The organism is Flavobacterium sp. (genome assembly GCF_024642105.1).
In the GTDB taxonomy this organism is placed as follows: domain Bacteria; phylum Bacteroidota; class Bacteroidia; order Flavobacteriales; family Flavobacteriaceae; genus Flavobacterium.
The window spans coordinates 288,358-346,028 of record NZ_JAHEBT010000053.1; the positions used below are offsets into that span (position 1 = coordinate 288,358).

The 57,671-nt window shown below is 33.6% G+C and carries 46 protein-coding genes, 1 other RNA gene and 3 pseudogenes (2 of these 50 only partly in view); 24 read left to right on the top strand and 26 right to left on the bottom strand.

Translation table 11 applies throughout. From position 1 onward, the window contains the following. From Q0L65_RS09600 to hisS, 5 genes are all read right to left on the bottom strand, one after another. Positions 1 to 395 carry the 5' end (the start) of an ABC transporter permease gene (locus tag Q0L65_RS09600; RefSeq protein WP_296685738.1) on the bottom strand. It extends 922 nt beyond the left edge of the window, so 395 of the gene's 1,317 nt are visible here — the first part of the coding sequence; the start codon lies at positions 393 to 395; its stop codon lies off the left edge, out of view. Between the two features lie 7 nt (positions 396 to 402). Continuing rightward, on the bottom strand, positions 403 to 1,326 hold the full coding sequence (locus Q0L65_RS09605; RefSeq protein ID WP_296685741.1) for an ATP-binding cassette domain-containing protein: 924 nt from the start codon (positions 1,324 to 1,326) through the stop codon (positions 403 to 405). A 147-nt stretch (positions 1,327 to 1,473) separates the two neighbouring features. After that, positions 1,474 to 2,589, bottom strand: a complete 1,116-nt coding sequence (gene dnaJ, locus Q0L65_RS09610) for a molecular chaperone DnaJ (RefSeq protein ID WP_296685742.1) — start codon at positions 2,587 to 2,589, stop codon at positions 1,474 to 1,476. 23 nt (positions 2,590 to 2,612) lie between these two features. Further along, positions 2,613 to 3,191: a nucleotide exchange factor GrpE gene (locus Q0L65_RS09615; protein WP_296685744.1), complete on the bottom strand. Its 579-nt coding sequence runs from the start codon at positions 3,189 to 3,191 to the stop codon at positions 2,613 to 2,615. A gap of 309 nt (positions 3,192 to 3,500) precedes the next feature. Further along, entirely contained in the window at positions 3,501 to 4,871 is a 1,371-nt protein-coding gene (gene hisS, locus Q0L65_RS09620; protein ID WP_296685745.1) for a histidine--tRNA ligase, read from the bottom strand. A gap of 180 nt (positions 4,872 to 5,051) precedes the next feature. Here hisS and Q0L65_RS09625 point away from each other — a divergent pair, with 180 nt between their 5' ends. After that, positions 5,052 to 6,293: an ABC transporter permease gene (locus Q0L65_RS09625; RefSeq protein ID WP_296685747.1), complete on the top strand. Its 1,242-nt coding sequence runs from the start codon at positions 5,052 to 5,054 to the stop codon at positions 6,291 to 6,293. 81 nt (positions 6,294 to 6,374) lie between these two features. On the opposite strand, the gene prmC is transcribed toward Q0L65_RS09625, so the two are convergent. Next, positions 6,375 to 7,229 (bottom strand): peptide chain release factor N(5)-glutamine methyltransferase, encoded by an 855-nt coding sequence (gene prmC, locus Q0L65_RS09630; protein ID WP_296685748.1) that lies wholly within the window; start codon positions 7,227 to 7,229, stop codon positions 6,375 to 6,377. Positions 7,230 to 7,250: 21 nt separating this feature from the next. Continuing rightward, entirely contained in the window at positions 7,251 to 7,736 is a 486-nt protein-coding gene (locus Q0L65_RS09635) for a GNAT family N-acetyltransferase (RefSeq protein ID WP_296685750.1), read from the bottom strand. Positions 7,737 to 7,838: 102 nt separating this feature from the next. Between Q0L65_RS09635 and ribD the strand changes: the two genes are divergently transcribed. Genes ribD through Q0L65_RS09650 form a run of 3 tightly spaced genes read left to right on the top strand, consistent with a single transcriptional unit; the run spans position 7,839 to position 10,131 of the window. After that, complete coding sequence (gene ribD / locus Q0L65_RS09640; RefSeq protein ID WP_296685752.1) at positions 7,839 to 8,882, top strand: bifunctional diaminohydroxyphosphoribosylaminopyrimidine deaminase/5-amino-6-(5-phosphoribosylamino)uracil reductase RibD; 1,044 nt, start codon at positions 7,839 to 7,841, stop codon at positions 8,880 to 8,882. After that, positions 8,875 to 9,477, top strand: a complete 603-nt coding sequence (locus tag Q0L65_RS09645) for an HAD family phosphatase (RefSeq protein WP_296685754.1) — start codon at positions 8,875 to 8,877, stop codon at positions 9,475 to 9,477. The genes ribD and Q0L65_RS09645 overlap by 8 nt, the downstream gene beginning before the upstream one ends. A gap of 15 nt (positions 9,478 to 9,492) precedes the next feature. Then, positions 9,493 to 10,131, top strand: coding sequence for a YigZ family protein (locus tag Q0L65_RS09650; protein WP_296685756.1), 639 nt, complete (start codon positions 9,493 to 9,495; stop codon positions 10,129 to 10,131). Positions 10,132 to 10,151: 20 nt separating this feature from the next. Here Q0L65_RS09650 and Q0L65_RS09655 read toward each other — a convergent pair whose 3' ends face one another. Next, on the bottom strand, positions 10,152 to 10,556 hold the full coding sequence (locus tag Q0L65_RS09655) for a thioesterase family protein (RefSeq protein ID WP_296685758.1): 405 nt from the start codon (positions 10,554 to 10,556) through the stop codon (positions 10,152 to 10,154). 189 nt (positions 10,557 to 10,745) lie between these two features. Between Q0L65_RS09655 and dnaA the strand changes: the two genes are divergently transcribed. From dnaA to Q0L65_RS09700, 9 genes are all read left to right on the top strand, one after another. Next, positions 10,746 to 12,173: a chromosomal replication initiator protein DnaA gene (gene dnaA / locus Q0L65_RS09660; RefSeq protein ID WP_296685760.1), complete on the top strand. Its 1,428-nt coding sequence runs from the start codon at positions 10,746 to 10,748 to the stop codon at positions 12,171 to 12,173. Between the two features lie 7 nt (positions 12,174 to 12,180). Continuing rightward, positions 12,181 to 12,648 carry a low molecular weight protein-tyrosine-phosphatase gene (locus tag Q0L65_RS09665; protein WP_296685762.1) on the top strand — a complete coding sequence of 156 codons (468 nt, stop codon included), beginning with the start codon at positions 12,181 to 12,183 and terminating at the stop codon, positions 12,646 to 12,648. Between the two features lie 32 nt (positions 12,649 to 12,680). Beyond that, positions 12,681 to 13,403 carry an SAM-dependent methyltransferase gene (locus Q0L65_RS09670; RefSeq protein WP_296685764.1) on the top strand — a complete coding sequence of 241 codons (723 nt, stop codon included), beginning with the start codon at positions 12,681 to 12,683 and terminating at the stop codon, positions 13,401 to 13,403. 85 nt (positions 13,404 to 13,488) lie between these two features. Further along, on the top strand, positions 13,489 to 14,370 hold the full coding sequence (locus Q0L65_RS09675; RefSeq protein WP_296685766.1) for an SDR family oxidoreductase: 882 nt from the start codon (positions 13,489 to 13,491) through the stop codon (positions 14,368 to 14,370). 151 nt (positions 14,371 to 14,521) lie between these two features. Then, a complete protein-coding gene (gene udk / locus Q0L65_RS09680; RefSeq protein ID WP_296685768.1) occupies positions 14,522 to 15,133 on the top strand; it encodes a uridine kinase in 612 nt (203 codons plus the stop codon). A gap of 130 nt (positions 15,134 to 15,263) precedes the next feature. Continuing rightward, positions 15,264 to 15,590, top strand: coding sequence for a septum formation initiator family protein (locus Q0L65_RS09685; protein WP_296685770.1), 327 nt, complete (start codon positions 15,264 to 15,266; stop codon positions 15,588 to 15,590). Positions 15,591 to 15,631: 41 nt separating this feature from the next. After that, positions 15,632 to 16,996, top strand: a complete 1,365-nt coding sequence (locus Q0L65_RS09690) for a methylmalonyl-CoA mutase subunit beta (protein ID WP_296685771.1) — start codon at positions 15,632 to 15,634, stop codon at positions 16,994 to 16,996. 47 nt (positions 16,997 to 17,043) lie between these two features. Next, positions 17,044 to 19,170, top strand: coding sequence for a methylmalonyl-CoA mutase (scpA, locus tag Q0L65_RS09695; RefSeq protein WP_296685774.1), 2,127 nt, complete (start codon positions 17,044 to 17,046; stop codon positions 19,168 to 19,170). 292 nt (positions 19,171 to 19,462) lie between these two features. Further along, on the top strand, positions 19,463 to 19,978 hold the full coding sequence (locus Q0L65_RS09700) for a hypothetical protein (protein WP_296685776.1): 516 nt from the start codon (positions 19,463 to 19,465) through the stop codon (positions 19,976 to 19,978). 55 nt (positions 19,979 to 20,033) lie between these two features. Here Q0L65_RS09700 and Q0L65_RS09705 read toward each other — a convergent pair whose 3' ends face one another. Next, on the bottom strand, positions 20,034 to 20,675 hold the full coding sequence (locus Q0L65_RS09705; RefSeq protein WP_296685779.1) for a peptidoglycan-binding protein LysM: 642 nt from the start codon (positions 20,673 to 20,675) through the stop codon (positions 20,034 to 20,036). 614 nt (positions 20,676 to 21,289) lie between these two features. On the opposite strand from Q0L65_RS09705, the gene Q0L65_RS09710 reads away from it, so the two are divergent. Then, positions 21,290 to 21,889, top strand: coding sequence for a hypothetical protein (locus tag Q0L65_RS09710; protein ID WP_296685782.1), 600 nt, complete (start codon positions 21,290 to 21,292; stop codon positions 21,887 to 21,889). Between the two features lie 277 nt (positions 21,890 to 22,166). Here Q0L65_RS09710 and Q0L65_RS09715 read toward each other — a convergent pair whose 3' ends face one another. The 5 genes from Q0L65_RS09715 to Q0L65_RS09735 form a co-directional block, all read right to left on the bottom strand. Beyond that, complete coding sequence (locus Q0L65_RS09715; protein ID WP_296685784.1) at positions 22,167 to 23,354, bottom strand: TlpA disulfide reductase family protein; 1,188 nt, start codon at positions 23,352 to 23,354, stop codon at positions 22,167 to 22,169. A gap of 92 nt (positions 23,355 to 23,446) precedes the next feature. Then, positions 23,447 to 23,629 carry a hypothetical protein gene (locus tag Q0L65_RS09720; RefSeq protein WP_296685786.1) on the bottom strand — a complete coding sequence of 61 codons (183 nt, stop codon included), beginning with the start codon at positions 23,627 to 23,629 and terminating at the stop codon, positions 23,447 to 23,449. A gap of 529 nt (positions 23,630 to 24,158) precedes the next feature. Continuing rightward, positions 24,159 to 25,460, bottom strand: coding sequence for a TlpA disulfide reductase family protein (locus Q0L65_RS09725; protein ID WP_296685788.1), 1,302 nt, complete (start codon positions 25,458 to 25,460; stop codon positions 24,159 to 24,161). Positions 25,461 to 25,617: 157 nt separating this feature from the next. After that, complete coding sequence (locus Q0L65_RS09730) at positions 25,618 to 26,661, bottom strand: AMP-binding protein (protein ID WP_296685791.1); 1,044 nt, start codon at positions 26,659 to 26,661, stop codon at positions 25,618 to 25,620. 11 nt (positions 26,662 to 26,672) lie between these two features. Next, a complete protein-coding gene (locus tag Q0L65_RS09735; RefSeq protein ID WP_296685792.1) occupies positions 26,673 to 27,602 on the bottom strand; it encodes a CPBP family intramembrane metalloprotease in 930 nt (309 codons plus the stop codon). Positions 27,603 to 27,680: 78 nt separating this feature from the next. Between Q0L65_RS09735 and arsC the strand changes: the two genes are divergently transcribed. Together arsC and Q0L65_RS09745 are read left to right on the top strand one after the other, a co-directional pair. Then, positions 27,681 to 28,022 (top strand): arsenate reductase (glutaredoxin), encoded by a 342-nt coding sequence (gene arsC / locus Q0L65_RS09740; RefSeq protein WP_296685795.1) that lies wholly within the window; start codon positions 27,681 to 27,683, stop codon positions 28,020 to 28,022. An 89-nt stretch (positions 28,023 to 28,111) separates the two neighbouring features. Beyond that, complete coding sequence (locus Q0L65_RS09745) at positions 28,112 to 30,574, top strand: outer membrane beta-barrel family protein (protein WP_296685797.1); 2,463 nt, start codon at positions 28,112 to 28,114, stop codon at positions 30,572 to 30,574. Between the two features lie 454 nt (positions 30,575 to 31,028). On the opposite strand, the gene Q0L65_RS09750 is transcribed toward Q0L65_RS09745, so the two are convergent. Continuing rightward, positions 31,029 to 32,087, bottom strand: coding sequence for an alanine dehydrogenase (locus tag Q0L65_RS09750; protein WP_296685799.1), 1,059 nt, complete (start codon positions 32,085 to 32,087; stop codon positions 31,029 to 31,031). 218 nt (positions 32,088 to 32,305) lie between these two features. On the opposite strand from Q0L65_RS09750, the gene Q0L65_RS09755 reads away from it, so the two are divergent. Both Q0L65_RS09755 and ssrA read left to right on the top strand, forming a co-directional pair. Then, positions 32,306 to 33,508 carry a serine hydrolase domain-containing protein gene (locus Q0L65_RS09755; protein WP_296685801.1) on the top strand — a complete coding sequence of 401 codons (1,203 nt, stop codon included), beginning with the start codon at positions 32,306 to 32,308 and terminating at the stop codon, positions 33,506 to 33,508. Between the two features lie 116 nt (positions 33,509 to 33,624). Beyond that, positions 33,625 to 34,021, top strand: a transfer-messenger RNA (tmRNA) gene (gene ssrA, locus Q0L65_RS09760). Positions 34,022 to 34,592: 571 nt separating this feature from the next. Here ssrA and Q0L65_RS14025 read toward each other — a convergent pair. Both Q0L65_RS14025 and Q0L65_RS09765 read right to left on the bottom strand, forming a co-directional pair. Further along, positions 34,593 to 35,531 (bottom strand): annotated as a pseudogene (locus tag Q0L65_RS14025) (recombinase family protein); the annotation flags it as partial. 217 nt (positions 35,532 to 35,748) lie between these two features. Further along, entirely contained in the window at positions 35,749 to 36,663 is a 915-nt protein-coding gene (locus Q0L65_RS09765; RefSeq protein ID WP_296685802.1) for a hypothetical protein, read from the bottom strand. Between the two features lie 187 nt (positions 36,664 to 36,850). Here Q0L65_RS09765 and Q0L65_RS09770 point away from each other — a divergent pair, with 187 nt between their 5' ends. Together Q0L65_RS09770 and Q0L65_RS09775 are read left to right on the top strand one after the other, a co-directional pair. Next, positions 36,851 to 37,351, top strand: coding sequence for a hypothetical protein (locus tag Q0L65_RS09770; protein WP_296685804.1), 501 nt, complete (start codon positions 36,851 to 36,853; stop codon positions 37,349 to 37,351). Between the two features lie 56 nt (positions 37,352 to 37,407). Further along, positions 37,408 to 37,902: pseudogene (locus Q0L65_RS09775) on the top strand (site-specific integrase); the annotation flags it as partial. A gap of 4 nt (positions 37,903 to 37,906) precedes the next feature. Here the strand turns inward: Q0L65_RS09775 and Q0L65_RS09780 are convergent. The 8 genes and pseudogenes from Q0L65_RS09780 to Q0L65_RS09815 form a co-directional block, all read right to left on the bottom strand. Then, positions 37,907 to 41,728 (bottom strand): T9SS type B sorting domain-containing protein, encoded by a 3,822-nt coding sequence (locus Q0L65_RS09780; RefSeq protein ID WP_296685806.1) that lies wholly within the window; start codon positions 41,726 to 41,728, stop codon positions 37,907 to 37,909. 221 nt (positions 41,729 to 41,949) lie between these two features. Continuing rightward, positions 41,950 to 42,471 (bottom strand): hypothetical protein, encoded by a 522-nt coding sequence (locus tag Q0L65_RS09785; protein ID WP_296685808.1) that lies wholly within the window; start codon positions 42,469 to 42,471, stop codon positions 41,950 to 41,952. Position 42,472: 1 nt separating this feature from the next. Beyond that, positions 42,473 to 48,883: an FG-GAP-like repeat-containing protein gene (locus Q0L65_RS09790; protein WP_296685810.1), complete on the bottom strand. Its 6,411-nt coding sequence runs from the start codon at positions 48,881 to 48,883 to the stop codon at positions 42,473 to 42,475. Between the two features lie 3 nt (positions 48,884 to 48,886). Next, positions 48,887 to 49,339 carry a T9SS type A sorting domain-containing protein gene (locus tag Q0L65_RS09795; protein WP_296685812.1) on the bottom strand — a complete coding sequence of 151 codons (453 nt, stop codon included), beginning with the start codon at positions 49,337 to 49,339 and terminating at the stop codon, positions 48,887 to 48,889. 299 nt (positions 49,340 to 49,638) lie between these two features. Beyond that, a pseudogene (locus tag Q0L65_RS09800) lies at positions 49,639 to 51,014 on the bottom strand (IS3 family transposase). A gap of 91 nt (positions 51,015 to 51,105) precedes the next feature. Continuing rightward, the gene (locus Q0L65_RS09805) at positions 51,106 to 52,677 is read right to left on the bottom strand and encodes a recombinase family protein (RefSeq protein ID WP_296685814.1); all 1,572 of its coding nucleotides are present in this window, start codon (positions 52,675 to 52,677) and stop codon (positions 51,106 to 51,108) included. Continuing rightward, the gene (locus Q0L65_RS09810) at positions 52,674 to 52,817 is read right to left on the bottom strand and encodes a hypothetical protein (RefSeq protein ID WP_296685816.1); all 144 of its coding nucleotides are present in this window, start codon (positions 52,815 to 52,817) and stop codon (positions 52,674 to 52,676) included. The genes Q0L65_RS09805 and Q0L65_RS09810 overlap by 4 nt, the downstream gene beginning before the upstream one ends. 79 nt (positions 52,818 to 52,896) lie before the next feature. Continuing rightward, positions 52,897 to 53,871, bottom strand: coding sequence for a hypothetical protein (locus Q0L65_RS09815; protein WP_296685817.1), 975 nt, complete (start codon positions 53,869 to 53,871; stop codon positions 52,897 to 52,899). A gap of 88 nt (positions 53,872 to 53,959) precedes the next feature. On the opposite strand from Q0L65_RS09815, the gene Q0L65_RS09820 reads away from it, so the two are divergent. Then, complete coding sequence (locus tag Q0L65_RS09820; RefSeq protein ID WP_296685819.1) at positions 53,960 to 54,352, top strand: hypothetical protein; 393 nt, start codon at positions 53,960 to 53,962, stop codon at positions 54,350 to 54,352. 839 nt (positions 54,353 to 55,191) lie between these two features. On the opposite strand, the gene Q0L65_RS09825 is transcribed toward Q0L65_RS09820, so the two are convergent. Then, on the bottom strand, positions 55,192 to 55,551 hold the full coding sequence (locus tag Q0L65_RS09825) for a helix-turn-helix transcriptional regulator (RefSeq protein WP_296685822.1): 360 nt from the start codon (positions 55,549 to 55,551) through the stop codon (positions 55,192 to 55,194). A 178-nt stretch (positions 55,552 to 55,729) separates the two neighbouring features. Here Q0L65_RS09825 and Q0L65_RS09830 point away from each other — a divergent pair, with 178 nt between their 5' ends. From Q0L65_RS09830 to Q0L65_RS09840, 3 genes are all read left to right on the top strand, one after another. Further along, positions 55,730 to 56,617, top strand: coding sequence for a DUF1036 domain-containing protein (locus tag Q0L65_RS09830; RefSeq protein WP_296685824.1), 888 nt, complete (start codon positions 55,730 to 55,732; stop codon positions 56,615 to 56,617). Between the two features lie 58 nt (positions 56,618 to 56,675). Beyond that, positions 56,676 to 56,957 (top strand): hypothetical protein, encoded by a 282-nt coding sequence (locus Q0L65_RS09835; protein WP_296685826.1) that lies wholly within the window; start codon positions 56,676 to 56,678, stop codon positions 56,955 to 56,957. Between the two features lie 74 nt (positions 56,958 to 57,031). Beyond that, positions 57,032 to 57,671, top strand: partial view of a CUB domain-containing protein gene (locus tag Q0L65_RS09840; protein WP_296685827.1) — the beginning only. It continues 3,668 nt past the right edge of the window; 640 of the gene's 4,308 nt are visible here — the first part of the coding sequence; the start codon lies at positions 57,032 to 57,034; its stop codon lies off the right edge, out of view.

Consider the following 57,671-nt stretch of genomic DNA (forward strand, 5'->3'; position numbering starts at 1 on the left):
GTTTTTTCGATAAACGAAATACTTGGACTTTCGTTAGAAATAAACTGAATTTGGTTTTCTAAAGTAGAATTATCTTTTGCTTTTGGAATGAACAAAACCCCTTCGTAAGCTTCATCCACAATACTCTTTTTAAGTGTAGGCAAATCTACTGCTGTTAAATCAAGGTAGTTGTATTCTTCCGAAGTTTTGTTTTTGGCTAGAAATTCATTGATAAACCGACCTGATTCATCATGAATCGCAATTCGTTTGGTGTCCGCTTTCATAGAACTCAAATAACCCACAAATAAAGCGATACCTACGAATAATAACGGACTTAGAAAAGTCATTACAATAAAGGATTTATTGCGCACTTTGGCAATAAATTCTCTTTTAATAATTAATGAAATGATGCTCATTTATTTCTTATTTACTTGTTACTGTTTGAATAAAAATATCATTTACACTTGGAATTTTCTCCATAAAATGAGTGACTTGTCCGCGTTGTGTTAAAATATGCAACAACTCATTCGGACTCGCATTACCCAGTTGAACTTCTAATTTCAATTCATTATTCAACGATTTAAATTGCGCTGGTGCCAAAGTGAATTTTTGAGTAATGTCATACATCAAGCCTTCTACATTATCAGAAAGAATCCCTACTTCAAAACTATTGGTTCTAAATTGTTTTCTCACCTCATCTAATTTTCCCTCAATCAATTTATTGGATTGATGAATTAGCGCAATATCATCACATAATTCTTCGACACTTTCCATTCGATGCGTCGAAAAAATAATGGTCGAACCTTGTTCTTTTAACGCCAAAATTTCTTCTTTAATTACATTGGCATTCACAGGATCAAAACCTGAAAACGGTTCGTCAAAAATCAACAATTTCGGCTGGTGCAACACACAAACTACAAATTGGATTTTTTGTGCCATTCCTTTTGAAAGTTCTTGAATTTTTTTATTCCACCAACCTTGAATTCCCAATCGGTCAAACCAATAATCCAATTGTTTTTTGGCTTCAGCTTTAGTTAAGCCTTTCATTTGTGCCAAATACAAACATTGTTCCCCTACTTTCATGCTTTTGTACAACCCTCTTTCTTCAGGAAGATAGCCAATGTACTGCACGTGTTTGGGTTGTAATTTTTCGCCATCCAAAATAATTTCACCCAAATCAGGTAAGGTAATTTGGTTGATGATGCGAATTAGCGAGGTCTTCCCTGCTCCATTTGGACCTAACAGACCGTAAATACTGCCTTTTGGAACCGATAAAGAAACTTCATTTAGCGCGACGTAATCGCCGTATTGCTTCACTATTTTATTAACTTCAAGTAAAATACTCATACTGAATTTGATTTTTAGTCACTTTGAACTTTGGGTGTGTAAAAGTAAAGAATTAGTACCTAATTACTTGGTTTTGTTACATAAAAAAACCCACCCTTATATGGAACAAGGATGGGAAAATAATTTTTTATTCACTCGTTGAAAAAATTAAGAAAACATATCTTTTACTTTTTCAAAAAATGATTTATCTGATTTTTCTGGATTAGGAGCAAAGTTCTCATCTCCAAGGTTATTCTCAAAGAATTGCTTCTGTTCCTTATTCAAGGTTTTTGGAGTCCAAACATTAACATGAACTAACAAATCTCCATTGCCATATCCATTTAAACTTGGAATTCCTTTTCCTTTTAAACGAAGAATTTTACCGGATTGAATTCCTTCTTCTAATTTAATTCTTACTTTTCCGTTTACCGCTTCAATATCTTTTGAAATACCTAAAACAGCTTCTGAAAAACTGATGTATAAATCGTAATGTAAATTCTCACCTTCACGTTTCAAGAACTCGTGTTCGATTTCTTCAATAGCTACAATTAAATCTCCTGGAATACTGTTCCCTGGTGCGTCATTCCCTTTGTTAGAGACTTTCAATTGCATTCCGTCAACTACTCCAGCAGGAATTTTGATAGCTACCGTTTCATCTTCTTGAATCATTCCTTGTGAATCCGCATTCGCAGGTTTTTTATCTAAAATCTGCCCTGTTCCTCCGCAAGTTGGACAAGTTGAAGCGGATTGCATTCTTCCTAAAATAGTATTAGTCACACGCATTACTTGTCCTTGACCATTACAAGTCGAACAAGTTTTGTACGATACGCCTTGAGCTTGAACTTTACGTTTTACTTTTACTTTCTTCTCTACTCCGTTAGCAATTTCTTCCAAAGTCAATTTGACCTTGATACGTAAATTACTTCCTTTGGTACGACGAGGACCACTACTTCTACCGCCACCGAATCCACCACCGAATCCGCCGCCAAAAATATCACCAAACTGACTGAAAATGTCATCCATATTCATTCCGCCATGACCTCCACCGAAACCTCCCGCACCATCAAATGCTTGATGTCCGTATTGATCGTATTTGGCTTTTTTCTGAGGATCACTCAACACTTCATAAGCTTCAGCAGCTAATTTGAAGTTTTCTTCTGCTTCCTTATCACCTGGATTTTTGTCAGGATGGTATTTAATTGCCGATTTTCTATAGGCTTTCTTAATTTCAGCTGCATCCGCACTTTTTGAAATACCTAATATTTCGTAAAAATCTTTTTTCATAATTCCAAATTATATGATTTGGTTTAGTTACCAATAACAACTTTTGGGAAACGGATAATTTTTTCTCCTAATTTGTATCCTTTCTCCAGAACATCTACAATTTTTCCTTTCATTTTGTCAGAAGGCGCAGGAATTTGCGTAATCGCTTCAGCAAAATCTGCATCAAATGCATCTCCAGCTTTCACTTCAACTTCTTCTAAACCTTTACCAACTAGAGTTGATTTTAATTTTTCGTGAATTAATTCTACTCCTTTTACCAAAGACTCATCGCCTGACTTACTGATTTCAACCAAAGCTCTGTCAAAATCATCCAAAACAGGAAGCATCGCTAACAATACTTCTTGATTAGCTGTTTTGAAAAGCTCTATACGTTCTTTTGAAGTTCTTCTTTTGTAATTTTCAAATTCAGCAAATAAACGTAAAAATTTATCTTTTTCTGCCGCTAAATCTAAGGCTAATTGTTCTTCAACAGGTAATTCTTCGACACTCGCTTGTTCTTCATTGGCCTGTGTTTCCACTGGTGTTCCTTCTATTTCTTGATCGATTTCTGTTTTTTCAGTAGTCATAGTACTTGTATTTTTAAAAATATTCTTAAACTTCATTTTTATTTGTTTTTGGATTGCAAAAGTACTGCCAAATCTTCAAAAATGTCAAATTGTCACCTTAACGACAGTTATTTTGTTGGGAGATTAATTTCATTTTTTTCTGCCAATCTCTTTTTTTAGCCCTAAAAAAATTTAATAAAATTTTAAGACTATTTCGTTTTCGATTAGAGTAAGTTTGTACCCGAATCAGTTCACTAATTTGGATTGAATCCCTAAATTGAAATTAAGGTTCGTTTTTAAATAATTATTAATTCAGTATTACCTTATATTAAAAAAAGCTTCGTTCCCATCAAACGAAGCTTTTTTTTATGCTAAAACTTTTTTCAGCTCTTCTAAACTGAGTCCTTTTTGCTCACCTGTTTGAAGGTTTTTTAACGTATATATATTCGATTTCATCTCTTGATCACCGGCCATTACGGCAAAAGGAATATTTCTTTTATCGGCATGTTGAAATTGTTTGGCTAACTTGGCGTTATCTGGATACAACTCTACTTTTATTCCTGATTCACGCAATGCTTTAATTGCTTTCATAGCATAAAACGCTTCGTTTTCGCCATAATTAATAAACAAAGCTTGTGAAGTCGCCGTTACTGTAGTTGGAAACAATCCCAATTCTTCTACAACCAAATAAATACGGTCCAAGCCAAAAGAGATTCCCACTCCACTCATATTTTTCAAACCAAAAATACCTGTTAAATCATCGTAACGTCCTCCTCCACCTATAGACCCCATAGCTACACCTTGAGGTGCTGCTACTTCAAAAATAGCTCCTGTATAATAATTCAGGCCTCTAGCCAAAGTGACATCTAAATCTAAAATAGCGGTTGTTAACCCTAGTGCTGTCACTTTATCACAAATGAAACGCAATTCTTCTACCCCTTTCATTCCTTCGTCTGAATCAGCTAATAAATCGGATAATTGATTGATTTTCTCCGAAAAAGTTCCCGTAAAGCTAAACAAAGGTTGCACCTTAGCAATAGCTGTTTCCGAAATCCCTTTCTCCATCATTTCTTTCTTTACACCATCTTCTCCAATTTTATCCAACTTATCCAAAGCCACTGTAAAATCGATTAATTTATCTGAAGCACCAATCACTTCTGCAATTCCAGAAAGGATTTTTCTATTGTTGATTTTAATGGTGACACCATTCAATCCTAAAGCCGTAAAAACGCCATCATACAATTGCACCAATTCTACTTCTTGCCACAAAGAAGTCGAACCTACTACATCGGCATCGCATTGAAAAAATTCTCTAAAACGCCCTTTTTGAGGACGATCGGCTCTCCAAACCGGTTGGATTTGGTATCTTTTAAAAGGGAATTCTATTTCGTTTTGGTGTTGCACTACATAACGTGCAAAAGGCACCGTTAAATCATAACGCAAGGCTTTTTCGGAAATACTTGCCGTCAATTTAGTACTATCTTTAGCTTCTAAATGAGTCGCATTGGCTTTCGCCAAATAATCACCCGAATTCAAAATCTTAAATATCAAGCGATCTCCTTCTTCACCATATTTTCCCATTAAGGTTTCTGAATTTTCAAACGAAGGTGTTTCAATCGGTTGAAACCCAAATTTCTCAAAATTACTTTTGATTACTTGGATAATATACTGACGTTTTGCTACCTCTGTAGGTGAAAAATCTCGGGTTCCTTTTGGAATACTTGGTTTTGATGCCATATTTGAATATACGATTTACGATATACAGTACGATGTACGATATACGATATTTGATGTGCAATTTATAATTTGAATTCTAAATACAGAAATGCAGTGCAAATATCTTATTTTTAAAATAAATATCCGCTCTTCCGGAGCAAACTTGTAACAAAAATTGTATTTTCGTGACAAATTGGTACTATGCTAAATTTATTCAAAGAAAACGTTAAGATTGCAATTGGTTCAGTTCGAACCCAGTTGTTGCGTACCATACTAACCGTATTGATTATTGCTATTGGTATTACCGCTTTAGTGGGAATCCTTACCGTAGTGGCAGCATTAGAAAATACCATTTCGGCTGATTTTGCTTCGATGGGAGCCAACACCTTCAATATCAACCAATACGAAAACACAACCAGACGACGTGGAAATGAGGAACGAGAAATTATCAATCCTATTATTTCGTACCCTGAAGCCGTAGCTTTTCAAAATAAATTCAAATACCCATTTACAGAAACTTCGCTTTCATTTACAGCTACTTCCAAAGCAGAAGTGAAATTTGGTGCTACCAAAACGGATCCTGAAATTACCATAGTGGGAGTCGATGAAAATTTCATTCCTAACTCTGGTTTAGAAACTAGTTTAGGTCGCAATTTCAATGGTTTTGATATTGACAACAATACCTATATGTGTGTGGTGGGTTCTGATTTTGAAAAAGGATTACTCAAAGATGTGAATCCAATTAATAAAATTATCTCTATTCGTGGTGCCAAATTTAAAGTCATTGGCGTATTAAAAGAGAAAGGTTCCACCTTTGGCAATAGTCAAGATTTAAGAGTTTTAATCCCAATTCAAGTAGCCCGTTCTTTATTCACTGCTCCTAATATTAACTATACCGTAAGTGTTATGGTTGCTAAAAAAGAAGTATTGGATCAGGCTATCGACAATGCCACTAGTACGATGCGACGTGTTCGAAAATTAAGTCCTGTAAAAGACAATAACTTCGCTGTTGTTCGTTCCGACGATTTGATTAACCGAATACTTGGAATTACCAAATATCTTGGTTTAGCCTCATGGCTCATTGGAGTAATTACCGTATTAGGATCGTCCATTGCTTTGATGAATATTATGATTGTTTCGGTAACCGAACGTACTCGAGAAATTGGCGTTCGAAAAGCGTTAGGAGCTAAAAAATCGACCATTGCTTTTCAGTTTTTTATTGAAACTTTATTGATAGGTCAATTGGGAGGATTAGTCGGTATTATTTTCGGAATCTTGATTGGTTTCGGGATTGCAACTGCCATGGACTTTGCCTTTGTTATTCCTTGGGGCGCTATCATGGCAGCCTTTATCACAAGTTTTATTGTAGCCATTGTTTCAGGTCTATATCCCGCAATCAAGGCCGCAGTATTAGACCCTATTGAGGCATTGCGTTACGAATAAGACGATTTACGATTTACGATATTAGATTTACGATATTAGATTTACGATATTGGATATACGAAAAATCGTAATTCGTATATCTTACCTCGTACTTTTCGTCATTCTATCATTACCATAAATATCTTGTCGTAACTCACTATTTTTGAAATCCATTTCTTGAAGTAAGCTCAACATTTCTTGTCCTAAATATTGGTTAATTTCAAAATACAATTGACCTGTCTGATTTAGATTTTTCAGTGCCAATTGAGCTATTTTTCGATAAAAAATTAAGGCATCATCATCTGCTACAAAAAGCGCCAAATGCGGTTCATTATCCAATACATTTTTTTTGATTTCTTGTTTTTCCAAATGACGCACATACGGCGGATTGGAAACAATAACATCAAATTGCTGTCCTAAATCTTCGGTTTCCAAAATACTTTGACATATAAACTGTACTTGCACTTGATTCAATTCGGCATTTTTTTGGGCGGTAGCCAAAGCTTTTTCAGAAACATCCAAAGCAAAAACTTCCGCATTAGGTAGATTTTTAGCTAACGAAATGGCAATACAACCACTCCCTGTTCCAATATCTAGAATTTTTACCTTCTTATTTCTAACTTCTGACTTTTGACTTTTGATTATCCAATCCACCAACTCTTCTGTTTCCGGTCTCGGAATCAAAACGTTCTCATTAACCTCAAATTCTAATCCGTAAAAATGAGTGGTGCCTAAAATATATTGAATTGGGATTTCTTTTTTTAATTGTTCCAAGACCGAATTCCAAGTTTCCAATTCGGCGATTGAAAACACCAATTCGGGCTGCAAAGCAATATCTATCCGCTTTAACTGATGTTTGAACTCCAAAATGAGATAGAAAAAACTTTCCGCCTCACCTGCATCATATAATGGAGTCAGTTCTTGAATAAATTGGTCTCGGTATTGTTTTATTGTCATATTGTGAAATTCAAAGTAGTTCTACAAATCTTGCAACATCCAAACCGGACAACTGGTATGTCCTGTGCAACCCATGGGTGCATCAATGTATTCAAAACCTGATTTTTTGTATAATTTTTGTGCCGCATGCATAAATGGCATGGTCTCCAAATAACATTTTTTAAAACCAAATTCCCTCGCCGACTGCAGACAAATAGCCATCATTTCACTTCCAATGCCTTTCCCACGAGTTTCGGGTAAAAAGTACATTTTTTGCAATTCGCAAATGCTTGGGGCTTCATTTTCCAAAGGAGCAATTCCGGCAACACCCTTAATTTTTCCTTCATGTTCCACTACATAGTAAACAGATTTTGGTTTGTTGTATTCCTCATACATCAAATCCAAATAGGGATCTTCATAAGCTGTTCCAACTTTTGGAATATTCAATTCGTCAAAAACAGCGCGTATTAACTGAGCTACTGCTGCATTGTCTTTTTTTTCAATTTTCCTGATAAGCCAATTCTCCATTTGTATAAAAGCTAATTTGAATCACAAAAGTAACTATTGTTTATTACAATTTTCGAAAGTTATCCCATAAATCGGAAAGCTAAAAAGTAGTACTTTTGTAACATGAACAATCACGAACACTATATCGCTCGTTGCATCGAACTTGCCAAAAATGGTTTTGGAACTACCTATCCCAATCCAATGGTGGGCAGCGTGATTGTATATAATGGTCAAATCATTGGCGAAGGTTGGCACCAAAAAGCAGGAGAACCCCACGCTGAAGTCAACGCCATCCGTTCTGTAAAAGACCCCTCTTTATTAGACAAAGCAACTATATATGTAAGTTTGGAACCTTGCAGTCATTTTGGAAAAACACCTCCCTGTTGCGATTTGATTATCAAAAATAAAATTCCGAATGTCGTTATTGGCACAGTCGATTCTAATATAAAAGTAGCTGGGAATGGTATTAAGCGATTGAAAGAAGCTGGCGCGAATGTCATGGTTGGAGTATTAGAAAAAGAATGTTACGAACTCAACCAGCGTTTTTTTACGTTTCACGAAAAGAAAAGACCTTATATTATATTGAAATGGGCGGAAACGCAAGATGGTTTTATTGCTCCTTTAACAAAAAAAGAACAAAAACCGGTTTGGATTACTAACTCGTATTCCAGACAATTGGTGCACAAATGGCGCACCGAGGAACAAGCTATTTTAGTAGGTACACAAACTGTAATAGATGATAATCCCAAATTAAATGCTCGAGATTGGGAAGGCAACAACCCTATTCGAGTAGTCATTGACCAAAACAATCGTATTCCAAAAAAAGCACATGTACTTGATAATCAAGTTAAAACTATCCTATTTTCCAAAAATAAGAACACCGTTTCTTCCGAAAACACTATCTTTGAAGTAATTGATTTTCAAGAGAATATAGCGCAACAAATTGTTGAACGATTGTACCAACACCAAATCCAATCCGTAATTATTGAAGGAGGCGCTCAAACATTGCAAACTTTTATAGATGCCAACCTTTGGGATGAGTCTCGAGTATTTATTGGAAACACTAAATTCGGCACCGGAATAAAAGCGCCTGTATTGAATAAGACTCCGTCTAAAAAAGAAAAAATTAGAACCGATGAATTACTAATAATTAGAAATTATGATTGATACTATTATTTTTGATTTTGGAGATATTTTCATCAATTTGGACAAACAAGCCACTATTGACGGATTACAACGTTTGGGTTTATCTTCTTGGAACGAAGATTTAGACCAATTGAATATTTCATTTGAAAAAGGACAAATTTCAAGAGATAACTTTTTATTAGGGATTCAAAAGCACATCCCTACTGCAACGATAGAGGATATTTTAGCCGCCTGGAATGCCGTTTTATTAGATTTCCCATTACATCGATTGGAATTTTTGCAATTATTGTCTCAAAAATACCGCCTCTTTTTATTGAGCAATACCGATGCTATTCATATTGACCATTTTGAACAAAGAGAAGGTGCTTCTTTTTATGGAGATTTTTACAAATGTTTTGAAAAAGTATATTTTTCTTATGAAATGGGAATGAGAAAACCCGATGCCGAAATCTACCATGCCCTAATTCGTCAACACGAACTTTCACCAAAGCGTACCTTATTTGTAGATGATAAAAAAGACAATACTGAAGCTGCCAAAGCTTTAGGGCTACACGTATGGAATCTTCAAGTGGGTCAAGAAGATGTAATTGAACTTTTGGACAAAAAAATAATTTAGACTACAAACTGCCTTTTGGAAATCAAAGACACCTATACTACCATAGCTCAGGCTACAGAAGAAATTTTGTTCAAAGAAAAAAGCAGTAAATTCTTTGGTTACGCCTTTCCTATTCAATCCGAAGAAGAAGTAAAACCAATTATTGAGCAATTACGAAAATTGCATCCCCATGCAGTTCATTATTGTTATGCCTACCAAATTGGTACAGAAAAAATAAGTTATAGAGCGAATGACGATGGCGAACCCAACAATACAGCAGGAGCTCCCATTTACGGACAAATTCAATCTTTTGGCTTGACCAATGTACTTTTGGTCGTGGTTCGCATCTTTGGCGGAATTAAATTAGGAGTCGGCGGCTTAATTACCGCGTACAAAACCACCGCACAATTGGTTTTAGAGGAAGCCGAAATCATTGAAAAAACAATCGACATCCATTTTTTGATTTCGTTTAACTACAAAAATATGAATAAAGTAATGCGAGTAATCAAAGAAAAAAAGTTAGACATTATAACTCAATCTATGGAATTAGACGAAGATTCTGGACTCGCTTTGGGAAAAATAGAAATCAAAACCCGAAAAAAAAATGCCGAAATGATTTTCGACATTTTTGATAATTTATTTGAAATCGAAATTAAACGCCTTTTAAGAAATTAAAAAAGCAGTAATTCAACGATTTATTCCATATCCTTTAAAAGTTCCAAAATATAATTTGGAGGTGCAATTGGACGACCCGTTTTTAGCGATACAAAAACCAAAATAAATTCGGCAGTTGTTAATAACTCATTCAATTCATTATATATCTTACAATCAAATTCTATCTTAACCGAAGATTGACTTTTGAAAGCAGTATGAACGGTGAGCAACTCATCGTACCGCGCTGATTTTTTGTAATTGATATTCATCGATACAATAGGAAGCCCAATTCCTTCTTCTTCCATACTTTTATACGAAACTCCCTTATTTCTCAACCATTCCACGCGCCCCATCTCAAAATAAGGAATGTAATTTCCATGATATACTACCCCCATTTGGTCTGTTTCAGAGTAGCGAACACGCACTTGAATTTGATGATCTTTCATTATTTACAATTTAATTTTTAATGATTCTAAAAAGCTCTATACAACAATATTTTTACAAAAAAATCTGTTGAATAATTTTTTTTTAAAGAAATTTGTTCACATATTTGTTTTCCCAAAAAATTACAAAAACAGCCCCACTTTTTTTTGTAATAAAAATGTTAACCAAACTTAAATAATTTAACCGAATATATGAACAAAACTGCTCAATCAGTATGGGAAAACTGTTTATCTTTCATAAAAGATAATATTCAAGACCAAGCCTACAAAACTTGGTTTGAACCAATCAAGTCAGTTGAACTTACCGATAATGCGTTATATATTCAAGTACCAAGTAAGTTTTTCTACGAATGGTTGGAAGAACATTACGTTAAATTATTAAAAGTGGCGCTTACCAAAGAACTTGGAAAAAACGCAAAGTTACTCTATAAAATTAAAATGGAGAACACTTATGGTAATAAACAACCGTACACGGAACAATTACCAAGTGCTAACAGATTGCAAATGAAACCGCAAGATGTAGACGCTCCTTTAAAAAATTTAAACCCTGAACTTAAAAATCCGTTTGTAATTCCTGGAATTCGTAATTTAAAAATCGAATCGCAACTGAATGCAAATTATAGCTTTGACAATTTCTTAGAAGGAGATTCTAACCGATTGGCACGTTCTGCTGGTATGGCTGTAGCCAATAAGCCAGGAGGAACTTCTTTCAATCCGTTATTGATTTTTGGAGGAGTTGGTTTAGGAAAAACACACTTAGCGCATGCTATTGGTGTCGAAATTAAAGACAAATACCCAGAAAAAACAGTTTTATATATTTCAGCCGAAATTTTCACGCAACAATATATTGACTCAGTAAAGAAAAATACACGAAATGATTTCATTCATTTCTACCAATTGATTGATGTATTAATCATTGACGACGTTCAATTCCTTTCGGGAAAATCAGGAACTCAAGATGTATTCTTCCATATTTTCAATTACTTACACCAAAACGGAAAACAAGTTATCTTGACTTCTGACAAGGCGCCTGTTGACATGCAAGACATTGAACAACGTTTGTTGTCTCGTTTCAAATGGGGATTGTCTGCCGAATTGCACCAACCTGATTACGAAACTAGAGTTTCTATCTTGAAAAACATTCTGTACCGTGACGGTGTTGAAATGCCAGAAGAAATTATTGAATATGTAGCGCGTAATATCAAAACGAACGTTAGAGAATTAGAAGGCGCTATCATCTCTTTGATTGCTCAATCTTCTTTCAACAAAAAAGAAGTGACAATTGAATTAGCGAAAAGCATCGTAGAGAAATTCGTAAAGAATGTCAAACGCGAAATTTCTATCGACTATATTCAAAAAATTGTTTCCGATTATTTCCAATTGGACTTAGAAACATTACAATCTAAAACTAGAAAAAGACACGTTGTTCAAGCAAGACAATTAGCGATGTTTTTTGCAAAGAAATTTACGAAAGCTTCTTTGGCCAACATTGGATCTCAAATTGGAGATCGCGACCACGCTACCGTATTGCACGCTTGTAAAACCGTTGATAACCTAGTTTCTACAGACAAACAGTTTAAAAAGTTTGTTGAGGATATCCACAAAAAATTAACCTTATAGACAGCAAATGTCCGTAAAAATCGTAATGGTTTGTTTGGGAAATATTTGTCGGTCACCTTTGGCCGAAGGAATATTAGCCTCAAAATTACCCCAAGATAAATTTAGTGTAGATTCAGCAGGAACTGGTTCTTGGCATATTGGTCAATCACCCGACGAACGCTCTATTGCTGTAGCCAAAAAAAACGGTCTTGATATTTCACACCAAAGAGGAAGACAATTCAGCAGTGCTGACTTTGATACTTTTGATTATATTTATGTAATGGATAATTCCAATTACGAGAATGTTATCGCTTTGGCGGAGACCAATGAACAAAAAGCAAAAGTAACACTCATTATGAATGAGTTAACTCCTCAACAAAACCAAGACGTACCTGACCCCTATTTTGGAATGCACAACGGATTTGATATTGTGTATGCCATGCTAGATGAAGTTTGTGACGTTATTGCTCAAAAATTGATTGCTAAACATCAATAAACTTTATTTTCCAAATCTAAAAATACACCGTTATGAATACGAACACATCTTTAGGAAAATTGTATTTAATTCCAACTACTATGGGAGAAAGCGACCCTATGGATGTATTGCCTCAAACGGTAAAAAGAGCTATCGAATTCATTGACTATTATATTGTAGAAAATGAAAAAACAGCGCGCAAATCAATAAAAGCGGTGCTTCCCGAAAAAAAACAATCGGAACTCGTCCTCTTTGCATTGAATAAACATACCGATGCAAGAGAACACCTAAGTTTTATCCAACCCTTATTAGAAGGCAAAAACGTAGGCTTAATGAGTGAAGCCGGTTGCCCAGGAGTTGCCGATCCAGGAGCAGTCATTGTAAAATTGGCACATGAAAAAGGAATTCAAGTCATTCCTCTTGTAGGCCCCTCCTCTATTCTTTTAGCCATGATGGCTTCAGGGATGAATGGACAAAGTTTTACTTTTAATGGGTATTTACCCATTGATAAAGGTGAAAAAAAATCAGCCTTAAAAAATTTAGAAAAATTATCTTTTGATAAAAATCAATCGCAAATTTTTATCGAAACACCGTATCGCAACAACAAATTGTTAGAGGATATTCTGCAAACGCTACAACCCGCAACACATCTTTGTATCGCAACCGATATTACCTTACCTACTGAATATATCAAAACACTACGCGTTGCTGATTGGAAAAAAACAAAAGTAGATTTGCACAACCGTCCTACTATTTTTATCATTCATAAAATGTAATGATCTCAAATCATTCTTTTTAATTCAAATTATTATGTATGCATACTAATTTATTCCTATATTTATCTCTCAAATTAGTACATCTATGAGTTATACAGATAAAATGCTGCGTGATGACGCATTGAAAGGAAAAGTGATTGTCGTTACAGGTGGCGGAAGTGGTTTAGGAAAAGCAATGACTAAATATTTTTTAGAATTAGGTGCTAAAGTAGCCATCACCTCACGTGATTTAGACAAACTCAAGAACACTGCTTCTGAACTAGAAACCGAAACAGGAGGAACTTGTTTACCCATACAATGTGATGTTCGTCATTACGAAGAAGTAGAAAATATGCTTCAAGAAACACTGAAAACCTTTGGTAAAGTGGATATCTTATTGAACAATGCTGCAGGTAATTTTATTTCCCCAACCGAACGTTTGTCGTCTAATGCCTTTGACACTATCATTGATATTGTGCTAAAGGGAACCAAAAACTGCACACTTGCTTTTGGAAAACATTGGATTGACACCAAACAAAGTTCATCTACTATACTAAATATTGTGACTACTTATGCTTGGACCGGTTCGGCTTATGTAGTACCGAGCGCTACTGCAAAAGCAGGAGTCTTGGCTATGACCAAAAGTTTAGCCGTAGAATGGGCCAAATACGGAATCCGTACCAATGCCATTGCTCCAGGGCCTTTTCCTACCAAAGGTGCTTGGGACAGATTATTACCTGGTGATTTGGCCGAAAAATTTGATATGGCCAAAAAAGTTCCTTTAAAACGCGTGGGAGACCATCAAGAATTAGCCAATTTGGCGGCTTATTTAGTTTCTGATTTTTCAGCCTACATCAACGGAGAAGTGGTGGTTATTGATGGAGGCGAATGGTTAAAAGGCGCCGGACAATTTAACTTATTAGAAGATATTCCAGCCGAAATGTGGGATATGTTAGAGATGATGATTAAAGCCAAGAAAAACAAATAAATTACTTCAAAAAGGGCGTACTAAAACTAGTCGCTCTTTTTTTATTCTTATCATTAAATAAATATAGCAAATTAGCAAACATTTAGCAAAAAACGAATTCACTCTGAATTAAATTCCTATTTTTGTTAGGTAAACTATAGAATACAATTATATGCTCATTATTGGAATTGCAGGTGGAACAGGAAGTGGTAAAACCACTGTAGTCAATCAAATCGTCAATGAATTACCCGAAACAGAAGTAGGTATTATTTCGCAAGATTCTTATTACAGAGAAAACGTGGGAATGAGTTATGAAGAAAGAGCTGCAATTAATTTTGACCACCCAAGATCTATTGATTTTGAATTATTAGTACAACATCTAAAAGAATTAAAAGCTGGAAACAATATCGATCAGCCCGTATATTCTTTTGTATCTCACAATAGAACAAGCGATACTGTCTTTACTCACCCACGAAAAGTAATGATTGTGGAAGGAATTTTGATATTAACCAATCCTGAATTAAGAGATCTTTTTGATGTAAAAATATACGTGCAAGCTGATCCAGACGAGCGACTAATTCGACGATTAAAACGAGATATTGCTGATCGTGGTCGAGATATGGACGAAGTATTGAATCGTTATCAAACAACTCTGAAACCAATGCATTTACAATTTATCGAACCTACAAAAGCATTTGCCGATATCATCATCCCGAACGACAAATACAATACAGTAGCAATAGATGTGGTTCGTGCCGTAATTAATCAGAAATTAAACGTTTAGAAAAATATAAATCATCCGAAATTCAATTGTAAGCCAATTTTTATTTTGGAGCTATTTCCCGCTTTCCGTTACAATCCATTCTAAAAAGAATGGGATTTTCACTGCAATCGGGGCTAAAAAAAAAGTAACAATGACAAACCCGTTTAAAGACAAATCTTGGTTCAAATTATTGAGCAATAAATACATTTTAGTATTGGTATTCTTCACGGCCTGGATGCTATTTTTAGATAATTATTCGTATTTCGATCATCGCTTCTTAGACAAGCAAATCGATGAATTAGAAGACAATAAAACCTATTACCAAGAAGAAATTAAAAAGGACAAAAGACACATCAAAGAACTCAAAAATAGTGAACACGTTGAAAAATACGCACGTGAGAAATACTATATGAAGAAAGATAGTGAAGATATTTATATCATCGAATTTGAAGGCGATAGTGCGATTAAAACCAAATAATCATACCTGTTTTTTTAAGTTAAGAACAAAAAACAAAGCAAATGAAATATCTTTTTAATGATTTCGACCCTGTTTCTACCAAAGAATGGAAACAAAAAATTCAGTTTGAATTAAAAGGAGCTGATTACAATGAAACCTTAATATGGAATACTCCAGAAGACATTAAGGTCAAACCATTTTATGATAAAGAAGATGTAAAAGAAGTTGTTTCAGTAGCTACAAAAGCTTCTGAATTTAAAATTTGCCAAAATATTTTTGTCCATGATATTGACAAATCAATAGAACGTGCAGTAGATAGTTTGAAACGTGGTGCAGAGAGCATTCGTTTCACCATCGAAGACGAAACGGTAGATGTAGCAAAGTTGTTAGCAACATTGCCTTTAGAAGATACTCCTATTTTCTTTCATTTGAGTTTTATTTCAATCGATTTCGTGCAAAAATTAGCCACTATTGCTACAACAAAAAAAGCAACCATTTATTGTAACATTGATCCTATTGGACAATTAGCCAAAGAAGGGAATTGGTTTACTACCTCTGAAAAAACCAATTTTGACACTTTAAATAATCTTATAAAGAAAGACGGCCCACTTTCATTAATTAGTGTAAATAGTGCTTTATATCAAAATGCAGGAGCTAATATTGTACAGCAAATTGCTTATACTTTAGCCCACGCTAATGAATATTTTAACTGTATTGAGACATCTACTCCTCAAACTATGGTGTTAGAAATTGCGGTGGGAACCAATTACTTTTTTGAAATCGCAAAACTAAGAGCCATCCGGTTACTTTTCAATTTAATTGCGTCAGAATACAATCAAAATTGGACGTGCCATTTAGTAGTTACACCAACAAAGAGAAACAAAACATTGTACGATTACAACGTGAATATGCTTCGTACCACAACCGAATGTATGAGTGCCATATTAGGAGGAGCTGATACCATTGCAAATCTACCTTACGATGCATTGTACCACAAAGACAATGAATTTGGAGACCGAATCGCGCGAAACCAATTGTTGATTTTAAAAAATGAAAGCTATTTTGACAAAGTCAATAATCCATCGGATGGAAGTTACTATATAGAAAGTTTGACACAACAATTAGCAAATAAAGCCTTGGCATTATTTAAAGATATCGAAGCTAATGGCGGATTTTTAAAGCAACTGAATGAAGGAATCATCAAAAGAAAAATTCAAGAAAGTGCCGATAAAGAGCAAGACTCATTTGACGCTGGAAAAGAAATTTTATTAGGTACAAACAAACATGCCAACAAAGACGATCGAATGAAAAACGATTTGGAACTTTTTCCTTTTGTCAAAATAAAACCAAGGAAAACACTCATCACTCCAATTATTGAAAAACGTCTCGCCGAAAAAATCGAACAAGAACGATTGGAAAAAGAGTAATTGTTTAGCGTTCAAAACACATTGTCAAATAGAAATTTGTCACCAAAATGAAAAGAAAAGACCTGCGACATATTCAAATCAAATCTGTAGAAAATTCCAAAAGTGAAACCAAAGTAACTACTGAATTTCAAACGGCAGAAGGAATTGCTCTGAAACAAACCTACACCAAACAAGACATTCAACAATTAGAACATTTGGATTTTGGAGCAGGATTTGCGCCTAATTTACGCGGTCCTTATGCTACGATGTATGTCCGTCGTCCTTGGACAGTGCGTCAATATGCAGGATTTTCAACCGCCGAAGAAAGTAATGCTTTTTACAGACGAAATTTAGCAGCAGGTCAAAAAGGGCTTTCTATTGCCTTTGATTTACCTACGCATCGTGGCTACGATTCAGATCACGAGCGCGTGGTAGGCGATGTTGGAAAAGCAGGAGTTGCGATTGATTCAGTTGAGGATATGAAAGTTTTATTTGACCAAATTCCTCTAGATGAAATGTCGGTTTCCATGACGATGAATGGTGCTGTGTTGCCTATTATGGCATTTTATATTGTCGCTGCAGAAGAACAAGGTGTTGCAACCGAAAAACTATCAGGCACTATTCAAAATGATATCTTGAAAGAGTTTATGGTAAGAAATACCTATATCTATCCACCTACTCCTTCGATGAAAATCATTGCTGATATATTTGAGTTTACCAGCAAAAAAATGCCAAAATTCAACTCTATTTCTATTTCTGGTTATCACATGCAAGAGGCCGGAGCTACTGCTGATATTGAATTGGCCTACACTTTAGCTGATGGCTTAGAATACATTCGAACAGGATTAGCAGCAGGAATGAAGATTGACGAATTTGCGCCGAGACTTTCTTTCTTTTGGGCTATTGGGATGAACCATTTTATGGAAATTGCCAAAATGCGAGCAGGGAGAATGATTTGGGCAAAATTGGTCAAACAATTCGAACCAAAAGATGATAAATCATTAGCATTGCGCACCCATTGCCAAACATCGGGTTGGAGTTTAACGGAACAAGATCCTTTTAACAACGTTGCACGAACTTGTATTGAAGCGGCGGCGGCAGCTTTTGGCGGAACGCAATCATTGCATACCAATGCGTTAGACGAAGCGATTGCCTTACCTACCGATTTTTCGGCTAGGATTGCTAGAAACACGCAGCTGTATTTACAAGACGAAACTAAAATCACTAAAACCGTTGACCCTTGGGCAGGAAGCTACTATGTAGAAAATCTGACTAATGAAATTGCGCAAAGTGCTTGGAAATTAATTGAAGAAGTGGAAGAATTAGGAGGTATGACCAAGGCCATTGAATCTGGAATCCCTAAATTTCGAATTGAAGAGGCAGCAGCAAGAAAACAAGCTAGAATTGATAGTGGACAAGATATTATTGTGGGTGTCAACCAATACCGTTTAGAGAAAGAAGACCCACTACAAATTTTAGATGTAGATAATCAAATGGTGCGCCGACAGCAATTGGAACAATTAGAACGTATTAAATTGACTCGTAACAATGAAAAAGTTACGAATAGCTTAGATAAATTAATTCATTGTGCCAAAACAGGAGAAGGTAATTTATTAGAAATTGCAGTTGAAGCAGCTAGAAATAGAGCTACTTTAGGAGAAATTAGCGATGCCTTAGAAACTATTTTTGGAAGATATAAAGCACAAATTAAATCGTTTAGCGGTGTGTATAGTAAAGAAATAAAAAATGACGAAAGTTTTGAAAAAGCAAAACATTTAGCCAATGTATTTGCCGAAAAAGAAGGCAGAAGACCTCGAATTATGATTGCTAAAATGGGCCAAGACGGTCACGATCGTGGTGCCAAAGTTGTAGCAACAGGTTATGCTGATGTGGGCTTTGATGTAGATATTGGTCCGCTTTTTCAAACTCCTGCTGAGGCAGCAAAGCAAGCCGTAGAAAATGATGTTCATATCCTTGGTGTGTCTTCATTGGCTGCGGGTCATAAAACTTTAGTTCCTCAAGTAATCGAAGAATTGAAAAAATATGGTAGAGAAGATATTATGGTCGTAGTGGGAGGAGTAATCCCTGCCCAAGACTATCAATTCTTATTTGATGCCGGTGCGGTAGCTGTATTTGGTCCCGGAACCAAAATTAGTGAAGCAGCGATCAAAATACTAGAAATTTTGATTGATTAAACTGACTTACCCTTAAAAATAAAAAAACAGCCAATAGGCTGTTTTTTTTTATTTTTAAACAACTGAATATCAAAATATTAATATTATTTTAACGCTATAATTCAATTAATACATCTATTTTTACTTGTATTCTCCCTCTAAAAAGAGAATACTATGCCTCCAAATTATCATATTTTCAAATTACCTATTGATGTGTCACTAAATAATTAACCAAAAGGGGAAGAAAACAAAAACCTTACAGCATTATTTTAATCAATTAAACACAATCAATATTAATTTAAACATGAAAATTATGAAATCAACTAGTATTATTTTACTTGTATTAGCACTTACTGCTACCTCTTATGCTCAAGAGAAAGGTCAAATCAAAGCAACTGAATTACCAGGTGTGGTAATCAAAAGAGTGGGAAAAGATTTTTCTATCTATCTACCAGACAACAATCCAGATCAAAGAGTAAGAGCTATCGAAGAAAAATTCATAACCTATGACCTTGGAAAAGAAAATGAAGGATCTGAAGAATACCTTTTGGTTATGAAAGGAAAAAACGGCCAACTTGCTGCGACTTATAATGAAAATGGAAAACTGACTCGTGTGGTTGAGAATTATAAAAACGTCATTCTACCAACTCCTGTAATTTATTCAGTATACAAAACGTATCCAAAATGGACTATTGTAAATGACAAGTATCTTTATACCCAAGAAGAAGGAGATGTCATAAAAAAACAATACAACATTAAGATTAAAAAGGATAAAGAAGTAAAACGTTTGGTTGTTCGTTCCAACGGAGAAATAATAAAAATTAGATAATATAATTAAAAAAGCCACTAATTAGTGGCTTTTTTTATGCTATAAAATAATACACTTATATGTCATCAACATTTGCATTACTGTCTGGTTCAATAAAAGAAGTATCATAACCTCCAAAAGCTTTCATATAACTTATAATAGAAGTACCATAAGCATCTCTAAAATAACGTTCTCCATTAGATCTGAAATATCTTTTTACCGAACGCACGCCTCCTAAATGAGCCGCTGCCAAAATTCCTGACTCTGTGATATGAATCCCATTAATTACAACACCCTCATATTTTTCAATCTCTTTTCGCAATAACCATTTGTTTTTTGCTAATAGTGCCAAAAAGGCTTTCTCTTGTAAATCTGGATTTCTCAAAAAAGAAGTAGTATTGTATACGCCTATAGTTCGTAAGGTTTCAGGTCCAAATTGGTATTTTCCTAAATAACCTAACGAATTGATTTTTCTGTATTTTCCTTGCGATTCTTTGAAGGCGATTGCCTCTTTATAACCAATAAAGAAATTTCCAGTAAAAGGAATATTCAATTTTGCGTAATCTTCTTGTTTTTGAGAGGGAAATAAATAGTCGGATTCATCTGTTCCGTCTGTTAGAAACCAAGGATTGGAATCTAAGTTAAAAGGTTTAAAACCTGAGCTTAAAAAAGCGATAATTAGTAGTAAAGTGGAATAAAAATGCCATTTCTTTATCATAAATTGTTTTTCTTCTAAACGCTGTCACTATTAGAAATTTCTACGGTGCAAATATACAACAAAAAATATAAGGCTTAAAATCAGCTTGTTAAAGTTTTCTAAAAACAACTCCTTCACTTTTTAGAAATAGTGGTAAGCCTAGTATTCAAACGTTAGCGCTAGATTTTGATAATTCGAATAAAATCAGAAAAAAAGACCTCAAAAAAGCTCATTTTTATCAATTATTCATTCCATTTAGCAACTAAAAAAGCCGAAAAACAACTGATTTTCGCCTTTTTAAACTATCTTTTTACAACCTGAGACTTAGCTTTTGCAACACGTTCTTTATTCCAGATTATAACGAAACTTGGTTACAGTTGTATTTCAATACAATTCATAAAAAAGTGCAAATTTAAAATCCGTACCTACAATCTACCCTAATACAATAATTCATCAATCAATAGCTAAGCTAATATAATCTCTAACAAATAAAAAAACTAAAATTACAGCTCGATAAGGATGTTGGAATTCAAGTATACTTTTTTTTTTTATCCAAATAAAAATAATATATTTAATGTACTCCTTTTCTATCTCCTAAAACCCACTGATTTATCTAATGCATAATTGAATATACTATGAAACAGTTTGGGATAGTGCTATTGGGTTTACAGTTATTTTTTTGCACTGTGAGTGAAGCACAAGAAAATAATGCCATCTATTTTGAGTCAGGGGTTCAGGTTTCCATACCCGTTCATATTATGATGTACCGTTCGCACCGACTTGCAGTGGGAGCTAATTTTAGAATCATGAAGCCTATTACCGAAAAAACAACTATTGGAATTCGGGCAGATTATGAATACCGATTTACTAAAATAAACAACCTAACTATTGTTCCTGATAGTACTTTAGCCGAACAAGCCCGGTATCGTAATTTTATAATTCTTAGTTTGAAACCTAATGTACAATTTGCTCTTCAATCCAATTGGTTTTTAGGAATAGAAACCGGTGTTGGTTACGCCATTTCGGATGCTAACAAAGGAGTTGGATTAGGATTTGTATCAGAATATGCAGGACCACAACGTTTTGGACTTTGTTCCAATATTTTTATTGGAAAACATTTTAAAGTAGTAAACTATAAGATGAATTTAACGCTCTATTTGTCCCAGTACTTAGCTCACGGTCATGCCGAAAATGCGTTAGGCTTACGGTTCAATTATCTCTTTAATCAACTCTAAAAACAAGAAAGAGAGTCAAAATTAAGTCACTCTCTTTCTCCCTCGCTGCGCGCGCGTACTTATTTTAAACAAAATTTTTATACCCTTTTACTTCAAACTTATATTCTTTTTTCTTTTTTTTGTAACGAGCGGGACGCTCGAACCAGCTAGGGAATTGAAGCCGCTAACCACGCTCCTATTGAGAAACCGTTTAATTTAGGGGTGATTCAGGTATAAAAAAGTTAAGGTTCTAACCTCTATTTTTATAGGCACGGATTACAAATCCGCGCTATCGGGTTTACTTATCAAATATTTCCGTAATCATATTTTCAATTGCTGTCTCGTTTTCGAGACCGCCCCCTATCCATCTACCAATTATGATTCCTTCTTTATCGATTAGAATTTTTACAGGAATTGCAGTTACTACATAAGCGTCTTCAATAGTGCTGTTATTTTCTTTTGTTGATATTTGTTTCCAAATTTCAATTTTTTCTTTCTCAATAGCTTTTTTCCAAGATTGAAGATTTTCGTCTTTGGATATACTAATAAATTCCAATCCCTTATTTTTGTATTTAGCATATATTCCTTTTAGAAACGGAAAATCCTCTCTACATGGACCGCACCAACTGGCCCAAAAATCAATTAAAACATATTGATTTTTATAGAATGAACTTAATCTAATAGTATTACGATTAATGTCTTTTAAAACAAAATCTGGTGCTAAACTGCCTATTCTACTATTTTTAAAATTTAGCAATCTTTCAGCCAATTGTTTTCCAGCAAAAGATTTTTTTACTTCAGGTCCTAATTTATCGTATAAATTATTAATTGTATCATATGGAATTTGTTCATCTCCTTCTGTCAATATGTTATATAATAAGTCAGGTGCTATATACGAATTTGGATTTTTTTTTATAAATTCAAGTTCCAATTGCATACTTTTATTCCTATTTTGATCTACCAATTCATCCCAAAGTTGATCCAACGAATCCAAACTCTTCTGAAATTGATTTTTTAAAGAACTATCACTAGTTCCACTTATTTTGACAGAATATAATCTACTAGATTCTCGGATAGAATCCATTTTTTTTTGAAATTTTTCCTTTTCTGCTCTATTTTGCAATGAATTAAACTCATCGGTCGCTTTAGATTCATTTATTATTATGGTACTCAAATTATCAAAATCGAGTTTAATATTCATTACATTTGGTTCCAAATAAAATACATTTGAATTTAATGTTGTCATATGAAATTTAGGGTCAGTGCTAATAGTTGCTCTAGTAGGGAAATCAAGCTCTCCCTTAAATACAAATTTATTGTTAGTAATTTCTGAAGATTTAGTAATGCCTTTGCCGTTGACCTTATATGTCAAATAAATATTTTTTGAGTTAGCGTTTTTGGAGCAGACACCATTTAGCACAAAGTGGTGCTGTGCAAATGTAATAAGTGAAAAAACAAAAAAAAGTATTGAAAGTTTTAATTTCATTTATATTAATTTTAAAATTTTAATAAAAAAACAAGAAAACTTAATTCAATAAGATTTCTTGTTTTTAAGCCTAATTTATTGCATCGGAAGCACTAAGATCCACAAGTATTGCCTTGACCACTACTACCACCACTGCAAATATTACAACTAGGCCCACAATCATATGCACTAGAACATGCGCCACATTTATTAGAACTACCACAACCACCAAGAATCATTCTCATTTCATCTCTTTTAAGACCGTTTTTAACGTCTTTTAAACTAATTTTTTTCATCTTTTTATTTTTTTAGATGATTAATAAATATTTTTTTACTCAATAAAATTTCAAAACAATCATCAATTCAATCCGCTACTTGCACTTGGCTTTTTATAAAAACGAATGTTATGTTAATTTTTACTAAATTATAAAGTTGTTTTTATACTATTTTACGGTATTTGGGTGTTTTTTTTTACGGTTTTTAATGTTGTTTTAGAGTATTTTTTTAAATTAAACAGTGTAATTAATAACTTAAGTTCTTTTTAGATAAAAAAGTCTTTTTTTAATTCCTGATGGAAATAACTTTGATGTAATATTATCTTTTTTCAAAAAGATAATAAAATGTTCGATCAATAATTAAATTTCAGAACTACCTAAACATATTACTCCATTTATATTAACAACTCAAATTATAGCAATAAATCCAATAGCAGGATAATCGGTAAGTGTTTGTATTTGGAATAAAATTCCACTATTGTAAGTAGTGGTGCTTTCGTTTTATAAATATTCGGAGATTGAGATTAAATAGTCTGACACAAAATTGATGTTATTTTAAATGTTTTTCTATCAACGCTTCAATATTAATATCCGATGGTCTCGGAGCATCAGAATTGATAATTTTCCCGTCTTTTCCAAATAATACATAACGTGGAATTGTTGATATATTTATTTTTTTTAATAAATCATCTTTATCTGATTTTGTAAGTAAAAAACTATTTTCCTTATTGAGGATATCTTCATACTCTTGTGCCGCTTTTTGCCAAGCAGTGATGCTTTTGTCGATTGAAATAAAAACAAAGGATACATTTGGGTATTTTTGCATTAATTTTTTTTCACTTGGAAATTCTTCTCTACAAGGCATACACCAGGATGCCCAAAAATCCATTAAAACTAATTTTCCAGTATGTTTTTTAATAATATTTTGTAAAATTAAGGGTATGGTTTTCGGTTGTAAATCTTGGTTTATTGCATCAAGATATTCTTGATTTTTGCAATTTTTTCTAAATAATTCAATTACTTGATTAGTGACCGCTGTTTTTAGAAATCGATCATTTAATGCATTATTTATATTGGAATATAGTAAAAAATCTATAATTTTTTGGTTGGAAATGTTTTTAGAAACAAAGTACATTTTAGTATATAAATCATTTTTTAAATTTGATTTTTTTATGGATTTTTCAATATAGTTCCAAAGTAATTCTTTATATCCTTCAATTGTCAACAACCTATAAGCTTCACTAAAGCTTTTCTCTATTGACAAGAAAGTTTCAGGATTAATAACTTTGTTTTCTAATTCATTGAACTTAATTAAACACCAATACATTGTTGTGAAATATTCATAAAACTCTTTTGAAATTTTATTGTTTTTATAATAGCTTTCCAATAATTCTTTTTCTTTATTGTACTCTGCGTCAAAATATTTTGGAAGTTTATTTAATAATCGAATTTGTTTAAGTTCATTATAATTTGAAATGTTTTCCGTTTTTCCATATTTTTCATAACAATCATTAATAAATTCAGATTCTAATTTTCGATATTTATTCGAACTACAATAATAACTGATTAATCCTTTTTCATTTAGATCAAGCTCAATTATCTCACCTGGCAAGGCATAAATCAGAGTATTTCTATTAATTTGATTACATAATAGCGTTGTGGGGCTGGATATAGTTAATTTTAAATTTCTATTGTTTTTATTAATAACAGCAGGGGTCTGCAAATACTCTATCGAACTACAAGTAAGCATAATATTATCATTACTATTCCCGATATATTTTATGAATATATTTTGTGAAAATGAATACGTAGAAATTAAAAAAAAGAAAATGATTTTTATAAATATTGACATTGTAAGTATTGTTTTTGATATTATAAAACCCTTACAGAATTAATGTCAGGGGTAATAAATGCATTAGCAAGATGAACAACTATAACCGCTCCCGCGCGAATACCTTCGCGTGGCTTTATACAAGAATAAAGTCGCCTAGCTAGAAGAGATTAAAACTCTACCTCACCATACTTTGATCTCGTATTATTTTTCCTGTAGCGGTTTGTTTGAACTCTGGGATAAAAACAATCTCTTTCGGTCTTTCGTATTTGTCTAAAACTTCAAAAACAGATTCTTCTATTGTCATAGGTTCGCCTTCCACATACAAGACTAATTTTTCTCCTAAAAGTTCATCGGCTTGTCCGTACACAAAGAAATGTCTTGGGATTAAAGTCGCCAGTTTTTCTTCAATTTGTTCTGGAATTAATTTAATCCCTCCGCTATTGATTACGTTATCAAAACGGCCTTTCCAAACAAATTGAGTAGCTGAAACTAAATCGACCAAATCATTGGTTACAATTTTTTCGCCGCTAATTTTATGGGCATCAATAACCAAACAATGACGGTCGTCTGTTGTTATTTTTACATTAGGCAACACCGTAAATGCCGCCTCTCCTACTCGCTTGGCAGCAATATGAGTAATAGTTTCCGTCATTCCATAGGTTTCATAAATCTGAGACGGAATTGTAACTAACTCCTGCTCTAACGACTTATTGATTTTGGCACCACCAATGATTAACTTTTTAATTCGGTGTAAGTCTTTTAACGAGTTTTTAGCCTGCAAAGGAACCATACCACAAAAATCAAACGTTCCCTTCACTCCTTCTAAAGGATGTGAACTTGGTGCCACAAATTCCATATCTAGACCCAAGATAAACGCTCTTACAAACATCATTTTGCCCGCTACATAATCTGTTGGTAAACAATGCAATACTTTTTGCCCCGGTTGTAAATCAAAAAAATCACCTGTTGCCAAAGCCGAATTGACCATCGCTTGCTTGTCAACACGAATAATTTTTGGAGCTCCTGTAGAACCTGAAGTATTAATTTCTAAATAGGGTTTTGGATCAAACCAATCCAAGATAAAGATTCCTAACGGTTTTTCATAATACGACCCTTCTTTGATAAAAGAATACGCCACTCGTAATAAATCTTCTTTAGTAAAACTAAAACCATTTAATTTAAACTTGTTGTGAACATTTTGATACGTTACATTATTCATCCTATATAAATTTAGTTGTGATTGACTTTATTGATTTTCCCTGTAAGTTGTTCTTTCCAATTTGCCCATTGGTACTTCCGTGCAAAAAGCAACAGCAAGATAGGAAAAATTACAACAACAGGCAACAGCACGTCTACCAGACTGCTTGGATTGGAAACGTCTTTCAAAATGGCATGAGTTTGAAAAGCCGACCAATCGGAGGTAACCAATACCGCTCCTATAAAATTATTGGCAAAATGAAATCCCAAAGCCAATTCCATTCCTTCATCCATTAAGGTACTAATTCCAAGAAACAAACCTGTACCAATATAATAAATCAAAATAGAGTAACCCATTTTATCAACTTCGGGATTAGCGATGTGGAGTAAGCCAAAAATCAAAGAAGTCATCAACAAAGGAAACCATTTATTGTGTGCTAAATTGCCAAAACCTTGCATCAAATACCCTCTAAAAATCAATTCTTCACTCCCTATTTGAAAAGGAAATAGAACCAATCCTATTGCAAATAATATTAAAAAAGGAACCAGCTGAAATTGAAGTACAAAATCTTCTGGATGTAAAAAATAAAAGATGGCGGTACTTCCTATTGTAAAAGCTGCCCAAAGCGAAAAAGAAAAACCCACTCTTTTCCAGTCGATACTTGCTCTAGAAGTGATAATAGACAATAGCGATTGATGGTGTAAATTCCGAAGTACAAAATAGATTCCTAGAAACACAAATACAAAAGAAAAAAGCAGCAAAAACAAAGTAAAATTGGGCTCTAAAAAATGCATCATTGCTGCATTCGAATTGGGGTATTTTTTCTTGTTTATCAAGGTTTCGTACAAAACTCCCATCAATAAAGGGAGCTGTCCTATTAGCGAGGCTCCAAAAAGCAAGACCGAGCCAAAAAGGTATTTCCAAAAAGCATTTTCTGATTGTATTCCTTGTTCTATAAACATCTTTTAATCCAAAGTTTCTTAGCCCTAAAATACGTTTTTAATTTCAATTTTCTTTACTTCGCAAAAAATTTAAAAACGATGATACAAATATACCATAACCCACGTTGTGGAAAGTCAAGAAATTGTTTAGCATTTGTTACTGAAAAAGAAGCAGAAGTAGCAATTGTCAAATATCTTGAAACACCTCCAACAGAGAACGAAATCAAAGAGGTATTGCAAAAGCTGAACTTCAAACCCATTCAATTGGTTAGAACGAAAGAAAGTATTTGGATAGAAAACTATAAAAATAAAACCCTAACCGATGAGGCTATCATTCAAGCCATGGTAAAACATCCCATACTAATCGAAAGACCAATAGTAATTAAAGGCGACAAAGCCATCATTGGAAGAATTCCAGAAGAGGTGGCTCAATTCATCTAAAAAAGTAATATTAACTTTTTTTTATGATTTGCCCAATGTAACCATTTACTCTTTTTAGAGTCTAAACACAATAACTAAAATCATTATTGATGAAAAAAATAAATGCTATCGCATTAATTGTATTGCTTTTGAGCTGTATACTAAGTTTTGGTCAACAAGCACCAATTGTAAAAGCCAAATTAAAAATAACAGGAAGGGTTATTGAAAAAACAAGTAGACAACCTTTAGAATATGCTACTATTACACTTCGATTGCCTAACAATCCGAAAGCAGTTACAGGAGGAATTACCAATAATAAAGGAGAATTTTCTGTTGATGTAGCTGCGGGAACCTATGATATTACGATAGAATTCATCTCATTTAAACCTACTGAAATCAAAGGAAGAAGTTTTGAATCCAACACTAATTTAGGAACTATTCCTTTAAACGAAGATGCAGCTCAATTAAGCGAAGTAGTCGTTCGTGCTGAAAAAACAACCGTTGAAATCAAACTGGATAAAAAAGTATTCAATGTTGGAAACGATTTAATGGTGAAAGGTGGAACAGTTAGCGATGTACTTTCTAACATTCCATCGGTATCCGTTGACGTAGAAGGAAATGTAAGTTTGAGAGGAAACGAAAATGTAAAAATCTTGATTGATGGAAAACCATCCAATGCTATCAATATTTCCGAAGCTTTACGTATCATTCCTGCAGACGCTATTGATAAAGTAGAAGTAATTACCAATCCATCAGCGCGCTATGATGCCGAAGGTGGTGGCGGAATCTTAAATATTGTTTTGAAAAAAGGAAAAAACCAAGGTTTTAATGGAACATTTATAGCTACAGGAGGTATTCCTGAAAATAATGGTCTTAGTGCAAATGTCAACTACAAAACTAAAAATGTAAGTTTGTTTACTACCCAAGGGTATAGTTTTAGAAGTAATCCTGGAAACATGATTAATAAAACCACGTATTTCAATACTGATAATTCGATTCGAAATTTCATTATGGAGCCAAGAGAAAATGACAGATTTGGAAAAGGTTATAATGGGAATTTTGGTATTGAATTAGCATTAGACCCAAGCACTTCTTGGACAAATACCATTAATTATAGAAACAATAATGGAAACAATACCGATACTGTTTTCCAAAATTATTACACAGCTTCCAATCAATATGATTATACTAAAAACCGTATAAACAAAGAAGATGGAGATAGTGAAAATATAGAATATACAACTAATTTCACCAAAAACTTTAAAAAAGAAGGTCATAAATTTAGTATTGACGGTTCCATTTCATCTAATGATGATACCAACATCGCAGTAGTTACCGAAACTGGTACAAATACCAATACAACCAAATTAGACAACACAATTAACAACCAAAAACAAGATCGAATTTTGGTTCAAAGTGACTATGTATTACCTCTAGGAAAAGGAAGTCAATTTGAAGCTGGCTATAGAGGGAATTTTTCAAAATTAGTGACAGACTATCAAGTTAAAAATGACGGAATAATTAATCCGAATTTCACGAATACTTTGGAATACATAGAAAAAGTAAACGCTCTTTACACACAATATGGGTTCAAACAGAATAAAGTATCTGTCCTTTTAGGAATGCGCTATGAAGATTCTAATATTGAAATTAACCAACTAGCAACTAATAGTTTCAATACAAAGAAATACGGTAACTTCTTTCCAAGTGCCTTTTTTACCTATGAGATTTCAGATAAAAGTAGCACCTCTATTAGTTATAGTAAACGTATTGAGAGACCAAGAGGTCGTATGATTAATCCGTTCAGCAACTTATCCAGTAATATCAATCTTTTTGTTGGTAATCCAGACTTGAACCCTTCAATGACAGATGCTATTGATTTTGGATACATCAATCGTTGGTCTAAGTTAACTTTGAGTACTTCGTTATATTATAACAAAACAACAGATGTTTTTCAATTTGCTCGAAGAGAATCAGGAAGTTTTGTTAACGGAACACCTATTATTATTACTTCGCCAATTAACATCGCAACTGAATTCAGAACTGGATTTGAGTTCACCTTAAATTATTCTCCATACAAATGGTGGAAATTAAACACTAATTTCAACTTCTTCCAAAGTGAAACTGAGGGCGATTTTGTGTACACCAATTTCAATAATGTTGTTGTAACTCAAAATTTTGACAAAACAGCTACATCTTGGTTCAGTAGATTAACATCTAAAATTACATTACCATCTAAAATTGATTGGCAAACTAACTTGATGTACATGGGGCCTCAAAGCAATGCACAAGGAAGAGTTTTAGGAAACTTTAGTGCCAACTTGGCCTTCAGTAAAGACGTTTTAAAAGATAAAGCTACTATAACTTTAAATGTAAATGACGTTTTTAATGGTAGAAAAAGAATTATGGAAACTTACCTTCCTGGAGTATTGAGCTCAAGAGCAGAAATGCAATGGAGAGTAAGACAAGTAACATTATCATTTACGTATCGTTTCAACAAAGCCAAAAACGAAAGAGAAAAACAACCTAAGAGAATGAACGATGGTGGTGGTGAAATGGAATTTCAAGGATAAATACTACTAAGACTGTCTGAAAAGGCAGTCTCTTTTTTAGGCATAAAAAAAGCTCCGAATTTCGGAGCTTTTTTATTATCAAACAATCAGACTAAACTGATTGCTCTTCTTTCTTTTTTGCTTTCTTTTCTTTGTAAGCTTCCCAAGAAGCCCCACCTACCCAGTATGAAACGAATCCAACTAAGAAAAACATTAGCCAGAATCCCATTGTCAAAATGGTTAAGAAAAGTAAAAAGCCTAAGTACTGTGAAAAAGTAAACATATTTTCCGGAATTTGTTTGTATACAAGCACAAATGTAAGTTTAATATTTTGGCTTGGCAACAAAAATTAAAAAAACTGCTCCTTCTATTTTTACAAAATCAATCCAATTAATTTAACGTTTTGATTTTCAAGGTTCTTACCCTCAATTTCCTTTATATAGAAAACCCTATTGAGGATAACTAGCCTATTTAATTACAGTTGCATTTTTTTCAAAATTCCATTGACATCTTGGTCGAAAAAAGCAGGTATTACCTGTTCCATTAACTGCTTTCCAAAATCTTCACTTACTTCTTTAGGGAATTCAGTCCCAAAAGCAAGAACCGCCACTACCACAATAGCTGCTGGATGAAAGACTTCTACTTCTCTATTTTCACTTGGTAAATAACCATAAAACGGCTCTTCAGGAGTAGATTGACGCAACGTACAAGCTATTGAATTGGAGCTATCTGGATCCAAATCAACTACAACTCTAAGTTTAGAATCTTTAGCATTCAACAATTCTTGAGATACAACCACTGGCTTACCGTTAATTGCAGCATCGGCAATAATGATGTCTGAGACTTTTGTTAACGGTTCTAAATCATTCGAATCCAAATTGTCAATCAAAGTAAAGATTGCTTGAGCATAATTTTTAGAAAGAAAATCATTTGCTGCTACTTCCTTAATCTTCATCGCTTTTAGTACTACTTTTACTCCTGAAGCGATTTCATCGGTTCCAACAACCGTAATTTTTAAAGGAGGTAAAACAGGCCGTTTCAAATAAGCAATCAAGCTGTTTTGGTCCAAGAAAGTCGTTACGCTAGGTAACTTAAACAGTTCAAATTTGAGTCCGAAGGCGCGAAAAGCATTGTACGCACCAACTATTCCCCTAATTCTTTGGAAACTATTGGCATTGATAACCGACGCATAATTATAAATTGTACATTTTTTTTCAAGAGCTAATTGCCTGTATTTTTCATTTTGTTTTTTGTCTAAATCTCCAAAAAACAAATACGTTTTATTCGGAATTAATTGATCGACAGGAATTGGATGAATCCCAATCAGCACATCACAATTTGAAATAGTTGTGCTTACTTCTATTTCGTTTGTACTGAATTCTTCATCGTTAAAAATACGAATAGCAGAAGACTCCACTTTAAATTCTGCTTGTGGATAAACCGATTTCAATTGCTTCAATAGTGCAGGAGAAACTGCGACACGGCGATCTGATGTATCATTTAATTCTTTTACAATTCCGAATTTCAAACTCATTATTTTATGTAATTATCTGTTTTCAATTTCCCTTTAGATAGGAGAATCATACAATTTCAAGATTATTTTTAATTCTAATAAAAATGATACTCATTGACACCCAATTAAATACAATTTTAATAACATTGGGTTGTGGATAAAAAGTTACTGATAATCGAAAAAAAGCTTCGTAAAAGCGATGGATTCAATATATTTGTGACTCAAGTACCACTACAAAAATGAATTATTTTAAGAAAGCAAATATACTACAAATACTGGTTTTATCTCTTGTTTTAAGCTCATGTGGCAAAAACGAAACAGAACCAGATATTAAAGATTCTGAACTTCCGGAGAATGTCTTACCTAAGATGAAACCTTTTACTAACGAGGAACCCAAACTTAGCGAAGAGTACATCAAAACTACCCGACAAAAAATTGCCCATTTTTACAATAAAAACTGGCCAGGAAAAAGTGCCAATGGAGCTTTTTTAGTCGCTAAAAATGGACAAATCATTTTTGAAAAATACGATGGCTTAGCTAATTTTAGTAAAAAAGATTCTATTACGCCTACTACCCCATTACACATTGCATCAGTTAGTAAAGTATTAACGGCCACCGCGATTTTAAAATTAGTCAACGCGAAACGATTGGATTTAGATCAAAAAGTGAATTCCATTTTAAAAGAATTCCCTTTTCCTGAAGTAACCGTTCGAATGTTATTAAACCACCGCAGCGGATTGCGTAATTATGCTTATTTCACCGATAGGAATGATGGTGTTTGGGATCGACATAACCGACTGACGAATCAAGACATCTTGACACTTTTGGCTACCAAAAATATTGGTCTAGAATCGAGAACCAATACTCGTTTTGCCTATTGCAATACCAACTATGCCATGTTAGCCCTCATTATTGAGAAAATCACTAAGAAGAGCTATAAAGAAGCCATGTCCGAAATGATATTTAAGCCACTCGGAATGAAAAATACTTTCGTTTTTGATTACGAAAAAGACAAAGACCGTATTGTTCCTTCGTATAAGGCGAACCGAGTAGAAATTGGCAAAGATTATTTAGACAAAGTATATGGCGACAAGAATATCTATTCTACCGTACGTGATTTATTAAAATTTGATCGTGCTAGAAACAAACCTAGTTTTTTAGAACCTTCGCTGTTAAAGCAAGTGTACATGGGCTACAGCAACGAACGTAAAGGCAAGAAAAACTACGGCTTGGGTATTCGAATGGTCAACTGGGAAACAGGACAAAACTTTTATTTCCACAACGGCTGGTGGCACGGTAATACCTCAGCATATATTACGCTGCAAAAAGAACAAGTTACTATTATTGCTTTGTCTAACAAAATGAACAAAAGCACTTACAACGTGAAAAAATTAGCACCGCTTTTTGGTGATTATCCTTTTGAAACCGATACGGAAGAATAATTCGATTTACGATATACGATTTGAAATACCCAAATCAATTCGTTTTTATCCCTAAAAAAGATTTACCTTTGCCATTCTAATTTTGGAATGATTATTGACTATTCCTCAATTAATATGGGGTCGACTGGTTTTGACAGCAAGTCGAATTGAAAAGTAAGCAGGTCGAGAACTGAAGTAATTCTCGTTAATAAAAGGCTTCACACTTTTTACACGGCGAAGGAAACTACGCTCTTGCTGCATAATCTGAATTATAGTAAGATTAGCCTCGTCCTACCAGGTAGGAAAGCAGGATTCTCCTCAAAGGCTTTGGTTTATAGCATTTGATCTAGGGGAATCGTAAATATAAACCTAGAGCATCGTAAGTTTCGGGCGGTACTTGAAAATTAAGAAACTAAGTGTTTTGTGGCTGTTTCTGGCCTAGCAAGACATCGAAAACTCAATCAGGAAATACGCCTGTAGAAAGCTCTTTAGTTGCTTGTTTGGACCCGGGTTCGATTCCCGGCGACTCCACTAGAGTGGACAACTCGATTTTTTTCGATAATTGTCCACTTTTTTCTTTTTCTAACCCCTTGTCTATCTGCAAGATATATCTTAAAACATCATTGATTCTGGTAGTTCGACATTTATTTCCGTCAAATTCAAATTTTTCAGGAAATATCGAACTTATCAGTTGCTGTTTATCTCTAATGGAAGCGTTTACATAGTGTTCTTTGAGATTGTCAAGTGCATTTATTCCATTTTTAAGCCAGCTTAAGTACTCACTGTTCACTTGTTTTATATTTTGCAATTCGTCCATCAAATTTAACTTTTGACTGGAGTATCTTGCCATTGTGTCACTATACTGCTGATGGTCTATTTTATTATCAACGAGTAAATCTTGTAACTTTTCAATTCTAGCCGACACTTCGTCTAAACTTTTTTGTAAATGAAGTTGTTTTGACTTTGAATCTTTTGAATCAGTATCAAGTAAATCTTTCACCATGAGATTGTATATTTCACTTGATTCTTTAGTGAAAGTAAAATCCCCTAAAATACTTTCAAACGTTTCATTTACTTTATCTACAGGATAACGTTCTTTAGCACAATAATTACAATGATAATAGAAATAATGTCTCCCTGTAGCACTTTTTGAACGGCTACCTGTCAATTTTTCTCCACATTTCGAACATGAAATTATTCCTCGTAATGGCAACTCACTTCTCATTGATTTATATGCGGGCAGCTTTCTAATTTTATTTGATTTTGCCAACATTTGTTGCACTTCCAAAAATAATTTTTCTGATATAATAGCTTCGTGTATTCCATTAACAATCATCATGGGCTCTTCGTCATTTTTAGGAACAACAATTTTTCCAATATATAACGAATTACGTAGCAACCTAGAAAAATTACTTCGACTAATTTTTGTTCCTTTTTTATAAAGTTCAATTCGTAATTCTGCTTGCGATTTACCAATAGCAATCTGATTAAAAATATACTGAACAACTGAGGCATCGTCAGAAGGAATCATAACAGGTTTATTCTGTTGGTCTCTTGAGTTTTTATAACCAAAGGGAGCTTGCCTACACCATCTTCCCGCTTTCAAAGAGCCTCTAATCCCTCCTCTAATTTTAATTGACCTCCTATCGTTATCAATTTCAGGAATCGCTAAAAATATAGCTAGCATTGCTTTATTTTCAGGTATTCTCATATCTATGGGTTGTTCAACCGCTTGAACTTGCACTCCGTACTTTTCTAATGTGCGTAACATTACTAAAGAATCTGTCAAGTTTCTAGAAAAACGATCCCACGAAGTAATTAACAATATATCGACTGCTCCTTTATTCTTCTTTACAAATTCTAAAAAACTCTGAAATTGAGGTCTATTAAAATTCTTTGCAGAATGGTCTTCTCTATAGTGCTTTACAATTAAAAGATTATTTCTTTCACAATATCTAGTGAGTTGTTCAAACTGAACATCCAAACTATATCCCTTAGCTTGTTCATCACTACTTACTCGACACATAATCACAGCTTTTTTCATGCTTTCTGAGTGTTTTTAATATTACTTACTGTTTGTTTAGCAAGAAGACTCAAAAAAATGATTACTTCTTGAATTTGTTCCTCTGTTAATTCTGGATTTGCTTTTTTTACTATCTTTTTATATTTGTCAAATACTTCCACATTATAATTAATGTGCATCACTTTCGGCTTATCCGATAAGTTTACAGTATATCAATGAATCTGATTTGTTCAGTATTCTACAACTTATGTTTTTTTGTGTTCTCAAAATTTACAATGTTTCCATCTACAGTGTCTATACTAATCGATTGATAGTCCCCTTTTTTAATGTACTCTAATAAACGACTTTCTAATTGTGCTTTCTTAATTGTTGTAACCTCTACCATTTCTATTTTACCGTTTTTAAAGCGAATTTGAATTGATTTTATATTTTTATGCTTTTTACGAATATGTTTTAAAACAGCATGTTCTTCTTTGGTTAAAATTGAAATTGTTCTTGATTCAAAATTATCATCACCTCTTTTTAGAAAATTAGCAATAATCCTACTCAATGAAACACTTAAATACGTTTGTGTTAATAATGACGACAACTCATTTATTGTATTTTTCAAATGAAATCCTCTAAGTGATTCAGCCGACATAGGAATACATGCACCTGGAATATCTTTTAAAAACAAAAGAGACCAATCTTCATTAGTAACTATAGCATTAACAACAATAGTATCCAAATAAGTAATTTCAGCACTTCCATTTAAATCACTTTGGTTTAAATCAAAAGCATTTAGCTTATTGAATGGTTCCTCACCCAATTTTTCTATAAAATTTTCTTTGTCTTTAGTAACTGATTGCATTAACTCACCAATAGTTATCTCTTCAAATAATCCTTGTTTAATCAATTCAATTTCATCGTAATTAAAACCGTAATTTCTTAATTCAACTATAATCTTAATCCAAATATATTCAGTATAATTTACCTTTTTCCAGTCGCCTTTATCAGAATCTCCTCCTATTGACAACAAGCCTGAACGTTCCCAATTCACAAGGTCAGTATAAATAACATCTAACTCTGTTTTTAAAAAAACTCGTTCTCTAAGTTTGTCATATAAATTCTCTGCTATGTCAGGATTGTTTACAAAATTTTCTATTGGCTCCATTGTATTTTTTTTCAAATGTAATAATAAGTTTGTTTTATTACAAACTTTAATGTAATTTTGTTTTGGTTTAAAGTAAAAATAACTAAAAAAGAAAATTAACACTTAGTCTACATCAGGTAAACCCAAAGTAAACAATAGGTAGACCCCAAGTAGACCAAGTATTTACCAAAATTAAAAATAAATAAAAATGAAAAAAGAAAGTACTCGCAACATGACATTAAGTACAAAAGTTGCACCTGAGCAAAAAGCAGAATATTTAAAAATTGCACAATCTAATAGAATCTCGGTTTCTGAATGGGTGGCTAGCATCATTGAAATGAATAAAAATTCATACAATCAATTTGGGGAGCCAACCCAACAAGAAATAATAAAGGACATGAAGATACGCAAATTGGAACTAGAAATAAACCGATTAGGTGCTAAATTAGAAAGTGCGGATTTTAAAGTTAATTTTGAAATGGAAAGAGGGAATAAAGCAATTCATGAAAGAGACAAAACTGAACTTGAAAACAAAAAATTAAAAACCGAAGTAAAACAATTAAAAACAAAAATAATGTTGTTAGAAAGTAATGAAGTTTATATACCTGAATCTATAGTAACTAACAGACCTGTTGACTTTAAATTTTTAACGGCTGGTATTGCTATACTCACAGCAGTCATTGGATTTTCTTTTGGGCAAAAATTGTAAATACTAGTAATATTGAAGAACTTAAATCTTTGGTTTAGTAAATCTGTTGAAAATCCCTTTTTAGCTGCTTTACCGGTTTAGCCTACATAGATGTCAAAAACCTAACAAAGTCGCACATAAGCCACGGTATTGATGGAGAACAGTGGATATTTACCCACCGCCAAAAAACAGAAAGCGCCTCAAAAATCCCCATACTCCCGGTAACGCAAATGATCATCGACAAATACGACAACCATCCTCAGAGCAACAACGAGGACAAGCTCCTCCCTATTCTATCCAACCAAAAAATGAATGCTTATTTAAAAGAAATAGCAGCAATTTGCGAGATCAATAAAGAACTCACCTTTCACATTGCCCGACACACCTTTGCCACAACCGTAACCCTCACTAACGGAGTACCCATAGAAAGTGTAAGCAAGATGCTAGGACACAAAAACCTACGCACCACCCAGCACTATGCTAAAGTCTTAGATAGAAAAGTAAGCGAGGACATGAAAATACTAAAAGACAAGTTTACAATGAATACGCCTGTAACTAAAGTAAATCTATAAACCACTAGCGTCTCAACGCAAAATGACCCTTGAAAGACCTGCCGTCCTCTAATTGAATAGAGTACCAATAATCATCTGCAGGAAGCAGTTGTGAAGTATAAGTACCATCCCAACCTTCTGAGGTTGGGTCTAATTGTTTTAATAATTTGCCGTAGCGATCATAAATGTAAACAATTGTTTTGTAGTTAAAATTAACATTAACTCCTTTAATATTCCAGTAATCATTATGACCATCACCATTCGGAGTAAAAAAGCTAGGAATACCCAGTACTGCAACTTCCTTAGAACTAATACCACAACCATTCAAATCTTTAACATACACGGTATGTATACCCGATTTAACGGTGTTAAAAACAGACTCTGTTTGATACGGTCCTGAAAGCTCATCCAAGCTATAGACATAATCTCCAGAACCAGTAACCGAAACCGTAATACTATTTTCCTCTGCCAAATCAATAATCGCAACATTGGTAATCTTAGCAATATCAGAAGCGACTACCGTTATAGTTCTTGTTCTCGAACATGATGTAGAATTAGTAGTGGTAACTGTATAAATACCAGCTGTATTTACGGTTAGATTATCACTAGTGGCTCCTAAAACGGGTTGCGCATTAAATGTCCAATGATAGGAATAGTTACTAGCTGCACTTCCATCCAAAATTCCAGCATCAATCACTTTGGTAAAAGTGGGCAAATTACTGCATACCAATTCATCCCCTACCAACGCAATCTTTGGAACTGGGTGAACTACAAAAGGAATAGCGACACTAGCAGTGCAATTAGTATTCATTGGATTAATAACTTCGGCTGTGACTGTTTGTGAATGCGTTACAAATGGGTTAGGTAATGGACTTGGTAAAGCCACATTATTCTGGTCAAAATAACGCACTTGCATTCCCGTTTGACCTCCTAAAATGATCTCTTGAAAACCTGTAGTAGTAAAAGCAAAGGTACCGTCTTGTTGGATAGGATCTAGTTCATCATCACAAACACGAATAGCGTTAGCAGCAATAGGAAAAGCCTCAGGCAAATCGTCCACAACAAACTCAATAGTAGTTTCAATGGAACAAGCTTGAGTGGTGGTATTGGTCAAGACTACTCTCAAAGTTTGAGAAGCAGTAAGAAAAGGATTGGGTAACGGACTAGACAAAGCCACATTATTTTGGTCAAAATAAGCCACACTCACATTGGTCATTCCGTGTAACAAATTGGTTTGAATACCCGAAGTATCAAAAGAAAATTTACCGTCTTGATTGTCATCACAATGCACTATTTTTTGTGGAGTTGCAATAGGAATACGTTCTACTACCAAGTGAACGTGTTTGCCTAATCCCAAACAAGCATTATCTAATTTACTATCCACACGAACATAAATATCTTGAGAAAAAGGACTGTCTGTATTCGAATAATTAGACGGATTAGGAATAGCGTTTTGCTCTGCCAAAGCATCATTAAGTGTTTTGAAATAACGTATTTCTAATTGTTGTCCTATTGGAAATAAACTTTGAATTGATGTGCTAACACTACTAAAATCAAATTGAGAAATTCCATCTGTGTTACTACCTGAAGTAGAATCATCACATTGAGTAAAGGTTTTAGTAACCGAAATAGGAATTTGAGTGGTAGAAACAATCAAGTTCAATTCAGCAATTCTAAAACAGCCCAAAGTAGTAGCTACACGCACATACACTTTATCAATACTTGCAACACTATTGGTATAAGCAGTAGGATTGGCTATTGGATTAGTATTATTCTGAGCATCGGTTGGAGTTTTAAAATAACTAAATAAAGCGCCTGAATTCAAACTAATTTTCCCTTCGGCTTCTTTCAAATTAAAACGGCTAAATCCATCCGTATCGTCATCACATTGTTTCAAATCCACTGGACTAATAATTACAGGTAGCCCCAATACTTCAATAGCAATAGAAGTGCTTTCAACACAATTCAGATTATCTTTATTGGCCATTTTTACATAAATAATCTCAAAAGGATCTGTGTTCACATACGCAGCAGGATTAGGTATGGATTGCGTTAACGCCGCATCTTTATAATAGGAAAGCACAAACTGACTGGCAGATTGTCCATTCAGTATGGAAGTGGCTCTTTGGGTGAGGTCAAACACTACCTTTCTATCAGAATCGGTGCCAAAACTAGTATCGTCGCATTTTTGTAGCGGTGCAATGGCAGTATTGGCTTTGGGTTTAGGACTATCGAAAACTGCAAGGGTAAAACTACAACTCGCTTTACATAAGGCATTAGCTAAATTAGCTACCTCAGCAATCAAAGTTTCCGTTTGATACGGTACTGGGTTGCTATAAGCAACTGGATTAGTAATGGGTTTTTTAGCAGCATAATCAGCAGCATTGGCATAATACGTTACAGAGAACTGGCTTGTATCTTGACCGTTGAGTATAGCAGCGTTTTGAGTAGTCAAATCAAAAGTGGCAACCCCATCATTGTTAGTATCACAATACGAAATGTTTTGGGGTGTGGTGGCTGTAGGAACTGTTGATATAACTATTTCTTTGGTTTCGGTACTAGTGCCCTCTGGCGTAGTGATGGTAACCGTAATTGTATAAGTACCTGCGTTAGTATAGGTATGAGTAGGATTCAAACTAGTCGAACTTGCACCATCGCCAAAATCCCAATTAGCTGTGTTTACAGTTGCGGTAGTGTTTAATTCAAAAGTAGTTGGGGTACCTAAACATAAATTATTTTCTATAATAATTTGGTTAAAATAACTAGCGCAAAAAGAAGGTAATCCATAAAACTGATATCCGTATTTTAAAGGAACTTCTTCAATACGATAATCACAACCTTTACCTAATACATTTGGCTTATTTATTACACTTAAAACAGGCGTTCCACCAAAAGCGGTTTGATAGATTTTATTATTTATCCCTAACTGTAAACCTTGAGCGAAAACATCCATTTCTGATACTATCAACTTAGAAGCTGCAATATCACCAGCCATTAAATCAAACTGATATAGATGTTTTCCAGAAGAACCATAAAGAATTTTGCTATTTGGTGAAAATTCAACAAAATCAATTAAGACATTATTTTCTAATATGCTTTTTGGATTAGAAACCTTACCTGTAATTGGATCAAAATCAAAAAGCTCTAAGTTACTACCACTACGAGGATTACAAACAGCTAATTTCTTCCCATCAGGAGATATTTTCATTTCAGTGCCCGTACCAGTTGAATTCAACCAATCATTAACAATTGTACCCACACTACTTAAAACAGGCACTAAATTAATTCCTGTAGATGTAATTAAATACGAATAAAAAGTATTTGTTTTCCATTTATCTGTGATAATCCAAAAATCTCTACCATTTGCATGCTTAATGGTTACCATTTTCTGATTACTAGGGGTATATAAAAGTATGTTTTTATCCTCAGTAACAGCACCTTTACCTCCATCTAAATCCATATTTACTATAGAATATCTGAATTGATTTCCACTTGAATTAAGATTAAGAGTAAAAACATAATATAAATTTGAAACTCCTGGTTTAGGTACAATATTAACAGATTGAGCGCAATAAAGATTACCCATCAAACCATTTCCATTAAGCATTATATTACCTTCTTTATTCCATATCATCTCTCCATTAGAATAAAACAACAAATTACCATTCTTGTCTGAAATAGTAGCACATCCAAATTGAGAACCAATCTCGGAAGGAAAAGATTCAACACTTCCATCTGGGTGAAACTTAAGACCAGCAAAATTTCCAAAACACCAATTACTCGCTTCTTTCTGTGAAAAAACAAAAGAACTACTTACTAAAAAAAATAAGGACAACAGGTATTTCATGTACTAACGAGTGCTTGAATTTTTTGGATTATAATTTTGTAATCATTTTCGTAAATCTAAAATAATATAAAAAAGAGACACCAGCATACATATTGCTCTAATTTTTCTCCTCCTCTTACATAGAGTACAAAAAACTACAACTTTTTAGGGTTGTAGTTTTTTGGTTTAATTACATTATAGTCAATCGCATAGCGCGCTATCCTGGAAGCATCATAACTGGGTTAATCGCACCTGAAATACGCAGAAAACGATAAATCTTCTTTAAAAGATGCTCTATAAAAATCGTTTGGTATAATTTCAATGATGCCATCCAAATGTAGCTCTCCCTTTAAGCCTTTTAGGCTATCTTTAAATGGGTTTTTGTTGAGAATTAAATTAAAATTTTTAATTAAATACTTTTCTTTATTACCGCCATCCGTATCTCCAAAATAGTCATAAGAAATGTTTGTAATTTTAAGTTTTTCATTAACATATAAAACTATGTTTTCTCCTCCATATCCAAAATTAGAAGAGAATCTCATTTCTAATAAATTAGCTTTGATAAATTTCACTTTTAAAACGGAACCTTTAGGTACCGACATTCGATCCAGATTACACTTAAAGATATTGGAATTATTAATTTTATTATCAAATTTGTATGAATTAATAATATTTAATGAGCAATGTGGGGAGGGAGATTGTTTTTTATCTATACATGACATACAACAAATAACAAAAAAAATGTGAATTATTATTTTTTTCATACTAAGGAAGATTTTGAATTATTTTAAATCCATATCGAGAATAATGGAATCCTGGATAACCTGATGATAACTTAGGGTCATAATTAACTCCTATGTTCCATGCTTTAGATTGGTCAAGAGTCCATTGATTTATTATCTTATGTTCTGCAACTTTTGAAAATGGATTACCAATTGTATAAAAATAAGCGTGCATATATTCATGATGCATAGTTACATAAAGCTGAGCTCGTGTAAAAAATGCAGCTTTTGATAAATATACATTAGTAGTTTTATTAAACCATCCTCCTGTTCTTGTAGTCAAACCATATGCCTCTTCTCCTTTTGGAGTAATTATAAAACCGTTTTTCATACTATAATCTTTAGGAATCGTACCGTCAGCATATAAGTTATCAACATTAGAAGACAATCTGTTCAATTCACTATGAGAGTTAGAAAATCTACGAGCAGAATTATTTGAATATTCAACCGATTCACTACCATCATCTAACAAAGGAAAATCGTTAGCTTTCATTACATTAGTTCCGTTACCACTCCAAAAATCTAAACCTTGACTTTTAGCATTAATACCTCCACTAATACCTCCCATAACACCCCCTGTAACAATACCCATTGGTACAGCGTTTAGTCCTGCAGATAATCCCTCTCCGAGATTACCTCCATTTAGCCAAGTTCCTACTGCTCCTGCTGTAAAAGCTCCCGCAGCACCTGCAGCAGCCCCAGAGACAAACCCCGCTTGAAAACCTACGGCTGTAGCCATAGAACTACCAAAAAATGTCCCTCCTGCAACAAGATTGCCTACCCCAGCACCAACAAGCCCTGTTAACCCTCCTACAAGCATACCTTTTAAAAACGCGGCTCCACCATTACCATCGGCTTGATAAGCAGATGTCATACCTCCAATGATAGCTCCAATTATTATTGGCATCCAAAAGAAATTACCAGAAATATCTGTATGTTTCAATGGATTATTTACACAATAGGCATATCGGTTATAATTTTGCGTATTAAACGGCTCTTGTATGTAATTATCCGGTTGCAAAAAGCGGTGCAATTTTGGGTCATACAAACGGGCGTTCATGTTTATTAACCCTACACTAGTTAAATGCTCGTGACCGGTGTAACCTCTGTCAAAAGCCCCCCAACTACCAAAAGCAGCCCCAGTGGCATTATAATAATTGATCAAAGAACCCCAAGCATCAAAAAGGCGTTTTTCTACAATAGTACCAGCTTGATTGGTAATTGCCAAAATACTGCCTTGGTAATCTCGATGTAAATATAAATAATTTTGAGTTACACCATCACTTTTAACTAAAAGCGGCGCACTGTAGCCATCACCACCTATATAAGTTACAAACTCTGTTGCGTTGTTTTGTGTATCGAGTTTGATTTCCATACTACCATCAGCACTGTAGTACTTGCGATAACGTCTAGTTTCTTTGGTACCTAACCCTCCATAAAACATGGCGGCACGTACGTTTCCATCATTATACGTAAAACTGACTTTGTCTGTTCCTACTTCATCTATTTCTACGGGGCTTTTAAAGGCATTATAACTAACAATTTGCGTTGGTCTATTAAGGTAATAGTTTGTGCCCTCAGGACTAGACTGTATCGAGGTGTTTTTGTATGGTGTATTAGAGCTATAAATATAACTTCCTAAATTATTGGTCGTAATACGACCTCGATCATCATAGGTCTGATAAACAGTCGTTCCATTTCCATCTTTCCAGTTGAGTAAACGGTCTTGCTGGTCGTAAGTAAAATTTTCGCTCCAATTATTGAATAAATTATTATTCCTACTAGTCAAATTACCTCGTTGCGCATCAAAAACAGTATTCAGCATCATTGTATTCACACTACCCAAGTTGTGTTGGGTTTGACTAATTAAACCATAGGTGTCGAAGGTATTGCTTATCGTAATCCCATTACCTAAGGTAGCATTGACTAATTGCCCACGAGCGTTTACAGTATTGGTTTGCCATAAAACAGCTAGTGTGGTATTGTCCAATATCTGCCAAGGAAATCCATTGGCATATACATGCTTAATAGTCTTACTACTGGACTTGTTATTAGAAAGTACTTGGGCAGTACTCGATTCGGTATTAATTCGACCAAAGGCATCATAAGTCAGTTGTTTGGTAAAGCTAACATAAGGGGTTTGTTCGAAAGTTTGGTTCAAGCGGTTGTAACTATCGTATTGATAAGACGTATTTATTTGAGCTCCGCTATTCAAATTATCTGTAAAAACAGTCGACTGCAACAACTTTGTAACTGTATCGTAAACATAACTAGTAGTAGAGTTAGTGTTGTTGTTATTATTTTTGCCAGTAATCGATTTACTAGTTAGTTTGCCTACACTATTTAAAGTATAGGTGGTTATACCATTAGGGGTTTCTTCTTTTGTAATTTCACCAAATGAATTATAAAAATAATCATAAGTTCCTGCTGAGGAATCAGTTAGTTTGGTCTTTCTACCCCAACCATCTTGTTCAATTTCGGTGGTAACTCCACCATAATTAGACGCTTTCAAATTTCCATTATCAAAATAGGTGTACGTAATGGTTCCCCCTGGACTATCAGTCATACTCACCACCTTACCTATAGCATTTTTAACCGTAGTTTTAGTTTTTACCCCATCATCAACCGTCGTACTCAAACCTGAATAACTCATCGTAACCGTTTTTCCAGTAAATGAAGTAGTCTTAACAACCCTACCATAAACATCATATTCGGTAGTGTTCCATTGTGTAGCATTACCATAATACGGTTCGCTTACTTTGTAATTACGGTCATAGATGTCATATCCATAATCAACGCTCGACAATACACCTCCAATGTCTTTGGTACTGCTTTTGTATTTGCGTCCTAAATCGTCAAAATAGTCTACTGTTTGGCTACTATCATCGCCATCGGCAGTAATTGAGGTGTTGTTCCCACTACGTGTATAGCCAATAGTTTTGCTTTTTCCTAAATAATCCGTTGTCTTAATCTTTCTAAACCATACATCATAAAAATACGAAGTGGTCAACCCATACGGGTTCGTTTCGGATGTAAGCAATCCATTACTGGTATTGTAATTAAAAGTGGTTGAGAGGCCTTCAATATCAGTGCTCTGAGTTAAAAATCGTCCTGAGCTGTCGTACTGGTAATTTGTTTCTCTGGCAACTAATCCAGGTACTGAAATGGATTTTTTGGTAATATTACCAAAACCATCATAACTATTTGTTTCTGTGATTATATCGGTAGAAGCACTCACCGACTTTTGTACTTGGGTGAGTAAATGGTTCGTATAGGAATACGATTCAGTGCTCGTAGAACTATTTACTGAGTTACTTAAAGTTTGTGTTTGCGTTTTGGCTGTAGGCCTACCCACTACATAGTAAGGATAGGTAGTAGGAACCTCATAAGTTAGGTTGGTCGTCGATGTCTGTACCAAATTACTCCCCTCTTTTGTAACACTTACAGATTGAGTTGGATTATTATAACTATCATACGTGATACTCGTTTCTGTATTGGTAGGATCTAAACCATTATACTGTTTAGTATTGGTGTTTTGCAACTTAAATACTTTATTCGCCTGCAAAGCATCGGCAGCAGTATTGTAAGATAAAATAGATTTAGAAATATAATCTGTTGGTGCAAAACTACTGTAAGGAGAAGCATAATAGAGTACCGTATAATTCTCTGTATTAGCTCCTCGAAGCGCAGTATCAAATTTTGAAACCGTCGAAATAATCTGATTAGAAGAAGAATCATCGTACCAATTGGTTCGCATCGAGGACTTGAAACCTAAAAAGCCCAAACCTTCAACATTAGAAACAGCTCCATAATACGCAAACAATTGCTTTTTATAAACAGTAGCGCTTTGTTTTTCAAGTTGGGATACAACTTGAAATCCAGGAGCCGCTTGAATATCTAGATTAGGATAGTTTTCAACTGGTGTAGTTGGAGCGTAGGTAGGTTTACAATTGTAAGAACACGGTTCTATTACTAAACCATTATATGTAATAGTCTCTACTACCTTATTCCCATTGGTAACCGTTCTTAGTAGCTTTTCTTTACTAAAATCTTTTTTAGAAGCAAAATTGTAAATAGAACTACCGCTAATAAAATTAATTTCTATTAAAGGATTATTTCTATCAAAATCTAAAAATATTGGAATCGCATTTGATTGTACTGCATCCATATTAGACGTTTGAACTGAGGATTCTAATTCAAAATTGTCTCCATTATTCTTGTAATTCTTTACAGAGATGTATTTATAGTCATATCCAGGCAATATTAAATTGGTACTACCCGCTACAACTAAATCTGTTTTACCATCATGATTGATGTCATTAGGGATAATTGGTTTGTAATCACTCGAAGAAGGAGTCGTGTAGTAAACTGGATAGGTTTGAAAAGTTTTAACATAACTAGTACCTGTAGAAATATATTTGGCATAATAATTCCCCACTCCTATTGGGAGTATAAAATCAGTTTTACCATCCCCATTATAATCCCCCATTAAAACAGGTCTGTCATTAAGAATGTCTGTATCTGAAGAAGCATACAATTGTTCAAATTGATTGGAATCATTGAGAGAATACACTTTAAAAGACTGATAATTGAATACATACAAATCCGACTTTCCATCTCCATTAAAATCAGAAACCATATAATTATTAAGAGTAGAAGGAGTAATTACACCCGTATTAATAAGCGAACTATCAGCAATACGTTTATCTAAATTAACTAAATAAGTCTGCCCTCCATCGCGATACCCTATGCGGTCACATGCTGCAGTGTAAACAAGTTGCCCCTCAATAGCGACAACATCGGTTAAACCATCTCCATTGAAATCTCCGTTTACAAATTTTTTAGGAATCTCATAGGTTTGATATACGTAATTACTATAATTATAATTACCACAAATCCTAAAATAAGACCAAGAAAAATTAGGGAACAAATAACTTTTTTCATACTGCAGAAGTATTGGGTTTAATCCTCCTTCTGCGCTATAATTTGAAAAAGTAAAAGTATTAGTCCCATTTTTCTTAATGGTAGACCACCCTTGTTTTGACATCATTTTATAGCCTAAAGAGGCATTTCCAGTTAAAAAAGAAGACGTATAAATCTCTTCGAAAACACCTGTACTTAAATCAAAACTAGTATTTGTTATTTGAGTTTTTAAATCATAAAAAAGAGAAAATTTTGATTTTGCTAAACTCCCTGTGATAGGATACAATATAAAATCCATTTTTCCATCACCATTAAAATCTCCTGAAATAGTGGCAGAATTTGAAGACGAAATATTAGTATAATTAGTTGTAGCACTGATGGGATCCATTTGAATACTTGCAGTTATCGTGTCATATCCAAAAACCATAGGCTCATAACTTTTAGTCAAATCACCACTTCTTTCAGTAAAACTTACAAGACGTTCATAGCCCAAAGACGTTAAATCATGACCCAATAAATAATTCCTATAACCTACTCCATTACCCGTAACTTTTATTTCACTTAGCAATTTTGTAATAGAAACGCTCTGACCACCAATATTGGCTTGCTCTGGTCGCTGTCTGTTTTTATAAACAAAAAGTATTTGATTAATAGGTGTGTTTGCTCCCAAACTTCCATAATTGATACTAGCTATTCTTAAACTATTATTTTCTAAAATATAAGAATAACTAATACGCACTCCTTGAGGGTTTTCCCAATAAGTAATAGACCAGTCAGATATTGAACGAGAATCATATGAATTACCATAATACGCTTTAGACCCATCTGGATATTCTACAACAAAATAAGCCGGTCCGTAATTGGAACCATAGGGATGGGTTCCATAAGAAGTAATTTTAACATTAGAGAAACTTTCGGTTTCATAAACGGTTCCGTTAGCACCATAAACTCCTCCGCTACCATTTTTAACGACCAATCGCTGTCCATCAAATGCAAAACGATCTAAACTATCAAAATCAACAGCATCAATAGTTCCATCATGAAATTTAGTCGCCGAGATTCTTGTAATAGAAGATATACCCGACACATTCCAGCCATATCCAGCTAAACCGTTACCTCCCTGACTATTGTAATTCAAACTAATTTGAGGTACAACGCCATTAATTCCTGGTGGTACTGCTAATGGTATAGAATAAGTCGCGCCTCCAGTTAAAGAAACAGCCAATTGACCCTCAGTAGTTCCAACTTCAATTGAACTACTAGGTGGTGGACTTACTGGACCAGGAGGTGTAACTGGATCAGGGGGTAAATCTGGGTCAGGGGGTAAAATAGGGTATGGATCTGGGTCAATTTCAACTGGTACCCTAGCAGTAATAATTTTATTCCCTGCACTATTTTGAGTGGTTCTTTTTGTTTGAGCAAAAATTGAAAAACTAAAAAATAGAATCAATAGAGTAAAAAACTGTTTCATATATTATTCTTTTATAATTTTTACTGATTTCTGTTCTCCATCTTTATAATAAAGTAGTACCAAATAAACTCCTGATGGATAGAGTAAAAAAGGAATAGATTGTGCCCTACTCTCTTCAAGACCTGAAAAAGTATTCAACAACTGACCGTTAAGCGTAAACAATTGTATTTTAGTTACTTGATTATCATTAATCAATTCCCATTTCAAATACAATTCCTCCTTAACAGGATTTGGATAATACGATAAAACATCATTCGGAAAAAAATTCAGATAATCTTCTTCCTTTACAACTGAAATATCTGCTATTTGTTTACCACCTGGTACGATATTGCAAAAACAAAAAGATCGCTGCGTTTGATTGCCAGCTGCATCATAGGTAAAATTAACTCGGTTTGCATACTGCCCTTGCATAAAAAGAGGTGCAAGAAGCAAGAAATAGAAGTAGTGGTTCTTCATACGTAATACTAATTTTGGTTATACTATTGTTGTGAGAAAGGAGATCACACTTGCCTAGACAATACTCCAGGCGATTCAATTTGGGGGTAGAATTCAAACCAAATACTCCTCACTAAAACATAGCCTTATTGAAGAATAAATTAAGTAGGGCAATTTTGAAAAAAAATTAAAATAGATTTTACGGTTTTTCAGGCTTTTTATTACGGTTTTAAAATTCACAATCAAGTACAAAAAAACCTCGATACTGTATGTCTTCAAACTAAAGTGGACTTTTCCTAAGAGAGTATTTAGTTAATAATTCAAAGATAAATGTTTTTATTATTTGTTGTTAATTTTATTTTTTGGTACTCATTTCTGCGATTAATAATTGCAATTTTCTTTAATTTTTCTCTTTCTTTTAATATCATTTCTCCTCTTCCAAAATAAATATCTGCAGGTGTTAAATTGTTTAATGATTCATGATATCGTTCATTATTGTATCGTTCAACAAACTTTTTCAAAGCAGCTTCTAATTCTTCTGGAGCGAAGTAATTATCGAGTTTTACCACATTTTTCATGGTTCTATGGTATCTTTCAATCTTTCCTTGTGTTTGCGGATGATTGGGTCTACCATGCACTTGTTCCATTTGATAATTGTCTTTTAAATATGATTTTAGTTCACTTGCAATATAACACGAGCCATTATCAGATAGTAACTTTGGTTTTTGTTTGGTAATCAATTTTGCTTTTTGAATTGCGGTATCAACGGTTCTTTTTACATCATCGGCTTTCATATTAGAACAAAGTTCCCAGTGCACAATATACATGCTGTAATCATCCAAAACCGTACTCAGATAATACCATCCCCATCCTAAGATTTTAAAGTACGTAAAATCAGTTTGCCACATTTGATGAACAAAGGCTGTTTTATCTGTAAATTCATCACTTGCACTCAGAAAAATATGAGCTGGAGCTGTAATTAAGCCTCTTGACTTTAAAATTCTGTAAACACTTGATTCTGAAATAAAGACTTGTTGTTCATCGGTTATTTTATAAGCCAATTCTCGTGAGGATAAATCAGGATAGTCTAACGCTAATTTTACAACTAGATTCTTTTGTTCTTGCGGAATACTGTTCCATTGCCTATTTGATACTCGTTTGTTTGGAAACAAACCTTCAATACCATTTTCGCTATAAGCATGATACCAATTGTAAAAGGTACTTTTATTGATTCCAATCTCTCGAAGTGTTCTATTTACGCCAATTTCAGAACGAGTTACCATATGAATGATTTCTTGTTTTTCGGATATTGTAAGTCGCATGTACTTCTTGAATTTATCAGTTAATCCAGCATTTCCAAGCTTTTTTTTACGATATCATAGCGTAATACTAAATCCGCAACCATTTCTTTTAAACGTTGGTTTTCCCTCTTGAGTGCTACTACTTCATCACTGGTAGCTTCTCTTGTTATATCGCCTGATAATCTTTTTTTACCAGCTTCTAAAAACTCTTTATTCCACTTATAAAACTGAGATTCATTAATGGAATACTTTCTACATAATTCTGCAACAGACATTTCAGCTCTTAATGCTTCCATAACGATTTGTATTTTCTGTTCTGAACTAAAGATTCTTCTAGTGTTTCTGCGAATCTCTTTAATGTAATTTTCAGTTGTTTGCTTTCTTGGTGTTTTCATAATAATTCAAATTTAAGGATTTTGAAAACACTCTCTTAGTTTTGACTTAAATCAGTACACTTTTTGCTGACGATTTACAATTTTTTTAGGGTCATTTTTTTTGCAAAAGTCTCAAATCTGAATTAAAATAGTTCGAGACTACTCCTCTCTGCTCCACCATAAGGGACTTAACTAAATTTTTAGTTAAGTCCTTTTTCTTTTTAGCTCGTAAACCCCTATTAATACTGGCTATTTCATTTAAGATTGGATTCAAACTAGTGGTTCGAACTTTTTTATTTTCAAATTGAATATTTTTTTCAAATATCGAACCAATTATTCTTCTTTTATGTTCTAAATCAGAGTTATCGTATTGATAATCAATAGCCACAAACTTCTCTGTAGCGGTTTTATACAGCTCCACTAGCTTTTTACTGTCCTCTGAGCTTGCTTCTTTAGATTTGAGTTCCGCTCGTATATTCTCGTAACGTTGTTTTGCTGATTCGTATCCTGCTTTGTCCATATCACCATCGATGTACAAATCTTGTAGCTTGATTAATTTGTCTTCAATTGAGTTTAGATTTTCATAATGCTTTGCTCCTAATGCTTTCTGCTTGGTCTCTTCGGTTAGTTTCTCTTTGATGATTTCAAAATACAATTCTTGAAATTGTTTGTCAAAGTTGATATCTGATAGAAAAGCATTGACCATATCGTGCACTTCGTCTGATGTATATCTTCCCTTACAAGGACTCACACAGTGATAATAGCTATAGTATTGCGTTCTTCCTTTGGAGGTACTGGCTCTCATTTGTTTGTTACAAACAGGACACAATAAAAATCCTTTCAAAGGAAAGTTTTCATTGTGTGCTTTAGGGACTTTTTGATTCCCTCTTTTTCTGTTGTACATCACTTGCTGTACTTTATCAAATAATGCTTTGGTAATGATAGGTTCATGAATTCCTTCTACAATGGTTTCTTTCTCTTCTTTATAGGCTTTTATAAACACTCCCCCATAATACAAATGATTGTCTAAAACTTTAGCAAAAGCAGTTTTACTCGAATTAAATCCTTTGGCTTTTAGTTTGTAGAGTATCTCATTGCGTCTGTAGTTTCCTGTTGCCATCAGCTCAAAAGCTTCCTGAATGTATTTAGCATCCTCATTTGGAATCAAAAGAGGCTTTTTAATGGCATCTTTTCCATTATCGTATCCTTTGGGTGCATAACCCACATAACGTCCTTCTTTGAATGCTCTTCGCATTCCTGAGATAACATTGAGCGAGCGGCGGTGGTTTTCTACCTCTGGCATTGAGAGATATACCGCAAGCATCAATCCTTGCTCTGGAATGGTTAAATCAAGTGGTTGTTCAATAGCATTTACCTGAATGGCTAGTTCATTGAACACTCCTATCATTTGATACGATTCAGCTGTGTTTCGAGAGAATCTGTCCCATTTGATGAAAATCATTTGGTGTATGTCTTTTTTGTTTTTCTTGCAGTACTCTAACAATTTCTTAAACTCAGGTCGCTTGAATGTTTTGGCAGAGTAGTCTTCCCTAAAGATATGGAGCACATTGAAATTATTGTTTTGACAATAATTAAGCAACTTCTGCTCTTGGTCTCTAAGCGAATACCCTCTCCCTGCTTGCTCATCAGTGGACACCCTAACGTAAAGTATAACATTTTTCATTTTAAGCTGGCTTTTTTAAGATTGTTAATAGTACAACTGGCTAACATCTCTGCTAGTGCAAGTACTTCTTTAATTTGTTGGTCTGTTAATTTTTTGTCTCTGTTTTTGTTTACAATTTGTTTGGCTTTTTCAAATTCCATTTTACCTCTGGGGTCATCAAGATGTAGGGTTTACATGTTGCTTGACTTTGGGTAGTGAAGTGCTAATGGGTTATTAGGACTATTGAATTTTATGTGTTAGGGTATTATTAATTACTAAGTGTTTGTCGTTTCTAAAAATCACCTCTGCTGTTTGGTATTGGTTTAAACCCAACAAGCGTCGTATCTCTTTGGCTTTAGCATCTTTCACTTCTTTTGTACTTTTACTTTTGACAGTCAAAATACCTTTTGCATCTTTGGTAATTTTGATTTCCTTATAATCACCACTATCTAGTATTTCGAGTATTTTTTGCTCTTTTGCATTGAAAAACTCAAAGGCTTTCGTGTATTTAAACATACTTTCATCTTCGAAGATAAATTCAAAAAAAGGTCTAATGGGAATATTAAGTACAATTCTCTGGTTAATATCATTCAAAAGCTGGTTAACAAAAGCTTTCTTATCAATTTCCAAAGCTATTTCTATCACTCTAAGTTCAAACTCTAATTTATCAGAGTTTATCTTCTTTTTTATCATTAAGATAGGATTAGTATCATGGATTAATACCGAAAGAAAGGCAGTTCCCAGAATGGTATAAAAAGGCTGAAACACATCACCGATTTGCTGCATGAATTCATCTAGTTTTTCTGCTGTTAATCCTTCTAAGGCTTCCTGCATGATTTCATCTTGCATATCGGCAGGCATAGCCGCTTTAATGTTATTTTGGATAACATCATCGGGTATTTCTTTAAATGAGTCTTCCCCTATCTTGAACATAGATTGGTTGAGATACTCTTTCAATTCAATAATGGTTTCTAAATCCATATTGTATTTACGTAGTTCTTTTACAATCATTAGCCAAAGCATATCAAAAGCATTCAGGTGCGCCCACTTTCTAACTTTCTTAGCCTTTGGCTCAAGAGCAGGAGTATCAATATACGGAGCATAGTCAATAACCCCTTTTTCTTTCCAATGAAAAAACACTCTGGGTTCTATATCTAAAGCAGATACTGGAACACGATGTTCTATTAGTTTTGGGAAAAGTTCGAATAAATTCATCTTTTTGTACCTTAAGTTACGCGAATGTAACGTTTTTCATCTTAAGTTTGCAAATGGAATTAAAAAAATAATTAAAAAAAAGTACAAAATGCACAGAACAGAAAGAAAATGCAAAAATCCCGAATGTGAATCAGTCATCGAATACTTTGAGAACCCAAAGAAGCTATTTTGCAACGCTAGTTGTAAAAACCGTTTTCATTACTTATCCGATAGAGAAGAAAACCACGAGGTATATGAATTCGAAAAGGCATTAAAAACCAATTACGAAATAGCGATACATTTCTTTAACCAAAACATCTTTGAAGTGGATGCCAAAGTAGCCAAAGCACTCGGATTCAAAAGAAATGTTTACATGGGTATTAAACAATTTTCACCAAGTGAAAAGCTCTATAATTCTTTAAAGAGAATTAAAGACATTTTCTTTTTATACGACATTGAAAAAGACCTAATTCTTTTTTACCAATACAATGAGGTAAACTAAGCTGTTGTTTTGTTTTAATTATTGTTTGTTTCAGTTGGTTTCAACTATTAGAAAATCATTACAAATTCCTATACTAAAAACGCACAACAACTCTTAAAGAAAAAAAGGCGATTTGCTGTATGTAAGATAATACTAAATCGATGCCCCCACCAATTTGCAAACCGCCTAAAGATCCCAAATCTTATATATCAAAGGTAACAATTGTTGTTTTATTAAAACAAATTTGAATTATTAATTTGTATTGAATTGAAAAAAAAAGTTAGTTCGAATTAATAAGCACAAAAACACAAACAATAGTATAGAAGAATTTCGAAAGAAAAAACACTATTACCATCAATTAGAAAACATAAAAAAACATTAGATAGAGCTAATAGTCTTTGTTTGTTTTTTTTAGTATTATTTCGAAATAAAACGAGTATTATTTTTTTAAAGAAATAGCAAAGAAACCAAAAAGAAAATGTAAAAGAAAAGCATTAGAACAACCTAATGAATTTATTAGTAAAAAGGCTAAAATAAAAGCCATTAGAAAAACTCTGTGATAACGAAAAGAAAGAAAGCGTTTTTCAACGATTATTAGCTATTTGTTCCTTTAGAGATTTCTTTGGATTTTTGATTGAAAAAATGGTGTTCAAATAGTAGTCGAAACGTTTTTTTTACCCTCAGTCTTCAGGCAACGTGCTTTTTGCATAAAAAAAATTATTATTTATAATAATTTTTTTTATGCAACTAATTTGCAGCAATTTTTGTTTTAAATTGAAGCGAAATACTAAATAGCAACTACTGCCTATTTTTCCTTTAAACATTTGGAATTTACTTTTTTTAGCTGCTAAAGTAGTCAACTATTTACTTTCCAATTGCTGGATTTTATCTTCAAGCATCTTGATATACTTCTGGGTATAATCATCTACTTTATTAAGGTTATTGGTAATGTTACTTTCTTTACTACCTAATCCTTGTACTTGTTGATTATTAGAAATATTGAAAATATTAGTTACATCAAAATTAAGTATGTCCGAAGCAGATACCCCAAGAACTTCACTTATCTTTTGAAGCTTAGTAAGTGTCAGGTCGATTTCTCCCCTTTCAATCTTACTGTAACCACTAACCGACATTTCAAGTTCTGATGCAACTACCTCTCTAGTTAAGCCTTTTAACTCTCTATACTTTTTAATATTAGCTGAGATGATTTTGATATCCATAGTCTTACAAATGTTTTAATCCTCCTCAAAAGTAGCATAAAATCCTAAATTAGGAAAAATTACAACTGCAAAATTGTACTTTAATTAATCAATCCTGCTTAATTTGTAAGATTGTACTTAGTAGTTAATCAAAAACTTCAAATCACCAACTTACAAACAACTTAAACCTACGATTGTTATGAAAAAAGTATTTTTTATTTTGCTTTTCACAATATTTATGGTGTCTAGTAAATCTTACGGAAAGACTACTATTTGTGAAATTACCTTCTTCACCGATAACATTAAGTATGATTGTTTAATGGTATTGAATGATTTATCTAGTTATGGTAATAATTATATGAGGGTTGCTTATACCATTAATGGAAATTATATTGTTATAAATCAACAATTAAGTGTAGAAAAACAACTACTTGCTGATGGTAACACATACATTACTGCGTCGGGTTATAATGTTAGATTTATCACGAATTCTTTAGGACATACTTATAATCCAGACAAATTAAGTGTTCTCATTAATGCCGCTGGAGTAATTGACCAACCTAAAATAGGCGATTCAAGAAATGCTATGATGCCAGTAAGTTCGTTTAGAGATGTTTCAAATGCTTCTTTAGACTATAATTATTTAAAACGCTTTTTTGTTGATGGAGAACCTGAATTGTATTCACTATCCGTTAGTTCGTTTGGAAATCAATTACAAATACAAACTCCAAAGCCAAATTCAATTCAAAACGCTACATCAATTGAATTTTATAATAATACAGGTTCTGAAATAAGTGCCTGCTATGCTTATTATAATAATAACGATAGATGTTGGACTTCAGTTGGTTGGTATACTATTCCTGCATATAGTTATAAATCAATTAATATCGGAAATTATAGTGGGAATGTTTACATAAGAGGTCGTCAAGGATTAGCCACTGAATGGGGTTCTGGTGACGGACAGTTTTGTGTAGATGCTACACAAGCTTTCAATATAAAATTTGCGGATACTAAAGACTGTTGGAGTAAAAAGAAATTTTCCAAGTTTTTTGTTGTGTCTGGTGTAAACAAATGGACATTCAATTAGAGTCAAATTGAGTTAAAAAAAGTACTACAAGGAGTCTATTTTGAAATGAAATATTGCTATGAAATCAGTAGAACAATTGAACAAAGAAAAGGATAATAAAAAATTCAAGCCTCACAATTTACCTATCCATGAATATATTAATATGCCCCCTTTTGACTCGGATGAGTTTGATGAATTTTGGGTGCACTATATACAAAATAATGGCGAAAAATTAGAAAAATATCGTTCTAACTTACATCCTCAAATCTATGTCGTTTTTAAAATTGTAGAACCATATTTTACTTACGAATTTTTTCCTATTGAATTATTTAATCAATTAAATAATTTCAAATCCCAGTGATATTTACCTCCTATTCCAATTTAAATTGACCATCTGATTCCAATTCAAAATGACCACCTAAATTTTAAAAGACAATGAAACATCTATCAATATTGAAATACCTTTTCCTATTTGGGCTTCTTTATACTTCATCTGTTGCACAAGTTAAACAGATTACAACACCTAATATCAACAACCCTTTTAAGACAAAAATTCAGAGTAAAACACTTCAAAAGAAGGTTATTTCTCCTGCAATATCCGTTGTCGATACTACTATTAATCCAACGACTAAAATAGAAACGATAAATGGTTCTTTTATGTTGGATTTGAAAGATTTAAGCAATCCGATTGCGAAGAAAGTCCAAAATTCAAAAACAGCAAAAGGAGCAACAAACTCAATTGATTTTAATACGTGGTTTAATCTAAATTCCAAACATTCTTTTAGATTAATTAATGAAAAAGTAGACGATTCAATCTATTCACATCAGTACTATCAACAGTATTATGAGGGTTATCCTATAGAAGGAAGTATTTTGATGACACACTCAAATTCTGGAAAACTAAATGCTTCAAATGGGCAAGTTGCAGAATTTGAATATATTGATACCCAAATAAACATCACTAAAGAATTTGCATTTGAAAAAGCAAAGTCGTCTTTAAAAGTTGATAATATCATAAAGGAATATCCTATTGAAATTATAGTTTGTAAAGCCCAATCTGAAACAGACAGAAACA

Bases quoted from the DNA above. Each gene is read 5' to 3' on its own strand.
- Q0L65_RS09720 (WP_296685786.1), bottom strand. From the start codon at position 23,629: ATGAAAAAAATTAGTTTAAAAGACGTTAAAAACGGTCTTAAAAGAGAT.
- Q0L65_RS09770 (WP_296685804.1), top strand. From the start codon at position 36,851: ATGAAAAAAGAAAGTACTCGCAACATGACATTAAGTACAAAAGTTGCA.
- Q0L65_RS09700 (WP_296685776.1), top strand. From the start codon at position 19,463: ATGAAATCAACTAGTATTATTTTACTTGTATTAGCACTTACTGCTACC.
- Q0L65_RS09750 (WP_296685799.1), bottom strand. From the start codon at position 32,087: ATGAGTTTGAAATTCGGAATTGTAAAAGAATTAAATGATACATCAGAT.
- ribD (WP_296685752.1), top strand. From the start codon at position 7,839: ATGAACAATCACGAACACTATATCGCTCGTTGCATCGAACTTGCCAAA.
- Q0L65_RS09605 (WP_296685741.1), bottom strand. From the start codon at position 1,326: ATGAGTATTTTACTTGAAGTTAATAAAATAGTGAAGCAATACGGCGAT.
- Q0L65_RS09815 (WP_296685817.1), bottom strand. From the start codon at position 53,871: ATGAATTTATTCGAACTTTTCCCAAAACTAATAGAACATCGTGTTCCA.
- Q0L65_RS09705 (WP_296685779.1), bottom strand. From the start codon at position 20,675: ATGATAAAGAAATGGCATTTTTATTCCACTTTACTACTAATTATCGCT.
- Q0L65_RS09805 (WP_296685814.1), bottom strand. From the start codon at position 52,677: ATGAAAAATGTTATACTTTACGTTAGGGTGTCCACTGATGAGCAAGCA.
- Q0L65_RS09690 (WP_296685771.1), top strand. From the start codon at position 15,632: ATGAAATATCTTTTTAATGATTTCGACCCTGTTTCTACCAAAGAATGG.
- udk (WP_296685768.1), top strand. From the start codon at position 14,522: ATGCTCATTATTGGAATTGCAGGTGGAACAGGAAGTGGTAAAACCACT.
- Q0L65_RS09785 (WP_296685808.1), bottom strand. From the start codon at position 42,471: ATGAAAAAAATAATAATTCACATTTTTTTTGTTATTTGTTGTATGTCA.
- Q0L65_RS09670 (WP_296685764.1), top strand. From the start codon at position 12,681: ATGAATACGAACACATCTTTAGGAAAATTGTATTTAATTCCAACTACT.
- Q0L65_RS09725 (WP_296685788.1), bottom strand. From the start codon at position 25,460: ATGTCAATATTTATAAAAATCATTTTCTTTTTTTTAATTTCTACGTAT.
- hisS (WP_296685745.1), bottom strand. From the start codon at position 4,871: ATGGCATCAAAACCAAGTATTCCAAAAGGAACCCGAGATTTTTCACCT.
- Q0L65_RS09765 (WP_296685802.1), bottom strand. From the start codon at position 36,663: ATGGAGCCAATAGAAAATTTTGTAAACAATCCTGACATAGCAGAGAAT.
- Q0L65_RS09810 (WP_296685816.1), bottom strand. From the start codon at position 52,817: ATGGAATTTGAAAAAGCCAAACAAATTGTAAACAAAAACAGAGACAAA.
- arsC (WP_296685795.1), top strand. From the start codon at position 27,681: ATGATACAAATATACCATAACCCACGTTGTGGAAAGTCAAGAAATTGT.
- Q0L65_RS09830 (WP_296685824.1), top strand. From the start codon at position 55,730: ATGAAAAAAGTATTTTTTATTTTGCTTTTCACAATATTTATGGTGTCT.
- Q0L65_RS09655 (WP_296685758.1), bottom strand. From the start codon at position 10,556: ATGAAAGATCATCAAATTCAAGTGCGTGTTCGCTACTCTGAAACAGAC.
- Q0L65_RS09625 (WP_296685747.1), top strand. From the start codon at position 5,052: ATGCTAAATTTATTCAAAGAAAACGTTAAGATTGCAATTGGTTCAGTT.
- Q0L65_RS09825 (WP_296685822.1), bottom strand. From the start codon at position 55,551: ATGGATATCAAAATCATCTCAGCTAATATTAAAAAGTATAGAGAGTTA.
- Q0L65_RS09790 (WP_296685810.1), bottom strand. From the start codon at position 48,883: ATGAAACAGTTTTTTACTCTATTGATTCTATTTTTTAGTTTTTCAATT.
- Q0L65_RS09735 (WP_296685792.1), bottom strand. From the start codon at position 27,602: ATGTTTATAGAACAAGGAATACAATCAGAAAATGCTTTTTGGAAATAC.
- Q0L65_RS09685 (WP_296685770.1), top strand. From the start codon at position 15,264: ATGACAAACCCGTTTAAAGACAAATCTTGGTTCAAATTATTGAGCAAT.
- Q0L65_RS09675 (WP_296685766.1), top strand. From the start codon at position 13,489: ATGAGTTATACAGATAAAATGCTGCGTGATGACGCATTGAAAGGAAAA.
- Q0L65_RS09615 (WP_296685744.1), bottom strand. From the start codon at position 3,191: ATGAAGTTTAAGAATATTTTTAAAAATACAAGTACTATGACTACTGAA.
- Q0L65_RS09745 (WP_296685797.1), top strand. From the start codon at position 28,112: ATGAAAAAAATAAATGCTATCGCATTAATTGTATTGCTTTTGAGCTGT.
- Q0L65_RS09645 (WP_296685754.1), top strand. From the start codon at position 8,875: ATGATTGATACTATTATTTTTGATTTTGGAGATATTTTCATCAATTTG.
- Q0L65_RS09820 (WP_296685819.1), top strand. From the start codon at position 53,960: ATGCACAGAACAGAAAGAAAATGCAAAAATCCCGAATGTGAATCAGTC.
- scpA (WP_296685774.1), top strand. From the start codon at position 17,044: ATGAAAAGAAAAGACCTGCGACATATTCAAATCAAATCTGTAGAAAAT.
- Q0L65_RS09795 (WP_296685812.1), bottom strand. From the start codon at position 49,339: ATGAAGAACCACTACTTCTATTTCTTGCTTCTTGCACCTCTTTTTATG.
- dnaA (WP_296685760.1), top strand. From the start codon at position 10,746: ATGAACAAAACTGCTCAATCAGTATGGGAAAACTGTTTATCTTTCATA.
- Q0L65_RS09835 (WP_296685826.1), top strand. From the start codon at position 56,676: ATGAAATCAGTAGAACAATTGAACAAAGAAAAGGATAATAAAAAATTC.
- Q0L65_RS09780 (WP_296685806.1), bottom strand. From the start codon at position 41,728: ATGAAATACCTGTTGTCCTTATTTTTTTTAGTAAGTAGTTCTTTTGTT.
- Q0L65_RS09665 (WP_296685762.1), top strand. From the start codon at position 12,181: ATGTCCGTAAAAATCGTAATGGTTTGTTTGGGAAATATTTGTCGGTCA.
- Q0L65_RS09730 (WP_296685791.1), bottom strand. From the start codon at position 26,661: ATGAATAATGTAACGTATCAAAATGTTCACAACAAGTTTAAATTAAAT.
- Q0L65_RS09715 (WP_296685784.1), bottom strand. From the start codon at position 23,354: ATGAAATTAAAACTTTCAATACTTTTTTTTGTTTTTTCACTTATTACA.
- dnaJ (WP_296685742.1), bottom strand. From the start codon at position 2,589: ATGAAAAAAGATTTTTACGAAATATTAGGTATTTCAAAAAGTGCGGAT.
- Q0L65_RS09755 (WP_296685801.1), top strand. From the start codon at position 32,306: ATGAATTATTTTAAGAAAGCAAATATACTACAAATACTGGTTTTATCT.
- Q0L65_RS09710 (WP_296685782.1), top strand. From the start codon at position 21,290: ATGAAACAGTTTGGGATAGTGCTATTGGGTTTACAGTTATTTTTTTGC.
- prmC (WP_296685748.1), bottom strand. From the start codon at position 7,229: ATGACAATAAAACAATACCGAGACCAATTTATTCAAGAACTGACTCCA.
- Q0L65_RS09635 (WP_296685750.1), bottom strand. From the start codon at position 7,736: ATGGAGAATTGGCTTATCAGGAAAATTGAAAAAAAAGACAATGCAGCA.